Source organism: Mycolicibacterium bacteremicum, from assembly GCF_002086115.1.
GTDB classification, from domain to species: Bacteria; Actinomycetota; Actinomycetes; order Mycobacteriales; family Mycobacteriaceae; genus Mycobacterium; species Mycobacterium bacteremicum.
This window is the reverse complement of record NZ_MVHJ01000008.1, coordinates 170,658-228,328: the sequence shown is the minus strand read 5'-3', so window position 1 is coordinate 228,328 and position 57,671 is coordinate 170,658. Positions and strand designations below refer to the sequence as shown.

At 68.2% G+C, this 57,671-nt stretch carries 54 protein-coding genes (1 of these 54 only partly in view); 36 read left to right on the top strand and 18 right to left on the bottom strand.

Annotated features, from left to right (window positions below; genetic code table 11):
- Positions 1-576, bottom strand: the 5' portion of a protein-coding gene (gene helR / locus BST17_RS12440; RefSeq protein ID WP_083058238.1) for an RNA polymerase recycling motor ATPase HelR. Its footprint begins 1,608 nt before the window's first position; only the first 576 of its 2,184 coding nucleotides appear in the window; the start codon lies at positions 574-576; its stop codon lies beyond the left edge, outside the window.
- 29 nt (positions 577-605) lie between these two features.
- Positions 606-1,787, bottom strand: coding sequence for a glycosyltransferase (locus BST17_RS12435; RefSeq protein WP_083058236.1), 1,182 nt, complete (start codon positions 1,785-1,787; stop codon positions 606-608).
- A gap of 239 nt (positions 1,788-2,026) precedes the next feature.
- Between BST17_RS12435 and BST17_RS12430 the strand changes: the two genes are divergently transcribed.
- Positions 2,027-3,709 (top strand): HNH endonuclease signature motif containing protein, encoded by a 1,683-nt coding sequence (locus BST17_RS12430; protein WP_083058235.1) that lies wholly within the window; start codon positions 2,027-2,029, stop codon positions 3,707-3,709.
- 15 nt (positions 3,710-3,724) lie between these two features.
- Here BST17_RS12430 and sepH read toward each other — a convergent pair whose 3' ends face one another.
- From sepH to BST17_RS12415, 3 genes are all read right to left on the bottom strand, one after another.
- Complete coding sequence (sepH, locus tag BST17_RS12425) at positions 3,725-4,657, bottom strand: septation protein SepH (RefSeq protein WP_083058233.1); 933 nt, start codon at positions 4,655-4,657, stop codon at positions 3,725-3,727.
- A gap of 71 nt (positions 4,658-4,728) precedes the next feature.
- Positions 4,729-5,835: a phosphoserine transaminase gene (gene serC / locus BST17_RS12420; protein WP_083058232.1), complete on the bottom strand. Its 1,107-nt coding sequence runs from the start codon at positions 5,833-5,835 to the stop codon at positions 4,729-4,731.
- 24 nt (positions 5,836-5,859) lie between these two features.
- Positions 5,860-6,855, bottom strand: a complete 996-nt coding sequence (locus BST17_RS12415) for an SPFH domain-containing protein (RefSeq protein WP_083058230.1) — start codon at positions 6,853-6,855, stop codon at positions 5,860-5,862.
- A 225-nt stretch (positions 6,856-7,080) separates the two neighbouring features.
- Here BST17_RS12415 and BST17_RS12410 point away from each other — a divergent pair, with 225 nt between their 5' ends.
- The 3 genes from BST17_RS12410 (at position 7,081) to BST17_RS12400 (ending at position 12,436) form a co-directional block, all read left to right on the top strand.
- Entirely contained in the window at positions 7,081-8,112 is a 1,032-nt protein-coding gene (locus BST17_RS12410) for an AurF N-oxygenase family protein (protein ID WP_083058228.1), read from the top strand.
- A gap of 20 nt (positions 8,113-8,132) precedes the next feature.
- A complete protein-coding gene (locus BST17_RS12405) occupies positions 8,133-9,782 on the top strand; it encodes an FAD-dependent oxidoreductase (RefSeq protein WP_083058227.1) in 1,650 nt (549 codons plus the stop codon).
- 74 nt (positions 9,783-9,856) lie between these two features.
- The gene (locus tag BST17_RS12400) at positions 9,857-12,436 is read left to right on the top strand and encodes a family 1 glycosylhydrolase (RefSeq protein WP_234807652.1); all 2,580 of its coding nucleotides are present in this window, start codon (positions 9,857-9,859) and stop codon (positions 12,434-12,436) included.
- On the opposite strand, the gene BST17_RS12395 is transcribed toward BST17_RS12400, so the two are convergent.
- Both BST17_RS12395 and BST17_RS12390 read right to left on the bottom strand, forming a co-directional pair.
- Positions 12,417-12,869 carry a VOC family protein gene (locus BST17_RS12395; RefSeq protein ID WP_083058225.1) on the bottom strand — a complete coding sequence of 151 codons (453 nt, stop codon included), beginning with the start codon at positions 12,867-12,869 and terminating at the stop codon, positions 12,417-12,419. The genes BST17_RS12400 and BST17_RS12395 overlap by 20 nt on opposite strands.
- Positions 12,870-12,969: 100 nt before the next feature.
- Positions 12,970-13,605, bottom strand: coding sequence for a maleylpyruvate isomerase family mycothiol-dependent enzyme (locus tag BST17_RS12390; protein WP_234807651.1), 636 nt, complete (start codon positions 13,603-13,605; stop codon positions 12,970-12,972).
- 54 nt (positions 13,606-13,659) lie between these two features.
- On the opposite strand from BST17_RS12390, the gene pdxH reads away from it, so the two are divergent.
- From pdxH to BST17_RS12360, 6 genes are all read left to right on the top strand, one after another.
- Positions 13,660-14,319 (top strand): pyridoxamine 5'-phosphate oxidase, encoded by a 660-nt coding sequence (gene pdxH / locus BST17_RS12385; RefSeq protein ID WP_083058223.1) that lies wholly within the window; start codon positions 13,660-13,662, stop codon positions 14,317-14,319.
- A gap of 72 nt (positions 14,320-14,391) precedes the next feature.
- Entirely contained in the window at positions 14,392-15,123 is a 732-nt protein-coding gene (locus BST17_RS12380; RefSeq protein ID WP_083058222.1) for a TetR/AcrR family transcriptional regulator, read from the top strand.
- Positions 15,116-15,787: a TetR/AcrR family transcriptional regulator gene (locus BST17_RS12375; protein WP_083058220.1), complete on the top strand. Its 672-nt coding sequence runs from the start codon at positions 15,116-15,118 to the stop codon at positions 15,785-15,787. The genes BST17_RS12380 and BST17_RS12375 overlap by 8 nt, the downstream gene beginning before the upstream one ends.
- Positions 15,788-15,843: 56 nt before the next feature.
- Positions 15,844-17,145 (top strand): citrate synthase, encoded by a 1,302-nt coding sequence (locus BST17_RS12370; RefSeq protein WP_083058219.1) that lies wholly within the window; start codon positions 15,844-15,846, stop codon positions 17,143-17,145.
- A gap of 58 nt (positions 17,146-17,203) precedes the next feature.
- Positions 17,204-18,625 carry an MFS transporter gene (locus BST17_RS12365; protein ID WP_083058309.1) on the top strand — a complete coding sequence of 474 codons (1,422 nt, stop codon included), beginning with the start codon at positions 17,204-17,206 and terminating at the stop codon, positions 18,623-18,625.
- Positions 18,618-19,037, top strand: a complete 420-nt coding sequence (locus tag BST17_RS12360; RefSeq protein ID WP_083058217.1) for a MarR family winged helix-turn-helix transcriptional regulator — start codon at positions 18,618-18,620, stop codon at positions 19,035-19,037. Before BST17_RS12365 ends, BST17_RS12360 begins: the two co-directional genes overlap by 8 nt.
- Here BST17_RS12360 and BST17_RS12355 read toward each other — a convergent pair.
- Positions 19,034-20,602, bottom strand: coding sequence for a phytoene desaturase family protein (locus tag BST17_RS12355; RefSeq protein WP_083058215.1), 1,569 nt, complete (start codon positions 20,600-20,602; stop codon positions 19,034-19,036). The genes BST17_RS12360 and BST17_RS12355 overlap by 4 nt on opposite strands.
- Before the next feature lie 32 nt (positions 20,603-20,634).
- On the opposite strand from BST17_RS12355, the gene BST17_RS12350 reads away from it, so the two are divergent.
- From BST17_RS12350 to arfB, 3 genes are read left to right on the top strand one after another with little or no spacing between them, the layout of a single operon-like run.
- Positions 20,635-20,997, top strand: coding sequence for an FKBP-type peptidyl-prolyl cis-trans isomerase (locus BST17_RS12350; protein ID WP_083058214.1), 363 nt, complete (start codon positions 20,635-20,637; stop codon positions 20,995-20,997).
- A gap of 8 nt (positions 20,998-21,005) precedes the next feature.
- A complete protein-coding gene (gene arfA, locus BST17_RS12345) occupies positions 21,006-21,572 on the top strand; it encodes a channel-forming protein ArfA/OmpATb (RefSeq protein WP_083058212.1) in 567 nt (188 codons plus the stop codon).
- Between the two features lie 10 nt (positions 21,573-21,582).
- On the top strand, positions 21,583-21,705 hold the full coding sequence (gene arfB, locus BST17_RS29860; RefSeq protein WP_264001808.1) for a channel accessory protein ArfB: 123 nt from the start codon (positions 21,583-21,585) through the stop codon (positions 21,703-21,705).
- Between the two features lie 73 nt (positions 21,706-21,778).
- Here the strand turns inward: arfB and BST17_RS12340 are convergent, their stop codons facing one another.
- Complete coding sequence (locus BST17_RS12340) at positions 21,779-23,137, bottom strand: sensor histidine kinase (RefSeq protein ID WP_083058211.1); 1,359 nt, start codon at positions 23,135-23,137, stop codon at positions 21,779-21,781.
- 14 nt (positions 23,138-23,151) lie between these two features.
- Positions 23,152-23,865: a two-component system response regulator PrrA gene (prrA, locus tag BST17_RS12335; protein ID WP_023986252.1), complete on the bottom strand. Its 714-nt coding sequence runs from the start codon at positions 23,863-23,865 to the stop codon at positions 23,152-23,154.
- 171 nt (positions 23,866-24,036) lie between these two features.
- On the opposite strand from prrA, the gene BST17_RS12330 reads away from it, so the two are divergent.
- The 6 genes from BST17_RS12330 (at position 24,037) to BST17_RS12305 (ending at position 32,364) form a co-directional block, all read left to right on the top strand.
- A complete protein-coding gene (locus BST17_RS12330; protein WP_083058210.1) occupies positions 24,037-25,848 on the top strand; it encodes an ABC transporter ATP-binding protein in 1,812 nt (603 codons plus the stop codon).
- A 2-nt stretch (positions 25,849-25,850) separates the two neighbouring features.
- Positions 25,851-27,671, top strand: a complete 1,821-nt coding sequence (locus tag BST17_RS12325) for an ABC transporter ATP-binding protein (RefSeq protein ID WP_083058308.1) — start codon at positions 25,851-25,853, stop codon at positions 27,669-27,671.
- 23 nt (positions 27,672-27,694) lie between these two features.
- Positions 27,695-28,657, top strand: coding sequence for a LysR family transcriptional regulator (locus BST17_RS12320; RefSeq protein WP_083058209.1), 963 nt, complete (start codon positions 27,695-27,697; stop codon positions 28,655-28,657).
- 93 nt (positions 28,658-28,750) lie between these two features.
- Positions 28,751-30,109: a histidinol dehydrogenase gene (hisD, locus tag BST17_RS12315; protein WP_083058208.1), complete on the top strand. Its 1,359-nt coding sequence runs from the start codon at positions 28,751-28,753 to the stop codon at positions 30,107-30,109.
- 14 nt (positions 30,110-30,123) lie between these two features.
- On the top strand, positions 30,124-30,900 hold the full coding sequence (locus BST17_RS12310; RefSeq protein WP_234807648.1) for a nitrilase-related carbon-nitrogen hydrolase: 777 nt from the start codon (positions 30,124-30,126) through the stop codon (positions 30,898-30,900).
- A 9-nt stretch (positions 30,901-30,909) separates the two neighbouring features.
- Positions 30,910-32,364 (top strand): purine-cytosine permease family protein, encoded by a 1,455-nt coding sequence (locus BST17_RS12305; RefSeq protein ID WP_083058206.1) that lies wholly within the window; start codon positions 30,910-30,912, stop codon positions 32,362-32,364.
- Here BST17_RS12305 and BST17_RS12300 read toward each other — a convergent pair.
- Positions 32,361-33,176: a helix-turn-helix transcriptional regulator gene (locus BST17_RS12300; protein ID WP_083058204.1), complete on the bottom strand. Its 816-nt coding sequence runs from the start codon at positions 33,174-33,176 to the stop codon at positions 32,361-32,363. The genes BST17_RS12305 and BST17_RS12300 overlap by 4 nt on opposite strands.
- A 56-nt stretch (positions 33,177-33,232) precedes the next feature.
- On the opposite strand from BST17_RS12300, the gene BST17_RS12295 reads away from it, so the two are divergent.
- The 6 genes from BST17_RS12295 to BST17_RS12270 are packed head-to-tail and all read left to right on the top strand — an operon-like array spanning position 33,233 to position 40,511.
- Positions 33,233-34,939, top strand: coding sequence for an AMP-binding protein (locus BST17_RS12295; RefSeq protein WP_083058203.1), 1,707 nt, complete (start codon positions 33,233-33,235; stop codon positions 34,937-34,939).
- 10 nt (positions 34,940-34,949) lie between these two features.
- Positions 34,950-36,557 (top strand): AMP-binding protein, encoded by a 1,608-nt coding sequence (locus BST17_RS12290; protein ID WP_083058201.1) that lies wholly within the window; start codon positions 34,950-34,952, stop codon positions 36,555-36,557.
- A gap of 14 nt (positions 36,558-36,571) precedes the next feature.
- Complete coding sequence (locus BST17_RS12285) at positions 36,572-36,952, top strand: hypothetical protein (RefSeq protein ID WP_234807647.1); 381 nt, start codon at positions 36,572-36,574, stop codon at positions 36,950-36,952.
- A gap of 21 nt (positions 36,953-36,973) precedes the next feature.
- Positions 36,974-37,834: a rhomboid family intramembrane serine protease gene (locus BST17_RS12280; protein WP_083058200.1), complete on the top strand. Its 861-nt coding sequence runs from the start codon at positions 36,974-36,976 to the stop codon at positions 37,832-37,834.
- A 20-nt stretch (positions 37,835-37,854) separates the two neighbouring features.
- Positions 37,855-38,502, top strand: a complete 648-nt coding sequence (locus BST17_RS12275) for an ATP-binding cassette domain-containing protein (protein WP_083058198.1) — start codon at positions 37,855-37,857, stop codon at positions 38,500-38,502.
- A 2-nt stretch (positions 38,503-38,504) separates the two neighbouring features.
- Entirely contained in the window at positions 38,505-40,511 is a 2,007-nt protein-coding gene (locus tag BST17_RS12270; RefSeq protein ID WP_083058197.1) for a YhgE/Pip domain-containing protein, read from the top strand.
- Between the two features lie 70 nt (positions 40,512-40,581).
- Here BST17_RS12270 and BST17_RS12265 read toward each other — a convergent pair whose 3' ends face one another.
- Together BST17_RS12265 and BST17_RS12260 are read right to left on the bottom strand one after the other, a co-directional pair.
- On the bottom strand, positions 40,582-40,992 hold the full coding sequence (locus BST17_RS12265; RefSeq protein ID WP_083058195.1) for a DoxX family protein: 411 nt from the start codon (positions 40,990-40,992) through the stop codon (positions 40,582-40,584).
- 42 nt (positions 40,993-41,034) lie between these two features.
- Complete coding sequence (locus BST17_RS12260; RefSeq protein ID WP_083058194.1) at positions 41,035-41,433, bottom strand: DoxX family protein; 399 nt, start codon at positions 41,431-41,433, stop codon at positions 41,035-41,037.
- A gap of 225 nt (positions 41,434-41,658) precedes the next feature.
- Between BST17_RS12260 and BST17_RS12255 the strand changes: the two genes are divergently transcribed.
- Both BST17_RS12255 and BST17_RS12250 read left to right on the top strand, forming a co-directional pair.
- A complete protein-coding gene (locus BST17_RS12255) occupies positions 41,659-42,363 on the top strand; it encodes a response regulator transcription factor (RefSeq protein ID WP_083058305.1) in 705 nt (234 codons plus the stop codon).
- Entirely contained in the window at positions 42,363-43,898 is a 1,536-nt protein-coding gene (locus BST17_RS12250; RefSeq protein ID WP_083058192.1) for a sensor histidine kinase, read from the top strand. Before BST17_RS12255 ends, BST17_RS12250 begins: the two co-directional genes overlap by 1 nt.
- Here the strand turns inward: BST17_RS12250 and BST17_RS12245 are convergent.
- A complete protein-coding gene (locus BST17_RS12245; RefSeq protein WP_083058191.1) occupies positions 43,821-45,266 on the bottom strand; it encodes an acetyl-coenzyme A carboxylase carboxyl transferase subunits beta/alpha in 1,446 nt (481 codons plus the stop codon). The two genes, BST17_RS12250 and BST17_RS12245, sit on opposite strands and share 78 nt — an antisense overlap.
- A 26-nt stretch (positions 45,267-45,292) precedes the next feature.
- Between BST17_RS12245 and BST17_RS12240 the strand changes: the two genes are divergently transcribed.
- From BST17_RS12240 to BST17_RS12210, 7 genes are read left to right on the top strand one after another with little or no spacing between them, the layout of a single operon-like run.
- Positions 45,293-46,039, top strand: coding sequence for an enoyl-CoA hydratase (locus BST17_RS12240; protein ID WP_083058189.1), 747 nt, complete (start codon positions 45,293-45,295; stop codon positions 46,037-46,039).
- A complete protein-coding gene (locus BST17_RS12235; RefSeq protein ID WP_083058188.1) occupies positions 46,039-47,133 on the top strand; it encodes an MBL fold metallo-hydrolase in 1,095 nt (364 codons plus the stop codon). The genes BST17_RS12240 and BST17_RS12235 overlap by 1 nt, the downstream gene beginning before the upstream one ends.
- 18 nt (positions 47,134-47,151) lie before the next feature.
- Positions 47,152-48,699 carry a serine hydrolase gene (locus BST17_RS12230; RefSeq protein ID WP_083058186.1) on the top strand — a complete coding sequence of 516 codons (1,548 nt, stop codon included), beginning with the start codon at positions 47,152-47,154 and terminating at the stop codon, positions 48,697-48,699.
- Complete coding sequence (locus BST17_RS12225) at positions 48,696-51,065, top strand: cation-translocating P-type ATPase (RefSeq protein WP_083058185.1); 2,370 nt, start codon at positions 48,696-48,698, stop codon at positions 51,063-51,065. The genes BST17_RS12230 and BST17_RS12225 overlap by 4 nt, the downstream gene beginning before the upstream one ends.
- A gap of 9 nt (positions 51,066-51,074) precedes the next feature.
- On the top strand, positions 51,075-51,359 hold the full coding sequence (locus tag BST17_RS12220; protein ID WP_083058183.1) for an antitoxin: 285 nt from the start codon (positions 51,075-51,077) through the stop codon (positions 51,357-51,359).
- A 2-nt stretch (positions 51,360-51,361) separates the two neighbouring features.
- Positions 51,362-51,793 (top strand): type II toxin-antitoxin system Rv0910 family toxin, encoded by a 432-nt coding sequence (locus BST17_RS12215; protein WP_083058182.1) that lies wholly within the window; start codon positions 51,362-51,364, stop codon positions 51,791-51,793.
- Between the two features lie 49 nt (positions 51,794-51,842).
- Positions 51,843-52,613 carry a VOC family protein gene (locus BST17_RS12210; RefSeq protein WP_083058180.1) on the top strand — a complete coding sequence of 257 codons (771 nt, stop codon included), beginning with the start codon at positions 51,843-51,845 and terminating at the stop codon, positions 52,611-52,613.
- Here the strand turns inward: BST17_RS12210 and BST17_RS12205 are convergent.
- Positions 52,585-53,040, bottom strand: coding sequence for a cupin domain-containing protein (locus BST17_RS12205; RefSeq protein ID WP_083058179.1), 456 nt, complete (start codon positions 53,038-53,040; stop codon positions 52,585-52,587). The two genes, BST17_RS12210 and BST17_RS12205, sit on opposite strands and share 29 nt — an antisense overlap.
- A 42-nt stretch (positions 53,041-53,082) precedes the next feature.
- Between BST17_RS12205 and BST17_RS12200 the strand changes: the two genes are divergently transcribed.
- Positions 53,083-53,499, top strand: a complete 417-nt coding sequence (locus tag BST17_RS12200; protein WP_083058177.1) for a hypothetical protein — start codon at positions 53,083-53,085, stop codon at positions 53,497-53,499.
- Positions 53,496-54,071 carry a GNAT family N-acetyltransferase gene (locus BST17_RS12195; protein ID WP_083058176.1) on the top strand — a complete coding sequence of 192 codons (576 nt, stop codon included), beginning with the start codon at positions 53,496-53,498 and terminating at the stop codon, positions 54,069-54,071. Before BST17_RS12200 ends, BST17_RS12195 begins: the two co-directional genes overlap by 4 nt.
- A gap of 4 nt (positions 54,072-54,075) precedes the next feature.
- Here the strand turns inward: BST17_RS12195 and BST17_RS12190 are convergent, their stop codons facing one another.
- Genes BST17_RS12190 through BST17_RS12180 form a run of 3 tightly spaced genes read right to left on the bottom strand, consistent with a single transcriptional unit; the run spans position 54,076 to position 57,658 of the window.
- A complete protein-coding gene (locus BST17_RS12190; RefSeq protein WP_083058175.1) occupies positions 54,076-54,933 on the bottom strand; it encodes a winged helix-turn-helix transcriptional regulator in 858 nt (285 codons plus the stop codon).
- A 44-nt stretch (positions 54,934-54,977) separates the two neighbouring features.
- The gene (locus tag BST17_RS12185) at positions 54,978-56,462 is read right to left on the bottom strand and encodes a carotenoid oxygenase family protein (RefSeq protein ID WP_083058174.1); all 1,485 of its coding nucleotides are present in this window, start codon (positions 56,460-56,462) and stop codon (positions 54,978-54,980) included.
- Positions 56,459-57,658: an acetyl-CoA acetyltransferase gene (locus BST17_RS12180; RefSeq protein ID WP_083058173.1), complete on the bottom strand. Its 1,200-nt coding sequence runs from the start codon at positions 57,656-57,658 to the stop codon at positions 56,459-56,461. Before BST17_RS12180 ends, BST17_RS12185 begins: the two co-directional genes overlap by 4 nt.
- Between the last annotated feature and the right edge of the window lie 13 nt (positions 57,659-57,671).

The window sequence follows — 57,671 nt, the reverse complement described above, 5'->3', positions numbered from 1 at the left end:
GATCTCGTCCTGCTCGGCCTGGATGGTGGCGACGATATCGCTCATGCCCTCGGTGCGCGGGGCGTTGACCGCGGCCAGCAAAGCGGCATCGCTGGAGGTTTCGAGCCCGCCGTCCGGACCGGGCCGGCCGAGAACCTCGTCGGTGAAGTCCAGGACATCGCGCCCGCGGGTGTGGAACTGGCGGCGCCGCCGCATGCCTTCGGGGTGCGCGGCGGTGGCGACGTAGAACGCGCGCGCGGCGGGTGCGCGCCAATCCAGCAGCAGCGGTTCGTAGTCGTTCGCATTGTCGAACAACCCGATCCGGCCGATATAGGACCGCTCACCCTCGGTGCTCTCCAGTTGGCCGAAGCACAGTCCGCTGTCGGCCACGTCGAGGCGGCTGACCTCGCCGGCCAGTGCGCGCACATCGGCGTCCCGCTGCACCAGCGTCGCGCCGTCCTGTTTGTCGATATCACCGCGCAGCGCGGCGCGGTAGCGCTCGTCGGCCCGTTTGCGCTCGTTGTCCAGTCGTGCGTAGAGAGCGGCGACGTACTGCCGCTCGGCGAGCAGTTCCGCTTCGTACTCGTGGGAAGTCATGTGCCCCTTGTTGATTCGAATAGTTTCTGTCACGCGTTCAGCAGCATCTCCGCGGCGGTGCTCGCTCCGTCGGTGTCGATGGTGCGGGCGAGTGCGCTCGCGCGGACGCGCATCTCGGGGTGCAGTACCAGCGTAAGCGCTTCGGCGAGTGTGTTCACCGTCGGCGCGGGTCCGTCGTGGGCGGCGCCGACCCCCAGCTCGGCGACGCGACGGGCGAAGTACGGCTGATCGACGATCTGCGGCACCACCACCTGTGGGACGCCGGCCGCCGCGGCCGTGGTGGTGGTACCCGCACCGCCGTGGTGGATGACCGCCGCGACGCGGCCGAACAGCGCCTGCTGGTTGACCTCGCCGACCACGAAGCAGTCCGCGTCGGTGCTCGTCAGACCGGCCCAGCCGCTGCCCAGCACGATGCGCCGGCCGTGGCTGCGGATGGCCTCGATGGCGGTGCGGGCGGCATTCTCGGGCGCGGTCACACTGCCGAAACCGGCGTAGACGGGTTCGGGTCCGTCGTCCAGGAACGCCTGCAGGTCACCGGGCAGCGGCCGGTGGTCGGGTGTGATCCAGGCGCCGGTCTGGACCGGATGAATGTTCGGTGCCGGCGGCCACGGGCAGAGCACCGGGTCGACGGCCAGCCACGGGGTGTCGGTGAAGGTGTGGTCGCGGACGTCGGGCACCGGCTCGAGACCGGCCTTCGCGCGATGCTCGTTGACGGCCGGGCCATAGAGGACCTGCACCTTCTCGGCATCCAGCTCCCACAGCCGGGCATTGTCGGTGAGGCCCTCCGGGAACGGCTTACCCGGCCGCGGTAACGGACGGTGATGCGGTGAGGGCAGCACGTGCGGGGTCAACACCGCGCAGATGTACGGAATTCCGGCCAGTTCGGCCACCGAACGCATACCCGCCGGCATCAGACCGGTGCCGACGATGGCGTCGCACCACTGCGCGGTGCGCAGCGTGCCGAACTGGGTGGCGACCAGTTCCGCGGCCAGAGCCGGCGCGTCCGCATGGGTGGCCTTGCGGACGTGGACCAGTTCATGCACCGACGGGCCGGTGGGTATGTGGTCCATGTCGTGGGCGGCGAGGAACTCGGCGAAGTCCGGCGGCGCACAGAACACGGCGTCGGCACCCTGTTCACGCAGTGCGATGGCCAGGGCCAGCAGCGGCTCGATATCCCCGCGAGAGCCGAATGTGTAGAGCAGTACGCGCACGTGTTTCCCCCTGAATTGTGTTCGAGGACAGCGATACTGCGGCATCCCCGGGGCCTTGCCGCAAGCCCCGGGGTGCGCGGTAAAGTGAGAGGGGGAAGGCGACATGCCTTCCCTTTTTTTGTGCGCGGCGCGGGTGTCATCGCTGGGCGGCTTGATTGCGATGCCGCGTCTTCCGACCCTTTGACCTGGGGATTTGGAACCCAAAAGCACTTGTCGGCACCCTGAGTACTATAGAACACATGTTCGAACGTTCGGCACTGCGGGGGCTCAGCGACGAGGCGCTGACGTCCGCGATCACCGCCGAGACGCAGGCCGAGGCGGCGGCCGCCGCGCGCCGGTTGGCGTTGATCGCCGAGGCCACCGCCCGCTGGTGCGATGACGAGGATGACGCCTCGGCATTGAAGCTGATCGACGGCTGGGCCCACGCCAAGGCCCAGGTCGGCGCGGCCTGCAACCTCGGGCCGCACGGCGCCAACACCCAGATGCGCATCGGGGTCGCGCTGCGTGAGCGGCTGCCGCGGACCGCGGCCGTGTTCGGCACCGGGGCGATCTCGGCCAAGGTGATCAGCGCGATCACCTGGCGCACCCATCTGGTCACCGACCCTGACGCGTTGGCCTCGATCGATGCCGGGATTGCCGAGAACGCCCACGGGTTCGGCATGCTGTCGGAGAACGCGCTGACCGCGGCCGTCGACTTCTGGGTCCACAAATACGATCCGCTGGCGGTCATCCGGTCCAAGACTGCGGCCAAGGACCGCTACATCGAATTCGGTGACAAGGACGACCCCGACGGTGTCGTGTCCTTCTGGGGGCGGATGCGCACCACCGACGCCAAGATCACCGATGCCCGCGCCGATGAGTTGGCCGACGGCGTCTGCGCCAACGATCCCCGCACCAAACGGGAACGCCGCGTCGACGCCATCGCCGCGTTGGCAGCCGGCGCTGACCGGCTCACCTGCCTGTGCGGTGACAGCAGTTGCGCCGGCTCGGGCAAAGACCCGCGGTCGGGCGCGGTCACCATCTACGTGCTTACCGGTCAGAATCCCGACGCCGGAGAGGGTGCCGAGCCCGCGACGGGACCCGGGCCGGACGGGCCGGCACCATCCACACCCGAAGACACCCGAGACGAAGCGGCGCCGGAAGCAGAAGGCCCTGATGAACCTGCAGCCGAGCCGGGCACCGAAGCCCCATCACGGCCACCTGCTGCACCGGCGGCACAAACCCCCGGACCGGCAGCAGCCGGCAGACCCGTGCACCCGGGTCCGCCGACCACACCCACGCCCGAAAGGCCACCGGCCGCACCCGCAGCGCGGTCCACCCCGCCCGGTGCCGGAGCCGGCATCTCCTTGGATGGCGCCATCATTCCGGCCCACCTGCTCACCGAACTCATCAACACCGGCGCGAAAGTCCGGCCCCTGAGTAATCCCGCCGAGCTGGGCTCCGAAAACCGATACCGCCCGTCGGCCAAGCTCTCGGCATACGTCCGGATGACCGCCATGACGTGCGCCTTCCCCGGCTGCGGGCGACCCGCGCACAAAGCCGATCTCGACCACCTCACCCCGTGGCCGGCCGGCGCCACCCACCCCGGCAATCTGCGGCCCTACTGCCGCGAGCATCACCTCATCAAGACCCTGAACACCGGCTGGGCACCAGCCGCCCACGCGGACGGCTCGACGACGTGGACGGCACCCACCGGTCACACGTACACCACCAGGCCGCTGGCGTCAGTTCTGTTCCCGCACAACACCATTCGGACCGCCATACCGAGGACCCGACATATCAGCCTCATCGACCACGATGACCGTGAGCCCACCCTGCCCACGCGACAACGCACCCGAAAACAGGACCGCGAATACCGCATCAACGCCGAACGTGCTCGCAACGCACTACAGATCGCCCTCGACGGCGACCCGCCGTTCTAGGGATGTGAGTGCAGGTCAGCGCTGGCTGCCGGAGCGCACGCCCAGCAGCACGTCTTCCCACGCGGGCACCGACGGCTTGGCCTTGCGGGCGCGACGCGGCTTGGGCGCCGCGGGCTCGGCGTCGGCCGCCGACTCGGACTGGGCAGCGGCCGGCTCATCCTGGGCCACAACGGGCTCGGGCTGCGCGGCCGGCGGGGGAGTCGGCTCAACCGTCTGCTGTGCGGCGGGCGGCTGGGTAACCGGAGGCTGGGCGGCGGCCGGAGCAGGAACCGGCGGGGTCACCGGTCCGGGAACCGGCGCGGCGGCGGGCGTCTCGAAGTCCAGCTGCGCGACGGCGGCCACCGGACGCAACGGCCGCGGTGCGAAGTTGGGATCGATCAGCTCGGAGGCGCTGTCATCGAAGGCCACCACGGTGCCGCCATGCGATCCGGGGGTGAACCGGAAATGCGCCTGCAGATCCGAGCGGCCGGCCTTCCAGGCCAGCTGAACGGTCCACCGACCATCCTCGTTGCGCCAGGCGTCCCAGCTCGTCGCATTCGGATCCAGGCCCCGCTTGATCATCGCGGTGGTCACGGTCTCCAGCAGGGTCAGCACCGACGGGCCGTCGGCCAGCACCGGATGCGCGGCGGTGGCCAGCTCGGCTGCACGCGCACGCTCCAGCAGCACCGGGCTGGCGAAGCGGCGGATCCGGTCGATGTCCTCACCGGCGATCGCGGCCACCTGCTCGACCGATGCGCCGGCACGGATCCGGGACTGGATCTCCTTGGGACGCAGCCCTGGATTCACCTCGACCTCGATCTCGGTTTGGTTGGAGGCCGCCTTGTCGCCGCGTACGGCGGCGCGCAGGCGATTGTCGACGCGAATGGCGAAGTTGTCACCGGAGTCGGGGGCCTCGCAGATGATTCGTTTGCCGTCCACATCCAGACCGACGACCTTGAGTTCCCGCATAGTGACCTCCTTGGCGCACCCTACGTTGTTATCCGTCCGTTACCGCGCAGACACGCTGGAGGCCGGCGGGCTCAGAGGTTCGCGACGACCCAATCGACGCACTTCGTCAGCGCGGTCACGTCCTCGGGATCGATGGCCGGGAACATGGCGACGCGCAGCTGGTTGCGGCCGAGTTTGCGGTAGGGCTCGGTGTCGACGATGCCGTTGGCGCGCAGCACCTTGGCCACTGCGGCGGCGTCGACATCGTCGTTGAAATCGATGGTGCCCACGACCTGTGAGCGCAGCGCCGGATCGGCTACGAACGGCGTCGCGAACTCGGAGGCCTCGGCCCACGAGTACAGCCGCTGCGACGAATCGGCGGTCCGCTTGACCGCCCAGTCCAGGCCGCCGTTGCCGTTGAGCCAGTCCAGCTGCTCGGCCATCAGGATCAGCGTGCCGACGGCCGGGGTGTTGTAGGTCTGGTTCTTCAGGCTGTTCTCCACCGCGATGGGAAGCGACAGGAAGTCCGGCACCCACCGTCCACTCGACGCGATCGCGTCGATACGGGCCAGCGCCGCCGGCGACAGCACGGCGATCCACAGGCCACCGTCACCGGCGAAGTTCTTCTGCGGCGCGAAGTAGTAGGCATCGGTGTCGCGGATGTCGACGGGCAGCCCCCCGGCGGCCGACGTGGCATCGATGAGCACCAGCGCGTCGCCGTCGGGTCGCTGCACCGGCACCGCGACACCGGTCGAGGTCTCGTTGTGCGCCCAGGCCACCACGTCCACCGACGGATCCGACACCGGTTCCGGGGCGGTGCCCGGGTCGGTCTTGATGACGATCGGATCGCCGACGAACGGGTTCTTGGCCACGCACGAGGCGAACTTCGCGCTGAACTCGCCGTAGGTCAGGTGCAGCGAGCGCTTGTCGACCAGCCCGAACGCGGCGGCGTCCCAGAATGCGGTCGAGCCACCGTTGCCCAGGATGACCTCGTAGCCGTCGGGCAGTGCGAACAGCTGCCGCAGCCCGTCGCGCACCCGGCCGACCAGATTCTTCACCGGGGCCTGCCGGTGCGAGGTGCCGAACAGATCACCCGCGGCGGCCAGCGCGGCCAGCTGCTCGGGCCGTACCTTGGACGGTCCGCAGCCGAATCGTCCGTCGTTCGGCTTGATGTCGGCAGGGATCGTCAGTTCGGCCATGCCGCTCAGATTATCGGTCCGGGGTCAGCCCTGAGCCTGCGGCACCACGTACGTCGGCTGGTACGGGTTCTGCCCGTTCTCGATCGCCAGCGCCCGCAGGTACGCCTCGACATTCGGGTAGCCGGCGATCTCGGCCTGCTTCTGCAGCGCGACCTGACGGGCCAGTTCGGTCTGCGCCTGGGCCGCGGCGCGGTCCGCCTCGGCCTTGGCCCGGGCGGCGTTCGCGTCGGCCACGCCCTTGGCCTCGGCGGCGCGGGCATCGGCGATGGCCTTCTGCTCGGCGATGATCGCGTTCTTCAGTCCCTCGTCGACGGGGTCGGGCTTCATCACCGTCACCTGGAAGTTGGTGAAGAACTCCCGCCCGTCGGTGCGCGCACGGGACGCCCCGGGCAGCGCCTCACGCAGCGCATTCTGGAATTCGATGCGGACCTTCTCGTCATTCCAGATCTCGCGCCAGGTGTACTTCTGCGCGACGCTGATCAGCACCTGCTCGGCGGGCTGGCCGATGACGTAGCGCAGCAGGTTGACCCAGCCGGTGGTGACCAGACCGTCGTTGTCCAGCCACCCTTGGTATTTGGTGCCGAAGTCTCGGTGGAAATCCATCAGCATGGTGCAGTCGTTGGTCAGGTCGAAGGTGATGACGACGGGCACCCGGAGTTCGGCGGGAGCGGTCGCATTGGAGACGACGATCGTCGGGTCGGCCTCGGAGTCGGGGCTGCCGGTGGCATCCCAGCTGATCTGCCGGGACGGGTAGCGATAGGCCTTGAATCCGCCCGGCGGGTTGAACGCCGAGGTCTCCGGCTCGATGCAACCGTCGACCTTGGGGTCGGCCGGAACCAGTAGGTAGTCGTCGACCTTGACCGCGGTCTGGCCCGGTCCGATCTGGGTGGCGCAGGAGGACAGGATGATCGCGCCGATGACCACGAAGACCGTCGCGACACCGATCAGGACGAACTTTTTCTTCCTGCCACCGGTCGACGGTGTCGTGCCGGTGATGTCGAACCGTTTCTTTGTACTCATGAGCGTTCCCCGTCCCCTGAGAGTGACGGGCGAATCTTAGCCAGATCGGTGTCAATTTTGCCGTGCGAGGCGCAGATTGACGTGACGGCGGTCACATGTGACCCAGATAACGCGGCTACCGCACAGCTGGCCGAAGGCCCTGTTTATTTACTGGGACCGCGGGTACTGTCCTTAGACATCGAGCGATCGAATGTAAACCCCACGGCAGGGCAAGGAGGCCTCGACATGGCGGTCAAGGAAGCCAGGACTCGCGTCATTCAGCGTTGGCGCAAGAACATGGACGTCCGGGACGACACCGAGTACGTCGAGATGCTGGAGACGCTGTCCGAGGGATCGGTGCGGCGCAGCTTCAACCCGTTCAACGATATCGAGTGGGACTCGCCGGAGTTCGCGGTGATCCCCAACGACGAGCGGTGGATCCTGCCGGCGACCGACCCGATCGGTGGCCACCCGTGGTACCAGGCCCAGCCCGTCGACCGGCAGATCGAGATCGGCATGTGGCGCCAGGCCAACGTCGCCAAGGTCGGCCTGCACTTCGAGAACATCCTCATCCGCGGCCTGATGGAGTACTCGTTCTGGGTGCCCAACGGCTCGCCGGAGTACCGCTACTGCCTGCACGAGTCGGTCGAGGAGTGCAACCACACCCTGATGTTCCAGGAGATGGTCAACCGGATGGGCGTGGACGTTCCGGGCATGCCCAAGCTGCTCAAGTGGCTGCAGCCGCTGATCCCGCTGGCCGCCGGACCGTTCCCCATCCCGTTTTTCTTCGGCGTGCTCGCCGGCGAGGAGCCCATCGACCACACCCAGAAGAACGTGCTGCGAGAGGGCAAGGCCCTACATCCGATCATGGAGCGCGTCATGGCGATCCATGTGGCCGAGGAAGCCCGGCACATCTCGTTCGCCCACCAGTACCTGCACAAGCGGGTCCCCGCCCTGCGCCGCAAGCAGCGCTGGATGCTGTCGATCTTCGTGCCGCTGACCATGCGCATCCTGTGTTCGGCCATCGTGGTGCCGCCGCGCGAGTTCTGGAAGGAATTCGACATCCCGCGTTCGGTGCGCAAGGAGATCTTCTTCTCCGCCCCCGAATCGCGGATGTTCTTGCGCAACATGTTCTCTGACGTGCGCATGCTGTGCCACGACACCGGTCTGATGAACCCCATCGCGAAACTGGTGTGGAAGATCTGCAAGATCGACGGCCCGCCGGCCCGCTACCGCAGCGAGCCCGCGCGCGAGCACCTGGTCGCGGTCGCCTCCTGACGCGGCGCCGGTAGAAGAGGATGCCTCACGTCGTCACCCAGTCGTGTTGCAGCGACGGGTCCTGTGTCTATGCGTGTCCGGTCAACTGCATCCATCCCTCACCGGATGAGCCGGGCTTCGCGACCGCGGAGATGCTCTACATCGATCCGCTTGCCTGCGTGGACTGCGGCGCCTGTGTGTCGGCCTGTCCGGTCGGGGCGATCTCGCCGGACAGCAAGCTGACCGACAATCAGTTGCCGTTCATCGAACTCAACGCGGCGTTCTATCCCAAGCGTGAGGGCAGGATCCCGCCGACGTCGAAGTTGGCGCCGGTGCTGGAGGCGCCGCGGATCGAACCGCGCAAGACTCCGCTGACGGTCGCGATCGTCGGTTCCGGGCCGGCGGCCATGTACGCAGCCGACGAACTGCTCACCCAGCGAGGGGTCCGGGTGAACATGTTCGAGAAGCTGCCGACGCCCTACGGCCTGGTCAGGGCCGGCGTCGCGCCCGATCACCAGAGCACCAAGCGGGTCACCAAGCTCTTCGATCGGATGGTCGAGCAGGACGGCCTCACGCTGTACCTCAATGTCGAGGTGGGCAGTCATATTTCGCATGCCGACCTGTTGGAACACCACCACGCGGTGCTCTACGCCGTCGGTGCGCCCAACGATCGTCGCCTCGACATCGAGGGGATGAACCTACCGGGAACCGGTACCGCCACCGAGGTGGTGGCGTGGTTCAACGGCCATCCCGACTTCACCGATCTGACTGTCGACCTCAGCCACGAACGCGTGGTCATCGTCGGCAACGGCAATGTCGCCCTGGACGTGGCGCGCATCCTGACCTCCGATCCGGATCATTTGGCGCGCACCGATATCGCCGACCATGCGCTGGATGCGTTGCGTGCCTCCAACGTGCAGGAAGTCGTCATCGCCGCCCGACGCGGGCCGCAGTTCTCGGCCTTCACCCTCCCGGAGCTGATCGGTCTGACCGCGGCCTGCGATGTGGTTCTCGATGCGGCCGACCACCAGCAGGTGGTCGCCGACCTGGCGACCGTCACTGATGCGCTGACCCGCAACAAACTGGAGATCCTGGCCAAGCTGGGTGACGCCGCAGCGCCGATCACCCGGCCGCGGATCCGGTTGGCCTACAACGTGACACCACAGCGCGTGCTCGGCGGCGAACGCGTCACCGGTATCGAGTTCGGCGGGACCGGCGCCACCGTGCTGGACGCGGGCATGGTACTGACCTCCATCGGCTACCGCGGCAAGGCGATCGCGGAGCTGCCGTTCGACGAGACCGCGGCCGTGGTGCCCAACGACGGCGGCCGCGTGACCGGCGCGCCGGGCGCCTATGTGGCCGGCTGGATCAAGCGCGGCCCCACCGGCTTCATCGGAACGAACAAGTCGTGCGCGGCCGAAACCGTGCGCCATCTTGTGCAGGACTACAACCGAGGACAGCTCGGCGACCCGGAACACAGGCCGGCGGCGCTGGACAAGCTGGTCCGAGGCCGCCAGCCCGCGGTTGTTGACGCCGCGGGCTGGCGTGCCATCGATGCGGCGGAGATCGCCCGCGGGGGCGGTTTGCGACCGCGCGACAAGTTCACCGAGGTGGCCGACATGCTGGCCGCCGCGGCGACGGCGCCGCGACCCTCCCTGGGCCGTCGTCTGCTCGCGGGTCTGCGGCACTGAGACCCGCGAAATAGGGTCGCCGACCCGACCGAGCGTGTATACGACAATGCATGCGTTGTGGTCGGGTGGCAGGCGTGGCGTTGGTGGTCGGCATCTGGACGGCTGCGGGAGCCGGGTCACCGGGCATCGCGTGGGCGGATACGCCTGCCGCGGACAGCCGGGGATCCCAGGGCGCTGCGGATCCGGGGGAGTCCGGCGCAACGCGGACGCCTGACGGCACTTCCGGCAGCGAGTCTTCCGACACCGAGTCTTCCGACACCGACGCTTCGGAAAGCACGGAAAGCGCAGAGGGGACAGGGGTCTCGGCCGAATCGCCCGACGACACCGCTGCCGAGGACACCGACGACACCGCCACCGACGCGGCGTCCCCGCTGCTGAGCACACCCGAGCGCCGGAGCGCCCGGATCGCTCCGCGCAGCGTCGCCCGGGTGGCCGAGGCCCGTCGCGCCCAGGCTCCGGCCCGCGCCGCCGCCCGCACATCCGCCCCGACCGCAACCGCACCCGAACCCGCGCCGGCCACCGGTATGGACGGCGCGGAAGCCGGAGTGGTCGCCGCGGCCGCCGTACCCGGCGTCGCGACCCCGACCGCGGTGGCGCCCAAGGCCAGGTGGACCTCGACCCTGCCCAACCCGGCGACCACGGTGCGGTACGTCGCAAATCTGGTGCGCAGTGTCGTCGGTGCCGTGCTCAGCCCATTCGCCGCGGGGTTGCCCGCGGGGCCGACCGGCCCGCCGTCACTGTGGGCGGTGCTGGCCTTCGTGCGCCGCGAGTTCTTCAATGGCGGCCCGCGCATCGACTACTCGGGTCAGACCACCCAGACCAGCACCGGCCTCGTCACCGGCAACGTGGGCGCCACCGATCCCGACGGTGACCCGCTGACCTACACCGTGATCGGCCGCCCGGCCAACGGTGGCACCGTCGTGATCGACCAGGACACCGGCAATTTCGTCTACCGGCCGATGAATGCGATGGCCGCGACCGGCGGCACCGACTCCTTCACCGTCGTCGTCTCCGACGAACGCGCCGGTGTGCACTGGCACGGCCCGCTCGGCTTCCTGCAGCACGTCCCGATCATCGGTCATCTGCTCAACCCGGGCGGCGGACACGCCAAGGCCACGACCATCACCGTCACGGTCGACCCGGTCGAGGGCGTCGACCTGACCTTCCCGGACGACTTCCATTGGGGCGTCGCCCATGCCGGCTTCCAGGCCGAGGGTGGCCCCGGCTCGCCGGTGGACCCCAACTCCGACTGGTACAAGTGGGTGCACCATCCCATCAATCAGGCCCTCGGCCTGACCAACGGTGTCCCGGAGAACGGGCCGGGCACCTACGTGTCCTACGACTCCGATGCCGAGCTGGCCCGAAACGAGCTGGGCATGAACACCTTCCGGATGTCCATCGAGTGGAGCCGGATCTTCCCGAACTCGACGGCGGCCATCGACATCACCGACGAAGGTGGCGGTGTCAGCCTCGCCGACCTGCAGGCGCTGCACGCGTTGGCAGATCAGGATGAGGTGGCGCACTACCGCGCCGTCTTCGATTCCCTGCGGGCGCACGGCCTGGAGCCGCTGGTGACCGTGAACCATTTCACGCTGCCGCTGTGGATCCACGATCCGGTGACGGCCCGTCCGCTCATCCAGCTCGGGCTACCCGTGCAACGGGCCGGCTGGCTGTCGGCCGAGACCCCGGTGGAATTCGAGAAGTACGCCGCCTATCTGGCCTGGACCTACGGCGACCAGGTGGACAACTGGGTGACCCTCAACGAACCCGTCCCGCCGATCATGACCGAGTTCCTGTCCATCCCGGGCCTGGTGCCGAGCTGGCCGCCCGGGGTGCTGCGGCCCGATCTGGCGGTCCGGTTCCTGGTCAACGAGGCCAAGGGGCACGTCGCGGCCTACGACGCCATTCACCGATACGACGCCGATGCCTTCGTCGGGTTCGCCAACAACATGGTCCCGGCCCGACCGGCCAACCCGGTGAACCCGCAGGACGTCGCCGCGGCGGACGCCTGGAACCGGGTGTTCAACGAGTGGTTCCCCAACGCCGTGATCGACGGCTGGCTGGATCTGGACTTCGACGGCAAGAAGACCGCCGACGAGCTGCGCCCCGGATTCGCCGACAAGGTCGACTTCATGGGCGTGCAGTACTACGGGTCCCAGCCGATGGGCGGCTTCGGATTCGCCCCGGTGCCCGGGTTCCACTTCCTGCAGGGCATCCCGTTCCGGTGCCAGGCCTCCGAGCAGACCTGCAGCGATTTCAACCAGCCGATCGACCCAGGTGGCTTTCGGGAGGTGCTGGAGGTCGCGGCTTCCTACGGAAAGCCGTTGTGGATCACCGAGAACGGTGTCGCCGACGACGATGACACCAAACGCCCGGGCTACATCGTCAACCACATCTCCGTCGTGCAGGACATGGTGGCGCACGGCACCGATATCCGCGGCTACACCTACTGGTCGTTCGTCGACAACCTGGAATGGGCCGACGGATACCACCTGCAGTTCGGGCTCTACGGCTCCGACCCGAGTACCCCGGAACTGGAGCGCACCCCCAAGCCCGCCAGCATCTCGGCGATCAGCCAGATCACCGACGCCAATGCGCTGCCGGCGGGCCTGTTGGGGCGCTACCTGCCCGGCGTCACGGGAATTCCTGCATAGCCTGCTGGAGTTCGGCGTCGCTGACCTCGCGCACCGGCTGTCCCATGGACCACTTGTGCCCGAACGGGTCCCGTACGACGCCGTAGCGGTCGCCCCAGAACATGTCATCGAGCGGCATCACCACCTCGGCCCCGGCGTCGACGGCCTTGGCGAAGGCGGTGTCGGCGTCGGTGACGACGAGGTGAATGGTGACCGGGGTGCCGCCGAGCCCCTTCGGGGTCTCGGACTGCCCGTCGCAGTATTCGGGATAGTCATCGGCGAGCATCACGGTCGACCCGTTGATCTGCACGGCGGCGTGCACCAGCCGCCCGTCCGGGCCGGGCATGCGGCCGAGTTCGGTGGCGCCGAACGCCTTGACATAGAAGTCGATGGCGGCGGCACCGTCGTCGACGACGAGGTGCGGCAGGACGGCGGGGGTGACTTCGATGGCCATGGGTTCTCCTTGGTGGGGTCCGGACGAAAGCTGACGCTCCTATAGACCGGTACACCGCCCGGTTCTCATCGCGCGGCCCGCCGCCGGCAGACGACCGCTGTCAGACCACCGAGTACCCGGTGGGCAGCGCCGCCCGGCCGGTCAGCGTCAGCAGCAGTTGCGGGCCCTGGCCGGACCGCACCGCGATCCGGGCCGACAGCGCCGCGGCCGCCTCGAGCACCTCGGCGGGCGGAACGTAGTCGGTGCCGGTGGCGCGGGCAATGTCCAGACCGTGCACGGCGAGCTCGAAGATGCGGGTCTGCAGGTACTCCGACAACACGATGCCGATCCCGCCGATCACCGCGATGGCCGGATCCCCGGCGGCCTCGACATCGGCCAACGCCCGGTCCACCAACGCCGAGACGGCCGCCGCCGGGTCCTCGCCGAGATCGCGCCCGGCCTGTCGGCCGCGTTCATTGACGGCCTCGGCACCGGCGGTGGCGCCGAATTCGCGCACGGCGAGGTAGTACTGCACCGCGTCGACCAGTTCCCCGGTCGGGGCGGGTTGGCCGAGGTAGTCGATCACCGTGACCAGCGAGCGGGAGGTGTGCCCGACCAGCGACCGCAGATCCCAGTCGCCCAGCCCGGGGCCGGCCCAGTCCGCGGCGCCGAGCGATCCGACCAGCTGCTCGAAAGACCGCGCGGCCGAGGCGAACACCGTCATGGACTCCGCCGGCACGCCTGACCGCTCTGTCATGTCCAGATTCTCGCACCATCGGCGCGATGACACCGGGCGCGTACCGTTTCGGCCATGGAGCGCGAAGACCTGGCGCGGATGCGTGCCGAATACGGATCGGTGGAGAAGGACGGCAGCGCGGACCTGGACGCCGACTGGCTTGCCGACGGGTGGTTGCCGCTGTTCGATCGCTGGCTCTCCGATGCCCGCACCGCCGGCCTGGCCGAGCCCAACGCGATGGTGGTGGGGACCGTCGACGCACAGGGCCGACCCGTCACCCGGACCGTGCTGTGCAAGAGCGTGGGCCCCGAGGGCGTCACCTTCTACACCAATTACGACTCGGCCAAGGGTGAGCAGCTGGCAATACAACCGTATGCCTCGGCAACCTTCCCGTGGTACGCGCTGGGGCGTCAGATCCATGTGCGCGGGCCGGTGGTCAAGGTCCCCGAATCCGACACCGCCGACTACTGGTCCAAGCGTCCGCGCGGCTCGCAGCTGGGTGCGTGGGCGTCGCACCAGTCCCAGCCGATCGCGTCGCGCGCCGTGTTGATGGACCAACTTGCCGATGTCACGGCACGTTTCGCCGACTCGGACGCGGTTCCGGTGCCGCCCAACTGGGGTGGCTATCTGATCGCACCCGAGGTGGTGGAGTTCTGGCAGGGCCGGGAAAACCGGGTGCATAACAGGATTCGGGTCACCGACGGTGGCGCCCGCATCGAGCGCCTGCAGCCCTGACCGACAACCAAGTGACGCAGGTGACGGGCAAACCTCCCCTGCTCTCTCAGGTGCGCAGGTTACGATCCCTTTGTGGCTGCGGCGAACAGGGAAACCGATCTCGGTTTGCGCGAACGTAAGAAGCTGCGGACTCGGACCACGCTGATCGATGCCGCGCTCGAACTGTGCCTGCGCCAGGGCTACGAACTGACCACCGTCGACCAGATCGCCGCGCTGGCCGAGGTGTCCCCGCGGACCTACAGCCGGTACTTCGCCACCAAGGAAGCGGTCTTCCTGACCCTGTTGGAGGAGCTCTCCGAGGAGATCGCGCTCGAGCTGCGGCGGCTGCCCCGCAACGTCGGACCCGTGGAAGCATTGCGGGCTGCGCATGTTTCGGTGCTCACCCGGACTGCGAACGGCCGGGCCGGACGGCTGACCAGTGAGCGTGTCGTGCTCATCCTGCGCATCATCAACGGTGCGGATGCCTTGCGGCAGGGCGCATTCGAGTTCCGTAACGACAGCGTCATCGCCGCGCTGTCCGAACAGCTGGGCGTGCCCAAGGACGACCGCGGGCTACTGCTCGGAGTTTCGCTGTTCTCCGCCATCATCATTGCCGCGTGCGGCGACCTGGTCGCCGATGGTGACGGCGTCACCCTGGGACCACTGGTCATGGTCGAACGCCTGAACCGCGCGTGCGAACACGTCGCCGGGTTTGCCGGGGAGCTGTTCAGCACCGACTCCCCGGTCGCCCCCGCGGCGGGCGGCACCGATCCCATCGTGGCCGTCGAGGTCCTCACCGAGAGCGATCTGCCGGCGAATGTCTGAGCAGCCGGAGGGGCTGCGGGAGCGAAAGAAGCTGCGCACCCGCGCCAACCTGATCTCCACCGCGGCCGAGTTGTGCCAGCGGCAGGGCTACGACAACACCACCGTCGAACAGATCGCCGCGGCGGCCGAGGTGTCCCCGCGGACATTCAGCCGATACTTCCCGACCAAGGACGCCGTCGTCATCGCCATCGTCGAGGACACCGCCGCCTACGTCGCACACGAGCTGGAGAAGCTGCCGCGCGACATCACCGAGTACGAGGCGATGCTGCGGGCGCACCTAACCGCGTTACAGCCCGCACCGGACGGTAGCGAGACCGCGATCTTCAAGCGGATGGCGGCGCTGATCCAGATCGTCAACTCCTCGGCGAGCCTGGGCGTGACGGCCATCCCGTTCCGTGACCAGAAGGACCGGTTCCCGACCGTGCGTGCGGTGGCGGGGCGGATGGGCCTGTCGACCGATCACGACGCCGTCTACCTGGTCCTGGAGACCTGGACTGTGGTGATGAACACAGCTTGCTACGGTCTGGGCACGCCCGGCTACCCGCCGATCGAGCCGGAGATCATCGCCGCCCGCATCCAGGCGGCCTATGACCAGCTGGTCCGTACCTGGCAGCCGTGGACTACCGGGGCACCCGAGGGCGAACCCCCCGCAGGCGGGACGTAACGTAAGCGACTACCGTCCAGTAGTGACGCGCAGCCCAGACCACAGAAGGGGTTCAAGTGGCCGACAACTCCAGCCCTGACGAGACAGCCACGCTGTCGTATCCGGGCGGTCAGATCGACCTCGACATCGTCAAGGCCACGGAGGGCTCCGACGGCATCGCGCTCGGACCGCTGCTCGCCAAGACCGGCTACACGACGTTCGACGGCGGGTTCGTCAACACCTCGTCGACCAAGAGTGCGATCACCTACATCGACGGTGATGCCGGCATCCTGCGCTACCGGGGCTACCCGATCGAGCAGCTCGCCGAGAAGTCGACCTTCATCGAGGTCAGCTACCTGCTGATCTACGGGGAGCTGCCGACCACCGAGCAGCTCGAAGTGTTCACCAACCAGATCCAGCGGCACACCCTGCTGCACGAGGATCTCAAGCGCTTCTTCGACGGCTTCCCGCGCAACGCGCACCCGATGCCGGTGCTGAGCTCGGCGGTGAACGCGTTGAGCGCCTACTACCAGGACTCGCTGGATCCCCTGGACAACAAGCAGGTCGAGCTGTCGACGATCCGGCTGCTGGCCAAGCTGCCGACGATCGCGGCGTATGCCTACAAGAAGTCCGAGGGACAGCCCTTCCTGTACCCGGACAACTCGCTGACGCTGGTGGAGAACTTCCTGCGGATGACGTTCGGCTTCCCGGCCGAACCGTACGAGGTGGATCCCGAAATCGTTCGGGCCCTCGACATGCTGCTGATCCTGCACGCCGATCACGAGCAGAACTGCTCGACCTCGACGGTGCGCCTGGTGGGCTCCTCGCAGGCCAACCTGTTCACCTCGATCTCCGGTGGCATCAACGCGCTGTGGGGCCCGCTGCACGGCGGCGCCAACCAGGCCGTGCTGGAGATGCTGACCAAGATCCACGACGGCGGCGACGATGTGCAGACCTTCGTGAAGAAGGTCAAGAACCGCGAGGACGGCGTGAAGCTCATGGGCTTCGGGCACCGCGTGTACAAGAACTACGATCCGCGCGCCCGCATCGTCAAGGAGCAGGCCGACAAGATCCTGGGCAAGCTCGGTGTCGACGATCCGCTGCTGGACATCGCCAAGGAGCTCGAGGAGATCGCGCTGACCGACGACTTCTTCGTCGAGCGCAAGCTCTACCCGAACGTCGACTACTACACCGGCGTGATCTACCGGGCGATGGGCTTCCCGACCCGCATGTTCACCGTGCTGTTCGCCCTCGGCCGGTTGCCGGGCTGGATCGCGCACTGGCGTGAGATGCATTCCGAGCCCGGCAAGATCGGCCGTCCGCGCCAGATCTACACCGGTTACAACGAGCGCGACTACGTCGACCTCGGCGGCCGCTGACTTGCATCCGCAACAGTTGTAGTTCCACAATAGTTGTGTGAACACAACTATTAGCACGCTGACGCCGCGGCGGAAGGCCATCGTCCTTGCGTCCTGTTGCCTGAGCCTGCTGATCGTGTCGATGGACGCCACCATCGTCAACGTCGCCATCCCGTCGGTACGCACCGACCTCGGCGCCACGGCGTCCCAGCTGCAGTGGGTCATCGACATCTACACCCTGGTGCTGGCGTCGCTGCTGATGCTGTCCGGGGCGATGGGGGACCGGTTCGGCCGCCGCCGGGTGTTCCAGATCGGGCTGACCGTGTTCGCGGTGGGATCACTGCTGTGCAGCCTGGCGCCGGGCATCGACGCGCTGATCGCCGCGCGTTTCGTCCAGGCCATCGGCGGCTCGATGCTCAACCCGGTGGCACTGTCGATCATCTCGCAGGTGTTCACCGGGCCCGTCGAACGTGCCAGGGCCATCGGGATCTGGGGCGCGGTCGTCGGCATCTCGATGGCGCTCGGGCCCACCGTCGGCGGATTGCTCATCCACCTGATCAGCTGGCGTGCGGTGTTCTGGATCAACCTGCCGATCTGTCTGGCCGCGATCGTGCTGACCGCGGTCTTCGTGCCCGAGACCCGGTCGGAGACGATGCGCAACGTCGACCCCGTGGGCCAGCTGCTGGCCGTGCTCTTCCTGTTCGGCACGGTGTTCGCGCTCATCGAGGGCCCCGCGCTGGGCTGGGGTCATCCGCGCGTCATCACCGCCGCGTTGGTCGCCGTGGCGGCGTTTGCGGCGTTCCTGCGCTTCGAATCCCGGCGCGCGGACCCGTTCATCGATCTGCGCTTCTTCCGCAGTGTGCCGTTTGCCTCGGCGACGGTGATCGCCATCTGCGCGTTCGCCTCGTGGGGTGCGCTGCTGTTCATGATGTCGCTGTATCTACAAGGCGCGCGCGGCTATTCGGCGGTGCAGACCGGTCTGATCTATCTGCCGATCGCGGTCGGCGCGCTGATCTTCTCGCCGCTGTCGGGACGCATGGTCGGTCGCTACGGCGCGCGGCCGTCCTTGCTGATCTCCGGGACGATGATCGTGGTGGCGTCCACCGTGTTGGCGCTGCTGCCCGAGGACGCCCCGGTGTGGACGCTGATGGTGGTGTTCGCGGTGTTCGGCATCGGCTTCTCGATGGTGAACGCGCCGATCACCAACGCCGCGGTCAGCGGCATGCCGCTGGACCGGGCCGGCGCGGCGTCGGCGGTGACCAGCACCAGCCGCCAGATCGGCGTCAGTATCGGTGTGGCACTGTGCGGTTCGATCGCCGGTGCGGCGCTCGCGGGGACCGCGGACTTCGCGGCGGCGGCCCGCCCGCTGTGGTTGACGTGCGTCGCGCTCGGCGTGGTGATCGTGGTGCTGGGCCAGGTGTCGACCTCGCCGCGGGCGATGGAGTCCGCCCGCCGGCTGGCGCCGCTGATCGAGGGACCCAAGGCGCACGCCGATGCCTGAGCACGCCCTCGCTGACGATGTATGGCGGCTGATGGCCTCGGTGGTGATCAACAACCACGACACCTGGAAGCGCGCGGTGGTCGAGCGGACGGGGTTGCCGTTCAGCCGGGTGCGCATCCTCACCCGGCTGGCCAGAAAACCGCTGTCGGTCAAGGAGATCGCCGAGGCGGCGACCATCGACGCCCCCGCCGCGACGGTGGCCGTCAACGATCTGACCGAGCGTGGCCTGGTGATCCGCGAGACCGATCCCGCCAACCGGCGATCCAAGACAGTCTCGCTGACCCCGGCCGGGCGGGACCTGCTGGCCGTCATCGACGGCGTCGAGGATCCGGCGCCGGAATCGATGCGCGCCCTCGCCGAGACTGATCTGCTTGCGCTGCAGCAGATCCTGCATCGGATGCGCGGGGACTAGCTCTCCAGCACCGCCATGGCCGCGTTGTGGCCGCCGATCCCCGACACCGCCCCTCCGCGGCGGGTTCCCGACCCGCACAACAGGATTTGCTCGTGATCGGTGGCCACACCCCAGCGCCTGGCCGGGGTGTCGAGGTCTTCGTCGTCCTCGGCGAACGGCCAGCGCAGGGCTCCGTGAAAGATGTTGCCGGCCGTCATGCCCAGCGCGTCCTCCAGGTCGGCGGTGGTCTTGGCCTCCACGCAGGGCCGGCCGTGCCGGTCGACCATCACCACATCCTGAATCGGCTCGGCCAGCACGGTGTTCAGTGAATGCAGGGCCGCCGCGGCCAACCGGAGTCGGGCGGTGTCGGGATCCGTCCCGGCCAGCAGCCGGTGCGGGGTGTGCAGACCGAACACGGTCAGGGTGTGCGCGCCCGACCGGCGCAGCGGTTCGGACAGGATGCTCGGATCGGTCAGCGAATGACAGTAGATTTCGCACGGCAACGGTTCGGGCAGCGCGCCGGAGGTCGCCGCGGCGTACGCCGAGTCCAGCTGGTGCATCGTCTCGTTGATGTGGAAGGTGCCCCCGAAGGCCTGCTCCGGGGCGACATGCGTATCGCGCAGTCGTGGCAGTCGGGTGAGCATCAGATTCACCTTGATCTGGGAGCCGGGTGCCACCGCCGGTTCCGGCTCGCCCAGCAGCCTGGCCAGCACCGCCGGAGTCACCCCGGCCAGCACATGGCGTCCGTGCACCACATGCTCGACATCGCCTGTGCGGTAACGCACCTCACCGTCCGGGGTGATGGCGTACACCTCGGCGCCGGTGATGATCTCGGCCCCGTGGGCGGCGGCCGCGGCGGCGAGCGCGCCGGTGACCGCGCCCATCCCGCCGACCGGGACGTCCCAGTCGCCGGTGCCGCCGCCGAGCAGGTGATACAGCAGGCAGATGTTCTGGATCAGCGACGGATCGTCGGTGGCGGCGAAGGTGCCGATCAACGCGTCGGTGGCCATCACGCCGCGCACCAGATCGCTGCGCACCGCCGCGCCGATGGCCTCGGCGACCGGTTGTTCGATCAGCGCGTGCCAGGTCGCCGCGGCCGCCGGGTCACCGCCGGCCAGCACCCGGGTGCGCGCGGCGGTCCGCGTCGGCAGCGGGGAGAGCAGCGTCGGCCACAGCGCACCGGTGATCAGGCGGGCCCGCCGGTAGAACTCGCCGAAGCCGGACTCGTCGGCGGCGGCGCCGCCCGCGCCGAACGTGTTCTCCCGGCCGATCAGCAGCCCGGTCGCACCGCCGGTGGCCGGGTCCGGGGTGTAGGAGGACTGCCGCCGGCGCACCAGCCGCAGCCGGGCACCCAGATCATCGATGATGCGCCGCGGCAGCAGGCTCACCAGGTAGGAGTAGCGCGACAACCGGGCGTCGACACCGTCGAAGGCGTGCGCGGATACCGCGGCGCCGCCGACGTGGTCGAGCCGCTCCAACAACCGCACCCGCCGGCCGGCCCGGGCCAGGTATCCGGCCGCCACCAACGCGTTGTGTCCGCCACCGACGATGACGATGTCGGGATCTGTGTCCGTTTCCGAGGCCACAAAACCAGTCTGCCCGACTACGGTTGTGAATCGTGGCAACGAAACCCGAGATCGAATTTCCCGACGGCCCCGCCCCCACCGAGCTGGCCATCGAAGACATCACCGTCGGTGACGGCGCCGAAGCGGTGCCCGGCGGCACCGTCGAGGTGCACTACGTAGGCGTCGAGTACGACACCGGCGAGGAGTTCGACAGCTCCTGGAACCGCGGTGAATCCATCGAATTTCCGCTACGCGGCCTGATCCAGGGCTGGCAGGACGGCATCCCCGGCATGAAGGTCGGCGGCCGGCGCAAGCTCACCATCCCGCCCGAGCAGGCCTACGGCCCCGCCGGCGGCGGACACCGGCTGTCGGGCAAGACTCTGATTTTTGTCATCGATCTGCTCGGCGCTCGCTGAGCACTGTCATGGCGGTACCTGCGGCGCGTTGGTACCGGCGTCCGCCGGGCGCCGGTTGGCTGGCGGCACTGATCACGGTGCCGCTGGCCATCGGCGTCATCGGGTGGTCGGGCGCCGAACCGGCGGATGCCGCGCTGCCGCGCACAACCGTCCCGGCGACCCCCACCGAGGCCGCCGGGGTGGACGCGATGGTGGCGCCGTTCTCGTTGCGACGCAAGGGCGATGACGTGATCCTGTCCGGTCAGCTGCCCGACCCGGCATCGGTGGCCTTTGCCATGGACCTGGCCCGCAACAATCTGCCGGGCGCCAGGGTGCTGAACATGCTGACCCCCATCACCGGGGTGACGGCAGCCGATCTGACCCGGTTCGACGGTGTGCTGGCCGCCGGTGCGCCGTTGGCGGACTTCGGGTTCAGCATCGAAGGCGCCCACATCACGCTGTTCGGCACGGCGCAATCCGATGAGCAGAAGGTGCAGCTGGAGGATGCGGCCCGCGCCGCCTGGCCCGACCTCAAGGTGTTCAACGACATCGCCGTGTTCTCACCGCCGCCCGTCGCCCCACCGGCACCGGGCTGAAGGGGCGCCCGTGGACTTCATCATGCAGTGGTTCGGCTATCTGGTCGCCTTCGTGCTGGGTTCGGCGCTGACCTGGGTGGTGCTGGTGCTCACCGTCAAGCCACTTCCGGTCGACGAGGGGGACCCGTCGTGAGCTCCACCCTGCTGGCGCTGTCGTTTCTGGCCGGCGTGGTGTGCACACTGGCGTTCAGTCTGCGCCGCCGGCGTCAGTGAGGGCCGGGCAGCCGTAGCAGCAGCCGGGTGCCACCCAATGGGCTGGCCTCCAATGATGCTGTCCCGCCGTGCAGTTCGGCCTGTTGTGCCACCAGCGCGAGGCCCAGCCCGGAGCCCGACGCCGAGGCGGTCGAGCCGCGGGAGAACCGCTCGAACACCTTGGTGCGCTCCTCCTCGGGAATGCCGCACCCGTCATCGTCGACCGCGATCTCCACCCCCTCGCGGGAACTGACCGCCGAGAGCTGCACCCGGGTCGCGTCGCCGTGCTTGACGGCGTTGGCGATCGCGTTGTCCACCGCCAGCCGCAGTCCGGCCGCCAGCCCCAGGATCAGCACCGTCGGCGCGGGCACCAGCGAGACGTCCAGATCCGGGTACACCCGCATGGCGTCGTGCGCGGCGCGGTCCAGCAGGTCGGTCAGGTCGACCGGGGCGTGGTCATCGGAGGTGGACAGCTGCCCCTGGGCCAGGCGCTCCAGTGCCGACAGGGTGGCCTCGATGCGTGACTGGGTGCGGATGACATCGCCGAGCACCTCGGCGCGCTGATCCTCGGGCATGTCCAGGGTGGCCAGCACCTCGAGGTTGGTCCGCATCGCGGTCAGCGGCGTGCGCAGTTCGTGGGAGGCCACGGCAGCGAAGTCGCGGGCTGATTCCAGGGCGGCCTTGGTGCGTTGCTGTTCGTCACCGATGCGGGCCAGCATGCCCTCGACGGCCTCGCCGATCTCGCTGGCTTCCCACACCCCGCGCACGTTCACCTCGTCCGGATTGGACTGGGCGTTGATGGCGCGGGCCTGTTGGGCCAGTCGGCGGAACGGGGTGATCATCACCGCGGAGATGATCCAGCCGACCACGAGCGTGCCGCCGATGACGCCGCCGCAGATCAGCAGCACGCGGCGGTGCTGATTGTCGATCTGGCGCTCGGTGTCGGTGAGCGTGGAACCGAGCGCGATCGAGGCCTGCCCGGCAGTGAAGGTGCGCACCCGGTATTCGACCCCGTTGATGGTGGTGGTCTCGAAACCGTCCGGGAACTCCGGCAGCACCACATCGGAGGGCACCGACACCGTGGCGCCGCCGATCCGGGCGGTGCGCACCAGATCCGGGTCGACGACCGGGGCATCCCCGTCGTTTCGCATGGCGTCGGAGAGCAGCGTGCTGACATCGCCGAGGCTGCTGATCGAGTCGAGCCGCCGGTCCAGCTGGCTGTACTGCTCGTTGGTGATGCCGATCCACACCCAGGTGCCGATCGTGATGACCACGGCGACCACCCCGAGGGCGGCGACGATGACGATGGTGCGCAGCGAGAGGATGCGTTTGGGCAGGCCCAACGCGCGGTAGAGCCGGTCGTTCAGGTCCACGGGCTAAGTCTGGACTACTGGGTCCGCAGCACGAAGCCCACACCGCGCACGGTGTGCAACAGCCGCGGCGCCCCGCCGGCCTCCAGCTTGCGGCGCAGGTAGCCGATGAACACGTCGACGACGTTGGTGTCGGCGGCGAAGTCATAACCCCACACCAGCTCCAGCAGCTGGGCGCGCGAGAGCACCGCGGTCTTGTGCTCGGCCAGCACGGCCAGCAGGTCGAACTCGCGTTTGGTCAGGTCGACGTCGGCGCCGTTGACCCGGGCGCGCCGGCCAGGGATGTCGACCTCCAGTGGGCCCACCGAGATGGTCTCCGAGGAGAAGGTCGCCGTCGAGCCGCGGCGGCGCAGCAGCGCCTTCACCCGGGCCACCAGCTCCTGCAGGACGAACGGCTTGACCAGGTAGTCGTCGGCGCCGGCCTCCAGCCCGGCCACCCGGTCGTCGACGCTGGTGCGGGCCGACAGCACGCAGACGGGCACGTCGTTGTCCATGGCGCGCAGCGCGGTGACCACGCTGACCCCGTCGAGCACCGGCATGTTGATGTCGAGGACGATGGCGTCCGGGCGGGTCTCGGTTGCGCTGCGCAGGGCCTCGGCGCCGTCGACGGCGGTGGACACCTCGAAGCCGGACAGCCGCAGCCCGCGTTCCAGCGAGGCGAGAACGTCGGGGTCGTCGTCGACGACGAGGACCCGAGGCGAGGTCGAGGAACCACTTTCCATGCCGCCAATACTGCCCCATCGGGGTCGACGGCTGGGGGATGCTGGGTCACCCGCGTCACCTCGTCGCGCAGGTGGCCCGATCCCCGCGGCGGGAAACAATTGACCTCATCCATTGTTGAGGTTTTACGTTGGCCGCACGCCGGTTAATCCGGTTGTCGGATCCATGGCGTAGAACTCAAGATGGGTCGGGGAGGAGGTGGTGACGTGGCAGGGCTCGTATCGGTACCGGCGATCGCGCCGCCTCCGCAGCGCATCCGCACCTCCTCGGACATCCTGCGGCTGCTGCCGTACCTGAAGCCCTACCGCGTCCGCTGGATCGCGATGGTGGTCGCGGCCTTCGTCAGCCTCGGCGCGACGGTGTCGGTGCCGCTGCTCACCAAGGCCGTCATCGACGGGCCGGTGCGGGAGAAGGACTCGGCCGGCCTGTGGACGCTGGGGCTGGCCGCGATGGCGCTGCTGGTCACCGAGGCCGTGCTGTGGTTCGTCCGGCGTTGGCTGGTGGCCCGCGCCACCATGGGGGTCGAGGCCGATATCCGCAAGGACCTCTACGCGCGCCTGCAGGTGCTGCCGATGTCCTTCCACGGCAACTGGCAGTCCGGGCAGCTGCTGTCGCGGGTGATGAACGACCTGTCCGCGATCCGGCAGTTCCTGTCCTTCGGCTTGCTGTTCCTGATGCTCAACATCGTCCAGATCATCGTGGTGACGGCGATCCTGCTGAGCATGTACTGGCCGCTCGGCGTCGTGGTGATGGTGGCCATCGTGCCGATCACGCTGACCATCCTGCATTTCCAGCGCAAGTTCACCCGGCTGTCGCGCCAATCGCAGGATCAGGCCGGCAATGTCGCCACCCACGTCGAGGAGTCCGCGCTCGGTCTGCGGGTCATCAAGTCCTTCGGCCGCGAGGAGTACGCCTACCGCGGCTTCGACGAGCGTGCGACGAACCTGTTCGACACCGAGATCCGCAAGGTCGCGGTGTCGGCGAAGTTCTGGACGCTGCTGGAGGTCATCCCGAACATCACGCTGATCATCGTGTTGGGCTTCGGCGCGTACGCCGCCGGGCACGGCCTGGTCACCATGGGCACCCTGGTCGCGTTCATCACGATGATGCTGTCGCTGGTCTGGCCGATCGCCTCGCTGGGCTTCCTGCTGTCGATGACCCAGGAGTCGATGACGGCGGCCAACCGCGTCGCCGAGATCTTCGACGAGCCGCGCACCATCACCGACGGTGCGGTCGCCGATTCGCCGCGCGGTGGCCGGCTGCAGCTGGTCGACGTCGGGTTCCGGTTCCCGGACTCGTCCGACTGGGCTCTGCGCCATGTGAACCTGACGGTCGAATCGGGGGAGACGGTCGCCCTGGTCGGCGCCACCGGGTCCGGCAAGTCGGTGCTGGCCTCGCTGTTGTCGCGGCTGCACGACGTCGATGAGGGCGCCATCCTGGTCGACGGCACCGATATCCGCGAGCTGTCGCTGCCCGCGCTGCGGCGCACCGTGGCCACCGCGTTCGAGGACCCGACACTGTTCTCCATGTCGGTCGCCGAGAACCTACGGCTGGGCAATCCGGAGGCCACCGACGAGGATCTGGCCCGCGGCATCGAGGTGGCCTCGGCCGGATTCGTCTACGAACTGCCGTTCGGCCTGGACACCCGCATCGGTGAGCAGGGCATGAGCCTGTCCGGCGGTCAACGGCAACGGCTTTCGCTGGCCCGCGCCATCATCGCCGAACCGCGCATCCTGGTGCTCGACGACACCCTGTCCGCGCTCGACGTGCACACCGAGGCCGAGGTCACCGAGGCGCTGGGCCGGGTGCTGCGCGATGTCACCGGCATCGTGGTGGCCCACCGCGCGTCGACGGTGCTGCTCGCCAACCGGGTCGCGCTGCTGGAGGACGGGACCGTCACCCGGGTCGGCACGCATGCCGAGCTGCTGGCCGATGCGCCCGAGTACCGGTACCTGCTGGCCGCCGACGAGGAGTTCGCGGAGGCCGGGCAATGACCGTGTCGAATACGGAGTGGCGCGGCCAGGCCGTCGAAGCCGCCGACGAGAACATCCCGATCGACGAGTCGATCTCCCGGCGCCGCGAGGCCCGTTCGCTGCTGGGTTCGCTGCTGCGGCCGTACAAGAAGATCGTCGCCCTGCTGGCGGTCGTGGTCGTGGTCGAGAACGCCGCCCGGTTGTCGGTGCCGCTGCTGGTGCAACGCGGTATCGACCACGGCATCCCGCCGATCGTCGAGGGTGGCACCGCCCGCGAACTCATCCTCATCCTGGCCGCGCTGTGCGGTGTGGTGACGGTGCAGGCCACCGGCCGGATGTACTTCCTGCGCCGGTCCGGGCGGATCGGTCAGGAGATCCTGATCGAGTTGCGGCGCCGGCTGTTCCGGCACTTCCAGCGCCTGGACGTGGCGTTCCACGACCGCTACACCTCCGGTCGGGTGGTCGCCCGGTCCACCAACGACGTCGATGCCATCCAGGACATGCTGGCCACCGGCTTCGACGGATTGATCACCGCGGTGTTGACGATGTTCGGGACCGCCGTGCTGCTGGTGGTGCTGGACTGGCGGCTCGGATTGGTGTGCCTGACCGCATTCCCGATCCTGGTGCTGCTGACGTGGTGGTTCCGCAACGAGTCGTCCAAGACCTACCGCAAGGTCCGCGAGGCCGCCGCGCTGGTGATCGTGCAGTTCGTCGAGACCATGACCGGCATCAAGGCCGTCCAGGCCTACCGCCGCGAGCCGCGCAACCAGGAGATCTTCGAAGACGTTGCCGACCAGTACAAGTCGATCAACGAGCGGGCCTTCAAGCTGCTGGCAATCTTCATGCCCGCGGTCCGGCTGACCGGCAACCTCACCACCGGCGCGGTGCTGCTCTACGGCGGCTACCTGGTGCTGCACGACGAGATGACGCTCGGCACGCTGACCGCGTTCCTGCTGTACCTGCGCATCTTCTTCGAGCCGATGCAGGAGATCTCGCAGTTCTTCAACACCTTCCAGTCCGCCTCGGCGGCGCTGGAGAAGATCGCCGGGGTGCTCGCCCAGGATCCCGGGATCGAGGATCCGGCGCATCCGGTACCGCTGGACAATGTGCAGGGCCACATCACCTTCGACGACGTGCAGTTCTCCTATGTGCCGGACCGGCCGGTCCTGCCGTCGTTGACCTTGGACATTCCGGCCGGGCAGACAATCGCGCTGGTCGGCACCACCGGTGCCGGGAAGACGACGATCGCCAAGCTGCTGGCCCGGTTCTACGACCCGGTCAGCGGGGCGGTGGCCCTGGACGGGATCGACCTGCGTGATGTCGCACAGAGCGAGTTGCGCAAGCAGGTCGTGATGGTGACCCAGGAGAACTTCATGTTCGAGGGGACGATCGCCGACAACATCCGGTTCGGCCGGCCGTCGGCCAGCGACGCCGAGGTCCGCGAGGCCGCCGTCGCGGTGGGGGCCGACCGCTTCATCGACGGGCTGCCCGAGGGGTTCTTGACCGATGTCGCCAAGCGCGGCGGCCGGCTGTCGGCGGGGCAGCGTCAGCTGATCGCGTTCGCCCGGGCGTTCCTGGCCGACCCGGCGGTGCTGATCCTGGACGAGGCGACGTCCTCGCTGGACATCCCGAGCGAGCGAATGGTGCAGCGCGCCATGACGACCGTGCTGGCCGACCGCACCGCCGTGGTGATCGCGCACCGGCTGTCGACGGTGTTGAGCGCGGACCGGGTGCTGGTGCTCGAGCACGGCGAGGTCGTCGAGGACGGGCCGCCGGAGGAACTGATCGACGCCGGAGGGCGGTTCGCCGGGTTGCACCGGGCGTGGGTGGAATCGCTGGCCTGACGGCGGCATAGGGTCGGTTCGCCATGACGTTGAATCAGTTGCGCGCGTTCGCCGAGGCGGCGAGGCTGGGGTCCTTCACAGCCGCCGCCGATGCCATGCAAGTCGCACAGGCGTCGGTGTCCGAACTCGTTCGCCGGCTTGAGGAGGAACTTGACGCGCAGTTGTTCGTGCGAGGTAGCCGCAGGCTGACACTCACTGCGGCGGGTCGTGAACTGCTGTCCTACGCCCAACAGGCCGTCCATGCCGCCGATGGTGGCGTACAAGCGGTCCGGTCGGTGGGATCGCTCGGGGGCGGGACGGCGACGTTCGGTGTTCCGCGCAACGCCGATTACTACCTGCTGTCGCATCTGGTGCAGACCTTCCACCTGCGATACCCGTCGGTGCGGGTTCGGCTGGTCGGGCAGAACTCCGCCGAGACGGCTGCGGCCATCCAGGCCGGCGAGATCGAGGCGGGCATGCTGATCCTGCCCATCGACGACGAGGATCTGGACGTCCGGCCACTGCTGCGCGACGAGGTGTTCTATGTCAGCGCAGACCCGTCGCGCACCGAAAAGCCGGTGACCATAAATCAATTCGCGGAGGCGACGCTCGTTCTGTATGACGCGCACTACGGATGGAAGGATCCGACCCGCCGGCAACTCGCCGAGCGCGCGCAACTGGCGGGACTGCGCCTGGAACCGGTCATCGAGATCGAGCACGTGGAATCCGCGCTCAAACTCGTGGCAGGAAGTGTCGGCGACACCATCGCCAGCGGTGCGGTGATCGCCAGCGACGCCTTTCCTTCCGGACTGCACACCGCTCCGTTCGCCGAACCGCTCTTCGACACCATCGCTTTGGCGCAGCACCGGGGACGGCCGCTGTCGAATGCGACCCGGGAGTTCGCGCGGTTGGCCGAGGACACGGTGAAAGATCTCCCGGTGTTCCCGCAGACTGCCGCGGATCTAGGGCGCTCGATGGTGCCGTTGATCGATCGATCACGCGTCTGACCTGTGGTGATTATCCGGTATCGGATAATCCTGTGGTTTGTGCAGGAGTTACCCATCTAGTCCTCTGGCGCGAACGGGCCTAGCGTCACCCGCATGCAGATCACCACCGCTGAAGCACGCGCCCTCGGACCGTTCACCTGGCTCAAGAAGCCGGCCGTCGACGGCCCACCGGCACAGCGGGATCCGAAAGTCGTCGAACGCGTATCGGAGATGCTGTCCGACATCGAGCGCAACGGCTTGGACGCTGTGCGGCGCTATGCCCGGGAACTCGATGGCTGGACCGGTGACCTGGAGGTCAGTGCCGCCGACCTGCGCAAGAGTGGTGACGCATTACCCGCCGAAGTCCGCGCCGCCCTGGAGCTCGGCTACGAGCGCACCAACCGATTCGCCTCTGCCCAGCGTGCACATCTGACCGACTTCGAGGTCGACATCGCGCCCGGAGTCGTCGGCGGTGTGCAGTACATCCCCGTGGCGCGGGTGGGTGCATACCTGCCGGCAGGTCGCTTCCCACTGCTGGCCAGCGCCTTCATGACCGCGGGCTTCGCGAAGACCGCCGGTGTGCCCGCCGTGCTCGCATGCACACCGCCCTCGGGTGGGCACGGCGCACATCCCGCCGTGCTCTACGGCGCATACCTGTCACGCGCGGACCGGGTCTTCGCCGTCGGCGGCGTTCAGGCGCTGGGCGCCATGGCTTTCGGGCTGCTCGGCGATGCTCCGGTGGATATGCTGGTCGGTGCCGGCAATGCTTTCGTCACCGAGGCCAAGCGCCAGCTCTTCGGCCGAGTGGGAATCGATCTGCTGGCCGGCCCGTCGGAGGTCGCGGTGCTGGCCGACGAGACGGCCGATCCCGAGTGGGTGGCCGCCGATCTGCTGGGGCAGGCTGAGCACGGCCCCAACTCGCCTGCAGCACTGATCACCACATCGGAAGCGCTCGGCCGCAGGGTGATCGAGGCCATCGACCGACAACTCGAGACGTTGGCGACCCGCGACATCGCCGGGGCAGCATGGCGTGATTACGGATCGGTGGTGGTGGCCGCCGACCGTGCACAGGCGGCCGCCATCGCGGATGTCCTCGGTCCGGAGCATCTCGAGGTGCAGACCGACGATGATGACTACTTCCTGAAAGAGCTGCGTAACTACGGTTCGTTGTTCGTCGGGCCGTGGAGTACAGTCGCATACTCCGACAAGGGCATTGCCGGAACGAATCATGTTCTGCCGACCGGTAAGACGGCGCGCTACAACGCGGGTTTGTCGGTGTCCCGATTCCTGAAACCGCTCACGTATCAGCGCGCGGCGAAGGAGGCAACCGCCGCGTTGGCGCCGGCGGTCGAGCGCATCTCGGCCTTCGAAGGGCTGGCTGCGCATGAGGCCACGGCCACAATCCGGATCGACAAGATCGGTCGGCACTCGGGCGCTTTCGACGGGACGCCGGCAGTCACCCGGGGCCGGTGATGGTCGAGCTGCGGGTGTCTGCCATCGCGTTGCCGATCCAGTTCGGCGATGAGAAGCGCAATCTCGCCGCGGCGAAGCGTGCCCTGCAGCTGTCACCACCCGGTCCACAGCTGGTTGTTCTTCCGGAGTTGGCCACCAGTGGCTACGTCTTCAACGATGTCGACGAAGCCCGTTCGCTGTCGATGAGCGTCGACGATTCGCGACTGGTGGCACTGGCCGCCGACGTGCCAGAAGGCGCCGTCGCGGTGATCGGGTTCTGTGAGCGCGCGGGCGAAAAGCTGTTCAACTCCGCATTGGTCTTCGACCGGAGCGGGACACTGGGCTGCTATCGCAAGGCGCACCTGTGGGACGCCGAACACCGGTTCTTCGATGTCGGGGACCAGGCCGGGCTGGTGCTCGACACGTCGATCGGTCGACTCGGTGTCGCCATCTGCTACGACGTCGAGTTTCCGGAATTGCCAAGGCGATTGGCGCTGGCCGGAGCGGAAGTACTGGCCTTGCCGGTCAACTGGCCACGAGTGGACCGGCCGCACGGCGAGCATCCGCCCGAAACCATCCAGGTGATGGCCGCAGCACGCGCGTCGCGGCTGCCGACGGCCATCGCGGACCGATCCGGCACAGAGCGCGGCGTCGAATGGACAGGCGGCACCGCCGTCGTCTCGGGCGAGGGCTGGGTGGTCGCGACGCCCGGCGCCGACGGTGTCGCTTCGTCGTTCGTCGAAATCACTTCGAGCAAGTCCAATGGTGAGCACAACGACCTGTTCGCTGACCGGCGACCGGATCTGTACTGAGGGGAATCGATGTCTGACACGCCCGCTATCGAATCGAAATCCATCGACTGGGTTCCGCTCGCCGAACGCCGCGGTCGACCCACGACGCTGTTCCCGCTGTGGTTCATGTCGAACGCCAACCTGACCACGTTGGCTACCGGCATGGTCGGAGCCGCTCTCGGTGCGTCGTTCATGACGTCACTGGTCGCGATCGTGCTCGGTGCCGCCGTGGGAACGGTTTTCACTGCATTCCATTCGGCGCAGGGTCCGCAACTGGGTCTGCCGCAGATGATCCAATCACGGGCTCAGTTCGGCTATCGCGGCGTCGTGGTGATCTGTGCGGTCGTGGTGTTCAGCATCGTCGGTTTCAACATCTTCAATCAGATCCTCGCGGCCGATGTGATCACATTGACCACCGGTGTGGACCTGCGCAACCTGTGGTTCGTGCTCATCACCGCTTCGGCGTTGACGCTCGCGATCTACGGTTACCACTGGATTCATCGCTTCCAGACCTGGCTGACATGGTTGTTCCTCGCGACGTTCGGGGTGTTCACCGTCGGCGCGTTGGTCATCCTGGACGTGCCATCGGGTCAGTTCGGATTCGGGGGATTCACGTGGGCGGCGTTCTTGGTTCAGTTCGCCGCCGCGGCGGCCTACGCACTCGGCTGGGCGCCCTACGTCTCGGACTATTCCCGCTACCTGCCGCCGCAGACCAGCCCGCGAAAGGCGTTGTGGTACACCTACGCCGGCGTGTTCATCGGTGCAACCTGGCTGATGGCGCTGGGCGCACTGGTCGCTGCGTTGTTCGCCGATACCTCCCCGCTGGAGGCGGTCAAGAGCGCCGCCGACGGAATGATCGCGGGGTCGGGTGCGTGGCTCCTGATCGCGGCCCTGCCCGGGCTGGTCACCGTGATCACCGTCAACATCTACGCGGCCTCGCTTGAGCTGATCACGATGGTCGACTCGTTCAAGGCGGTGCGGCCCACCCGTCGGCTCCGGGTCACCGCGTGCAGCATCGTGGCAGGCGCCGGACTGCTGGGCGCCGTGTTGTCCACCGGTGAGTTCCTGTCCAATTTCGGGAGTTTCCTGGTCGTGCTGTTGTACCTACTGGTGCCGTGGACCTCGGTCAATCTCGTCGACTACTACTTCGTCCGACGCGGCCGCTACGCAATCCGGGAGATCTTCGTGCCCGGGGGCGGGGTGTACGGAACATGGGGCTGGCGTGGCCTGGGCGCCTATGTCATCGGCATCGTCGCGATGATCCCGTTCGTGGTGACGGTCTGGTACACCGGCCCGGTGGCGGCAGCTCTGGGCGATGTGGACATCGCACTGTTCGTGGGATTGTTCGCGTCCGCCGTCGCCTATGTGCTGATGGCCCGATCGCTGGACCTCGGCGCCGAGATCGCCAAGGCCGAGGCGGATTCTCGCGACCACGGTGTCGAGGCAGTCAGCTTCTCGGGCCGCGTCGCTCCCGTCGAGACTTAGGGCACCAGTCCGGCTCGGCGTGCTTTCGAGACGGCCTCGTGCCGGGTCTTGGTGCCGAGCTTGGATGCGGCACTACGCAGATAGCTCTTGACGGTTTCTGTCTTGAGCGAGAGCCGCTGCGCAGCCTCGGCATTGGTGCAACCCAGCGCCACCTGCGCCAGCACGTCGAGTTCACGGGGTGTCAGATGGAACTCCGAGGCGGCGGGTGCGGACAGCAGATCGGCCAGCCGGTGCAGTTCGGTGCCGGTGGCGTCATCGGTGCGCGCAGCGAGCGTGCGCAGGCCGGCGTAGACCTCGCGGATGGTCTCCGGGTTCGCCGCGCCGGCGGCCCGGGCCTCCAGCAACCGCATCCGGCGGTCCACCTCGTCGCGCACCTGCAACTCGTGGGCCAGCCGCCGCGCCGAACCGACCATCAGGTCCGCGGCCAGCCCGCCGAACGGCGCGCCGGACCGGTAGGCGCCATAGAGCATGGCCCGCGGCACCCCGTCGACCACGACGGGTACCGCCAGTACCGACCGGATGCCCTCGGTCAGCACCGGGGTGTCGTAGTCATGGGTGATGGTCGCGGCGCTGCGGTAGTCCGACACCGCCAGCGGCCGGCCGGCGACCATGCTGGCCCCGCCAAGCCCGGAACTGGACCGCACCACCAGCCCGCGCAGCCCGGCGGTCCGGGTGCCGACGAACTCGGTGAGCAACAGCGCGTCGTCGTGCACCTCGCCGCCGAACAGCACCGGCACGTCACCCTCGACGGCCACCCGACGCAACTCGGCGCGTACGGCGTCGGTGTCGCGGGGCCGGAGCAGGGATGGCACTGGTCCCCTCTTTCGGGGGTAGCGGGCGGGCAACTGTGACCTAGATCCTAGTCGCCATGAGCAACAACACCGAGCGCTATCGCGCCGCCCGCGACCAGCTGGTGGCCATGATCAGCGACTATGACAAAGCCGTCGCCACTTTTGCGTGGCCCCATATCGAGGGCACCTTCAACTGGGCCATCGACTGGTTCGATGTCATCGCGCGGGACAACAACCGCCCGGCGCTGTGGATCGTGGAGCAGGACGGCCGCGAGACCAAGGTCAGCTTCGCCGAGATGTCCGAGCGTTCTGACCGCGTCGCCACGTGGCTGAGGGGGCTGGGTGTCGGCAAGGGCGACCGCGTCATCCTGATGCTCGGTAACCAGGTCGAACTGTGGGAAGCCATGCTCGCGGTCGCCAAACTCGGCGCCGTCGTCATGCCCACCACCGGCGCGCTCGGCCCGGCCGATGTGGAAGACCGCATCGACCGCGGCGGTGCGCGTTTCGTGATCGCCAACGCCGCCGACGCGCCGAAGTTCGACAACGTACCCGGCGACTACGTGCGCATCAGTATCGGAGATGTCGAAGGCTGGCAGTCCTATGCCGATGCGTACGACATGGTGCCGGAAACGTTCCGGTCGGTCACCGCAGTCGAGGACCCGCTGCTGGTCTACTTCACCTCCGGCACCACCAGCAAGCCCAAACTCGTCGAGCACTCCCAGGTGTCCTACCCGGTCGGTCACATGTCGACGATGGCCTGGATCGGCGTCACCCCCGGCGACGTGCACCTGGCGATCAGCTCGCCGGGCTGGGCCAAGCACGCCTGGAGTTGCTTCTTCGCGCCGTGGATTGCCGAGGCGACCATCTTCGTCTACAACTACAGCCGCTTCGACGCCGCCGCGCTGCTGCACCAGATCCGCCGCGCGCGCGTCAACACGTTCTGCGCCCCGCCGACGGTGTGGCGGATGCTCATCCAGGCCGACCTCGGCGCCAAACCCGAAGGGCTGCGCGAGATACTGGGTGCCGGCGAACCGCTGAACCCGGAGGTCATCGGCGCCGTCGAACGCGCCTGGGGGCTGACCATCCGCGACGGATTCGGGCAGACCGAGACCACGTTGCAGGTCGGCAACACGCCCGGCCAACCCGTCAAACCCGGCTCGATGGGCCGGCCGATGCCCGGCGTGCCGGTGGTGCTCGTCGACCCGCTGACCGGGAAGCTCGCCGACGAGGGTGAGATCTGCCTGGACCTGAGCACCCGGCCGGTCAACCTGATGACCGGCTACCTGGGCGACCCGAAGCGCAACGACGCCGTCATGTCCGGCGGGTACTACCACACCGGCGACGTGGCCGCCCGCGACGCCGATGGCTACATCACCTACATCGGGCGCACCGACGACGTTTTCAAATCCAGCGACTACAAGGTCTCCCCGTTCGAGTTGGAGAGCGTGCTGATCGAGCATCCGGCCGTCGTCGAGGCCGCCATCGTTCCGCAGCCCCACGACACCCGGCTGGCGATCCCCAAGGCCTATGTCGCGCTGGCCGACGGCTGGCCCGCCGACGCCGAAACTGCCAGAGGCATCATGGAATACGCCCGGGATCACCTGGCGCCGTATCTGAAGGTGCGCCGCGTCGAGTTCTTCGAACTGCCCAAGACCATTTCGGGCAAGATCCGGCGCGTCGAGCTGCGCCGGCGCGAAGATGAGGCACACGGGTCGGGCGCGCCGATCGATACCGAATACCGCTACGAGGATTTGCTGGGCGAGCGAAGCGACGGGAAAGAATGAGGTGGACTAGATGAACAGCTATGACGCCGGGCCGACCACGACGCCCGTCATCGAAGAGACCATCGGCGCGAACTTCGAGCGCACCGCCGCGGCGCATCCCGACATCGAGGCGCTCGTCGACGTCGCGCAGGGCAGGCGCTGGACCTACCGGGAACTCGACGCGGAGATCGACATCGTCGCCCGCGGGCTGCTCGGCCGCGGTATCGCCAAGGGCGACCGGGTCGGCATCTGGTCGCCGAACCGGTCCGAGTGGACCATCGTCCAGTACGCGACCGCCAAGATCGGCGCCATCCTGGTCAACATCAACCCGGCCTACCGCACCCACGAACTGGCGTACGTGCTCAATCAATCCGGCGTGCGGATGCTGATCTCGGCGACCGAGTTCAAGAGCAGTGACTACGTCGCCATGGTCGACGAGGTCCGCGGCCAGGCGCCAACACTCAGCGAGGTCATCTTCCTCGGCACGCCGGACTGGGACGCGTTGCGCGCCGATACCGTCGACGAGCACGAACTGGCCCAGCGGCAGGTAACTCTGGCGAACACCGACCCGATCAACATCCAGTACACCTCGGGCACAACGGGATTCCCGAAGGGTGCCACACTGTCGCACAGAAACATCCTGAACAACGGCTTCTTCGTCACCGAGGGCATCAACCTGCGACCCGGTGACCGGCTCTGCATTCCGGTGCCGTTCTACCACTGCTTCGGCATGGTGATGGGCAACCTCGGCTGCACCACCCACGGTGTCACCATGGTCATCCCCGCGCCGGGCTTCGACCCGGGTATCACGCTGGAAACCATTGAGGCCGAACGGTGTACCGGTGTCTACGGCGTGCCGACGATGTTCATCGCCATGCAGAACCACCCGAGCTTTCCCGACCGCGATCTGTCCAGCCTACGCACCGGCATCATGGCCGGCGCGGTCTGCCCGATCGAGGTGATGAAGCGCTGCATCAACGACATGCACATGGCCGAGGTCGCCATCGCCTACGGTATGACCGAGACGTCGCCGGTGTCATGCCAAACCCTGCACGACGACGACCTGGAGCGGCGCACCGCGACCATCGGCCGCGCACACCCGCACGTCGAGGTGAAGATCGTCGACCCGAACACCGGCGTCGAGGTCGAGCGCGGACAGCCCGGTGAGTTCTGCACCCGGGGTTACTCGGTGATGCTCGGGTATTGGGAGGACCCCGAGAAAACCGCCGAGGCCATCGACGACCAAGGCTGGATGCACACCGGCGACCTCGCGGTCATGCGCGCCGACGGCTACTGCACCATCGTCGGCCGCATCAAGGACATGGTGATCCGCGGTGGTGAGAACGTCTATCCCCGCGAGATCGAGGAGTTTCTCTACACCCACCCCGGCATCGAGGACGCCCAGGTGATCGGGGTGCCCGACGCCAGGTACGGCGAGGAGATCTGCGCCTGGATCAAGATGAAACCGGGCGCCGACGCGCTGGACGCCGCCGCGGTCCGAGCGTTCGCCGAGGGCAAGCTGGCGCACTACAAGATCCCGCGCTACGTGCACCTGGTCGATGAGTTCCCGATGACCGTCACCGGCAAGATCCGCAAGGTGCAGATGCGTGAGGAGAGCGTGCAGATCCTGGGGCTGTAGGGAACAGTTGTCACATGGCGGTGCTCGGGCGACGACTGTGCGCGGTGCTCGCCGTGATGTCGGCAATGCTGCACCTGGCCATGCTCGGCCACGCGGGCAACGCCGCGCTGACCGTCGGCATCACCGCCATGGCGCTGGCCTGTCTGTACTGCGGTTACGAACTGTGGCGCGGCGGCTCGCTGCGCATCTGGTGTGCGGTAGCCGTGATGAGTCTGGCCATGGTCGGTGCGCACTGGTCGCTGCCGGGGCACCGACACGGCGCGGTCGTCGAGTCCGCGGCAGCACCGGTGGGCGCGCTGATGGCGGTGGCCACCGCGGTATCCCTGGCCGAGGCCGCCATCGCCACGATCGTGCTGTTCGTGTTGACGCGGCGGCGGGTGAGCCACCTGGTCTGAGCCATCGGACAGAATGGAGACATGACGCCCCCGCAGGCCCCGGTCTGTTACCGCCACCCCGGCCGCCAGTCCTACGTCTCGTGCACCCGCTGCGGGCGCTACATCTGCGGGGACTGCATGCAGTCGGCAGCCGTGGGTCACCAGTGCCCGGAGTGCGTCTCGGCGGGCGCGGCCACCGTCCGCCCGGTGCAGGGCCGTTTCGGCGGCAAGGTCGCCGGCCAGACTCCCGTCATCACCTACGCGTTGATCGCGGTCAACGTCGTCATGTTCGTGCTGCAGATGGCATCGGGCCGGCTGGAGAACGAGCTGACGCTGTGGCCGCCGGCGGTCGCCGACGGCCAGTACTACCGGCTCGTGACCTCGGCCTTCCTGCACTACGGCATCGCGCACATCCTGTTCAACATGTACGCGCTGTACGTCATCGGCCCGTCACTGGAGCGGCTGCTGGGCCGGGTGCGGTTCGGCGCGCTCTACGGGCTCAGTGCCCTCGGCGGATCGGTGCTGGTGTACCTGATCTCGCCGCTGAACACCGCCACCGCGGGCGCCTCGGGTGCGGTGTTCGGATTGTTCGGCGCGATCTTCGTGGTGTCGCGCAAGCTCAACCTGGACGTCAAGTGGGTCATCGGCCTGATCGTGCTGAACGTGGTGTTCACCTTCGCCGCCCCACTGATCGGCGCCGGCGCGATCAGCTGGCAGGGCCACCTCGGCGGCCTGATCACCGGTGGCCTGGTCGCCGCGGGCTTCGTCTACGCCCCGCGCGCACAACGAAATCTGGTGCAGGGCGCGGTGGCAGGCGGTCTGCTGCTGCTGTTCGGCGTGCTCATCTGGTGGCGGACAGCGGAATTGCTCTCGATGTTCGGCGGGTACCTTCACCTGGGCTGAGTCTGTGCTGAGATTGGTCGGTGACAGATGCTGAACCGGCCGTCGTCGCCAGGGGAATCCGCGTCAAGGGTCCGTGGGGACCGGTCTACGGCCCGGTCGACCTGGACGTCCATGCCGGCGGTGTGACCGCGCTGGTCCACCCGGCCGGCACCGGACGCACCGCGCTGCTGCTCACGCTGGCGGGCCGGATGCGCCCGGAGGCGGGCACCGTCACCGTGTTCGGCCACACCGATGCCCGCAAGATCTTCGCGGTGTCGGCGCTGGCCAACATCGATCGGCTCGACAAGATCGCCGAATCGGTCACCGTCGGTGATCTGATCACCGAGCAGATGCGCTGGGATGCGCCCTGGTACCGGTTCATCGGCAAGGCGGGCACGGGCGACCTCGCCGGGCTGTGCGCGAGCACCTTCGGGCACATACCGCTGCCGAGTCTGGACGCCTACTTCGACCAGATCGGTGAGCTGGCGCAGGTGTTGCTGCGCATCGCGCTGGCCAACACCGCCACCCCGCCCCTGCTGGTGGTCGGAGACCTGGACGGCATCACCGATGACGAGAACCGCGCCGTGGTGCTGGAACGCCTGACCGCGCTGGGGGAGAACCAGACGGTGATCACCGCGTCCGCCAACTCCGTTCCCGGAGCCCGCGCCGAATTGAAAGTGAGTGAGTGACCATGCTTGCCGGAATGTCGCTGGGCACCGATCTGAAGCGTTTCTCCCGTGGTGCCATGCCACGCATCGCCCTGGTGACGGTGGTGCTGATGCCGTTGCTCTACGGCGCGATGTACCTGTGGGCGTTCTGGAATCCGTTCGACGCCGTCAACAAGGTCCCGGTGGCGTTGGTCAACGAGGACACCGGCACCGAGGTCGACGGCAAACCCCTGGACGCCGGCCGGCAGGTGGCCGATGCCCTGATCAGCTCGGGACAGCTTCAGCTGCACGAGGTTTCGGCGAGTGAGGCCGCCGACGGGCTGAGCAGTGGCAAGTACTACTTCACCGTCACCCTGCCGAAGGATTTCAGCGCCGACATCGCCTCGCCCTCGGGTGGCTCGCCGCAGCAGGCCGATATCGACTTCACGTTCAACGACGCCAACAACTATCTGGGCTCGATCATCGGGCAGAACGCCGCCCGCGAGGTCATCAACCAGGTCAACGCCAGCATCGGCCAGCAGACCGTCGGCACCGTGCTGACCGGCCTGACCGATGCCGGGGCCGGACTGGTGCAGGCCGCCGACGGTGCCCAGCAGCTGGCCACCGGCAACGCGCAGGCCAACGACGGAGCACAGCAATTGGCTGACGGCGCCGGTGAATTGACCGCCGGGTTGGTCACCGCGCGCGATGGGTCGGCGCAGCTGATGGCGGGCACCCAGCAGCTGTCCAGCAAGGTCGACGAGGCCACCGGCCCGCTGCTGCAGATGCTGGACCGGGTCGGCGGGTTACAGCTGGACCCGAATGAGGTGGGTCTGCTGGCACAGCGTCTCAGCGCGGCGGTGCGCTCCACCACCGATCGCGTCGCCGCGCTGAACATCGACCAGGTGCACGCCGCGGCACTGGTCGACCAGGCCGTCGGCCTGCTGCAGACCAACCCCGACCCGACGGTGCGCCATGCCGGCGATGTGCTGGCCGGGGCGCAACGACTGTTGCGCGCCAACGGGATCGACCCGGCCACCGATGACGGCCTGCTGCGGCTGCGCGATAGTGCCGCCCAGCTGGAAGGTGAGCTCGGCGACCCGAACAGCAAGCTGCGGGTGTTCATCACCCGGGCGCTGAACGGTGGTCTGCGCGATGACGTGGCGCAACTGCGCGACGGGGTCGATCAGTTGAACACCGGTGCCCATCAACTCAACAGCGGGCTGGTCCAGCTGGCCGCCGGTGGGCGGCAGTTGGCCGGCGGGGCAAGCCAACTCGCCGACGGCACCCAGAAGCTCGCCGACGGCAGCGCGGAGTTGGCGAGCAAGCTCAAGGAGGGCTCGGCCCAGGTGCCGTCCTGGACCCCGCAGCAGCGCACCGAGGTGGCCCGGACGATGGCCGCCCCGGTGGCACTCGAACTGCAGACCGACAATCCGGCCGCCACCTTCGGTACCGGATTCGCGCCGTTCTTCCTGCCGCTGGCGCTGTTCATCGGGGCGCTGATCATCTGGATGTTGCTCAAGCCCATGCAGTCCCGGCCGATCGTGCACGGTCTCGGTGCGCTGCGGGTGGTGTTGGCGTCCTACTGGCCTGCGCTGCTGATCGTGGTCTGCCAGGTGCTGGTGATGTATGTGGTCGTGCATTTCGGTGTCGGCCTGCAGGCGAGGTATCCGCTGGCGACGGTGGCGTTCCTGTTCCTCATCGGCGCGACGTTCCTGGCAGTGATCCAGGCCTTCAACGCGTTGTTCGGTGTCTCGGTGGGCCGCGTGGTGACGCTGGCCTTCCTGATGCTGCAACTGGTGTCGGCCGGCGGCATCTACCCGGTCGAGACCACCGCCAGACCGTTCCAGATCCTGCACCCGTTCGACCCGATGACCTACGCCGTCAACGGATTGCGGCAGACCATCGCCGGCGGGGTGGATTCCCGGTTGTGGATCGCCATCGCGGTGCTCGGTGGTCTGCTGATCGCGGCGCTGGCCGCCAGCTCGTGGGCGGCCCGGCGCGATCGGCAGTACACGATGGAGCGGCTCAACCCGCCGATCGAGGTGTAGCGGCGTCGCCGAGTGTGAAACCTCTGCGGGTATCTCGGCGAAACACCGCAGAGGATTCACACTCGCGAGGTCAGCGGCGGTTGATCGACAACGCTCCCGGGCCGGTGAACACCAGCAACAGGAAGATGAAGCTGTACAGCGCCGCGGTTTCACCGCCGTTGTCGATGGGCCAGAAACCGTCCGGGAAATGCATCCAGAAGTAGGCCACGGCCATCATGCCGGAGGCGACGAAGGCGGCGATACGGGTGAAGAAGCCGACGGTGATGAGCAGACCCAGCACGACTTCCAGCACGCCGGCCCACCACGCGGGCCAGGTGCCGACGGCGGCCGGCGACCCGCTGGGGAAACCGAACAGTTTGACGGTGCCGTGCATGGCATACATCAGACCGACCAGGATCCGGAACACCCCGAGTGCGAGGGGAACCCGGGCGGTCAGCGGATCCTGGAAGCGCGCCACGGTGTCGACGGTGGAAGTGGACATGCGTCAGATGGTGGCACGCACGTACCGGAAAGTGGCGGCTACCTACCTGCGGTTGATCGACAACGCTCCCGGGCCGGTGAACACCAGCAACAGGAAGATGAAGCTGTACAGCGCCGCGGTTTCACCGCCGTTGTCGATGGGCCAGAAGCCGTCCGGGAAGTGCATCCAGAAGTAGGCCACGGCCATCATGCCGGAGGCGACGAAGGCGGCGATACGGGTGAAGAAGCCGACGGTGATGAGCAGACCCAGCACGACTTCCAGCACGCCGGCCCACCACGCGGGCCAGGTGCCGACGGCGGCCGGCGACCCGCTGGGGAAACCGAACAGTTTGACCGTGCCGTGCATGACGAACATCAGACCCACAAGGATCCGGAACACGCCGAGCACGACGGGGGTGTTCGACGCGAGGCGTGTTTCGACCGCTGTCGTGGAGGTGGTCATGGTGTTCGGACCTTTCGGTGGATGAGTGAACGGGCGCCGTCCCCGCTGACGGATACCGAGTTCCGGTACGCGTCCAAGTCTTCCGGTAGGCCGGGACCGGGCCGGGACTCTCATAGACGATTCAAATGTTCTCCGGCACGAAAGTGCGGCAACAATGGAGAGGTGAAAACCGCACCCGTCGACGACCAGGGGCCGCGGCGCGCCATCCTCGGTCAGCTGCCGAAGATGTATCGCGCCGACGGTTCCCCCATCCGGGTGCTGCTCGTCGACGACGAACGCGCACTGACGAATCTGATCCGGATGGCTCTCACCTACGAGGGCTGGGAGATCGACGTCGCGCACGACGCTGTCGAGGCCCTGGAAAAATACCGGGCGAACACGCCGGACCTGCTGGTGCTGGACATCATGATGCCGGGCACCGACGGCCTGGAAGTGTTGGCGCAAATCCGTGAATCCGACGTCTACACCCCGACGCTGTTCCTCACCGCCCGCGACTCGGTGGCCGACCGGGTCAACGGGCTGACCGCCGGCGGCGACGACTACATGACCAAACCGTTCTCGTTGGAGGAACTGGTCGCTCGGCTGCGCGGCCTGCTGCGCCGCACCGCCTACCTGACCCCGGCCGAGGACGAGTCGCTGACCGTCGGCGACCTGTCCCTCGACGTCGCCAGCCGGGAGGTGACCCGCGGTGGCGAGCCGATCGCATTGACCTCCACCGAATTCGACCTGCTCCGGTTCCTGATGCGCAATCCGCGAAGAGCGTTGAGCCGCATGGAGATCCTGCAACGGGTCTGGGACTACGACTTCGGCGGCAAGACGAGCATCGTCGACCTGTACGTGTCGTATCTGCGCAAGAAGATCGACACCGACCGGGAGCCGATGATCCACACCGTGCGCGGTGTCGGCTACCTGCTGCGAGCCGCGCCGTGATGCGGGTGTGGCGCAGCTGGACGCTGCTGCGGCAGCTGGTCGTCGGACTGTCGCTGATGGTGATGCTGGCGGTCGCGACCATCGGTGCCATGTCGGTGGTGACACTGCGCTCCTCGGTGCTGGGCATCATCGACACCCAGCTCGCCGGCGCGCTGCAGGGGTGCGTCAGCTCCGTCGTCAAGTACCGCTCCACCCCGGGTCCCGACGGCGAACTGCCCGGACCGGGCGAGATGAAGCCTCTGGTCAACCTGATCGGTCAGGCGCAGGGCAACGTCGTCGCACTGATCCAGGGCGGGCAGGTCGTCGACTCCGCGCACTTCCTGCCCGACGACGCCGTCCCTGCGCCGCCGCAGGCTCTGGCCACCATCGCCGAGACAGCGTGGGCCGACGGCCAGATCCGTACCGTCGAACTGCCCGGCCTGGGCTGGTACCGGATGGCGGGGCAATCCGGTGAGGACGGCGAGATACTGGTGACCGGCGTCTCCCGCACCCCGGCGTGGGAGGCGATGGTGCGCGAGACCGCCGTCGTCACCGGGCTGACCCTGCTGGCGCTGGTGGTCACTGCCCTGAGCACGCTGGCCATCGTCCGGTTCGCCCTGCGGCCGCTGCACCGGGTGTCGGCGACCGCGGCTGAGGTCGCGACGCTGCCGCTGGACCGCGACAACCACACCATCACCCCGCGGGTGCCCGCCGGGGACACCGATCCCCGCACCGAGGTCGGCCAGGTGGGTGACACCCTGAACCGGCTGCTCGACCACGTCGAGGGCGCGCTGTCCGATGTCGCCGCCTCCGACCGGCGGATGCGCCAGTTCATCACCGACGCCAGCCATGAACTGCGTACCCCGCTGGCGGCGATCCACGGGTACGCCGAGCTGACCCGCCAGGATGCCGCCGTGCTCCCGGAGATGACCGAATATTCGCTGGCCCGGATCGAGGCCGAGGCGCGCCGGATGAGCTCGCTGGTGGCCGATCTGCTGCTGCTGGCCCGCCTCGACGAGGGGCAGGACCTCGACATGGTCGCCGTCGATCTGACCGGACTGCTCACCGACGCGGTCAACGACGTCGCGGTGTCGGCGCCCGAGCACCGCTGGACCCTCGATGTGCCCGACACTGCGGTGTGGGTGCGCGGCGACCGGGCCCGGCTGCACCAGACCATCGCCAACCTGCTGCACAACGCGCGGGTGCACACCCCGGCGGGGACCACCGTCGAGGCGGCCGTCGTGGTGGGCCCGGACGGGGTGGACCTGACCGTCACCGACGACGGACCCGGCATCGCGGCCGAACTGCTGCCGCACCTGTTCGAGCGGTTCGTGCGCGCGGACAAGTCACGCTCCCGTGAGGCGGGCAGCTTCGGGCTGGGTCTGTCCATCGCCGCATCGATCACGGAGGCGCATGGCGGGTCGATCACGGCCCGATCCATGCCCGGCGCAACGACATTCGCGGTCCGGCTGCCGGTGCTACAGGCCGATCCGGCGGTAGCGGTGCAGCCGGGTGCCGACCCGCTCCAGATCGGACATCGCCCGCAGCCGGTGTAACTCCACGGCGATGGTCGACGCCAGCCGTTCGGTGAACGCCCGCGGTTCGTCGGCGGCGTCCGGGTGTTCGGCCACGATCGCGTCGACGATCCCGTCGCGCAACAGATCCGCCGAGCGGATGCCCTGCGCGGCAGACAGTTCCGGCGCGTGATCGGTGTCGCGGAAGACGATGGCGCTGGCCCCCTCGGGCGGCAGCGGCGCCAACCAGCCGTGCTGGGCGGCCAGCACCCGATCGGCGGGCACCATCGCCAGCGCCGGCCCGCCGCTGCCCTGACCGAGCAGCACCGACACCGTCGGCACCTGCAGCGTCACCAACTCGGCCAGACAGCGGGCGATCTCACCTGCCAACCCCTCCTGCTCGGCCTCGGCCGACAGCGCCGGACCCGCGGTGTCGATGATCGACACCAGCGGTAGCCGCAACCCCGCTGCCAGCGCCATGCCCCGGCGCGCCTCCCGCAGGGCCTCCGGCCCCAGCATGCCGAGCCGGCGCTGTCCGAGCACCACCGCAGGCTGGCCGCCGAACCGGGCCAATGCCAACAGCATCTGCGTGCCGTTACCGGACAGCTGCACGGGATCGGCGGTGCCGTGCCGCAGCACGTACTCCGACCCCGGCCGGTCCGGCCGCCGCGAGGTCAGCACCGAGTCCCACGCCGCGATATCGGGAATCGGGTCGGCGTCGGGCGCCTCGGGAGCCGGGCCCGGCGGGTCGCACAGCACGGCCAGGGTGCGGTTGAGCACCGACCGCAGCTGCGGCAGCGCGACCACCCCGTCGATGACACCGTGCTGGTAGAGGTTCTCGGCGGTCTGCACCCCGGCCGGGAACTTCTCGCCGTACAGGTGCTCATACACCCGGGGCCCCAGGAAGCCGATGAGCGCGCCGGGTTCGGCGGCGGTGACGTGCCCGAGCGAACCCCAGGACGCGAACACCCCGCCGGTGGTGGGGTGGCGCAGATAGACGATGTAGGGCAGATGTTCGCGCTTGTGCAACTGCACGGCGGCGGCGATCTTGACCATCTGCAGGAACGCGACGGTGCCCTCCTGCATGCGCGTGCCGCCGGAGGCCGGCGAGGCCACCAGCGGCAGCCGCTCGGCGGTCGCCCGGGTGATCGCGGCGGTGATCCGTTCCGCGGCCGCCACCCCGATGGACCCGGCCAGGAACTCGAATTCGCAGGCCAGCACGGCTACCCGGCGCCCGAACACGGTGCCCTCCCCGGTCAGCACCGACTCGTCGAGACCGGATTTCCCGGCCGCGGCCGCCAACTCGGATCGGTACTCGTCGGTGGTCGCCACCTGCAGCGGGGCGGTGTCCCAGCTACGGAAGGAACCCTCGTCCAGGACGGCATCACGTAGTGCCAGCGCACTGCTCACACGAGAAGGCTAATAGGCTGGTCCCCATGATTGGAGTGACCCGCGACGGCAACGTCCTCACCCTGGAGATGCAGCGGCCCGAGCGCCGCAACGCGCTGAACGCCGCACTGGTCGACGGCCTACGCGAAGAGATCGAGAAAGCCAGCCAGGACGCCGCGTCCACCGGTGTGCGGGCCATCGTGCTGACCGGGCAGGGCACGGTGTTCAGCGCCGGTGCCGACCTGTCCGACGCCGAAGGGGTGGCCAAGGAGTTGCCGGACAAGGCCAAAGACCTGAACCTGGCCATCGACGCCAGCCCGGTGCCGATCATCGCCGCGCTCAACGGCCCGGCCATCGGGGCCGGCGTCATCCTGGCCATGATCTGCGACCTGCGGGTCGCCGTGCCGGGAACCTTTTTCCAGTTCCCCATCGCCAAGTACGGCCTGGCCTTGGACAACTGGTCGATCCGCCGGCTGGTGTCGCTGGTCGGCCACGGCCGCGCCCGCGCCATGCTGATCGCCGCCGAACGCCTGGACCTCGACACCGCGGTGCAGACCGGCATGGTCAACCGGGTGGGTGAGCTGGCCGACGCGCAGAGCTGGGCCGCCGAGATCGCCGGCTACGCCCCGCTGTCGGTGGCGCACTCCAAGCGCGTCCTCAACGACGACGGCGCCTACGAGGATCCGTGGCCGGCCCACAAGGAGGGCTTCGACAAGGCCTGGGCCAGCCCGGATGTCATCGAGGCGCAGGTGGCCCGCATCGAGAAGCGCGCACCGAACTTCCAAGGCGCCTGATGTTCGGCGCGGCGGCCCGGGTCCTGGGCGGCACTGCGGCGGTGGCCGCGGGCGGCTGGCTGCTGCGCGCCGTGCAGGGCACCCCCAGCGCGCTCGGCGCGGCCGATATCGGTGCCGCGGCGAAGCGGTCGCCGAACTGGCGCGACGGTGTCTTCGTCAACCGCGAGCCGGCCTCGGAGGTCCAGCTGAGCCGGGAGGACCAGTTCGCGCTGGTGCGCGACATCCTCACCGGTGGCCGCCCCCAATACCCGTCGCGGGACATTCCGTTGGTCCGGCCTGCGCCGGACAGCGCACCCGCCGACCTGGCCGCCACCTGGTACGGGCACTCCTCGGTGATGATCGAGGTCGACGGCTACCGGGTGCTGGCCGACCCGGTGTGGAGTCAGCGCTGCTCACCCTCGCGGGTGATCGGGCCGCAGCGGCTGCACCCGGTGCCTGCCGAACTGGACGAGCTGCCGGCCATCGATGCGGTGATCATCAGCCACGACCATTACGACCATCTCGACATCGACACCATCAAGGCGCTGGCCCGCAGCCAGCGCGCGAAGTTCTACGTCCCGTTGGGCATCGCCGCGCACCTGCGAACCTGGGGCATCCCGGCCGCCCGGATCGTCGAACTCGACTGGGACCAGAGCGCGCAGCTGGGTTCGCTGACCATCGTGTGCACCCCGGCCCGGCACTTCTCGGGCCGGTTCCTCACCCGCAACGTCACGCTGTGGTCGTCCTGGGCGCTGATCGGTCCGCGGCACCGGGCGTTCTTCGGCGGTGACACCGGCTACACCCGCGGATTCAGCGGGATCGGCGATGCCTACGGGCCGTTCGACCTCACCCTGATGCCGATCGGCGCCTACCACCCGGGCTGGCCGGACATCCACATGAATCCCGAGGAGGCGGTGCGTGCGCACCGCGACGTCAGCGACACCGGGTTGCTGGTGCCGATCCATTGGGCGACGTTCCGACTGGCGCCGCACCCGTGGTCGGAGCCGGTGGAGCGGATGCTCACCGCGGCGGCCGCCGAGGGTGTCGCGGTGGCGACACCGCGCCCGGGCGAGCAGGTGTCCGCTGCCTCGATCGATGCGTGGTGGCGGGACTGAACCTATAGCGTTGAACCCGTGAAGGTGATCTTGACCTGTGCGGCGGTGGCGCTGTTGCTGGCCGGCTGCGCGACGGACTCCGGTGCGCCGGCAACCACCGCGGCCTCGGCCGCGCCGGTACCGCCGCCGTTGGTCCCGGCCATGCCGCTGCCGGACAACGCCGTGGACAACGCGGTCGCGAAGTTGGACGGGATCGCCGAGGAACTGCTGCGCACCTCGGGGGTGCCCGGCATGGCGGTGGCCGTGGTACATGGTGGAAAAACCGTCTACGCCAAGGGTTTCGGTGTCCGGGACATCCGCACCGGGGAAGCGGTCGATCCCGACACGGTGTTCCAGCTGGCCTCGCTGTCCAAACCCATCAGCGCCACGGTGGCCGCCCGCGCCGTCGACGCGAAGATCATCGGCTGGGACACCCCGGTCACCGAGAAGCTGCCGTGGTGCGCCCTGTCGGATCCGGCCGTCACCCGGATGCTCACCGTCGGGGATCTGTTCTCGCACCGTTCCGGGCTGCCCGACCACGCCGGCGATCAGCTTGAGGACATCGGCTACGGCCGGCGCGACGTTTTGGAACGGCTGCGTCAACTCCCGCTGGCTCCGTTCCGGATCTCCTACGCCTACACCAATTTCGGCTTGACCGCCGGCGCCGAGGCGGTCGCGGCGGCCGCCGCGAGGCCCTGGGAGCAGCTGGCCCAGGAGTCGCTGTTCGACCCGCTGGGGATGACCTCGACGAGCTACCGCTTCGCCGATTACGAGATCCGACAGAACCGGGCGATCGGCCACATCCGCGTCGCCCCGGGTGACTACCAACCGCGCTACACCCGCGATCCCGATGCGCAGGCCCCCGCCGGTGGGGTGAGTTCCTCGGTGAACGACATGGCGCACTGGATGTCCATGGTGCTCGCCGAGGGTGACCCGCTCATGCAACCGGCGTCGCTGCTGCCGGCACTGACACCGCAGATCGTGTCGAGCCCGGGCAGCGAACCCGCCATGCGGTCGGGGTTTTACGGCTACGGATTCAATCTGGGCACCACCGCCGCCGCCCGCACCGAGGCGAGCCATTCGGGTGCCTTCCAACTCGGGGCGGGCACCAACGTGCTGCTGCTGCCCTCGGCCGATGTCGGGATCATCGCCCTGACCAACGGCACGATCTCCGGTGTGCCGGAGGCACTGACCGCGCAGTTCGCCGATCTGGTGCAGTTCGGTGAGGTCCGCGAACCATGGTATGAGCTGTACTCGTCGCGGATGCTGCCGATGAGCGATCCGGTGGGATCCTTGGTGGGCGCGGCGCCTCCGGCGGATCCCGCTCCGGCCCTGCCGTTTTCGGCCTACACCGGGGTCTACCGCAACGATTTCTGGGGTCCGGCGACGGTGTCCGAACGTGACGGCAGGCTGTTCCTCGGGATGGGTCCGCGCGGGGACTCCTTCGAGCTGACGCACCGGGACGGCAACGTGTTCACCTTCTCACTCGTCACCGAGAACGCCCCGCCCGGAACGATATCGAAGGCCACCTTCGACGGCGCGAAGCTGACGCTGGAGTACTACGACGACGGAGTGTTCACCAAGTGATTGCATTGGCCGGCCTGTCCGACGCCGAGGTGGCCCAGCGGGTCGCCGACGGTAAGACCAACGACGTCCCCACCCGGGCCGCCCGCAGCGTCTCAGAGATCGTTCGGGCCAACGTGTTCACCCGGATCAACGCGATCCTCGGTGTGCTGTTCGCCATCGTGGTGGCCACCGGGTCACTGATCAACGGGCTGTTCGGGCTGCTGATCGTCGCCAACAGTGCCATCGGCATCATCCAGGAGCTGCGCGCGAAGAAGACGCTGGACAAGCTCGCCATCGTCGGACAGGCCAGACCGGTGGTGCGCAGGCAGTCGGGTACCCGGGCCGTCGCGCCGAGCGAGGTCGTCCTCGACGACATCATCGAGGTCGGGCCGGGGGACCAGATCACTGTCGACGGAGAGGTGTTGGAGGAGAACAACCTCGAAGTCGACGAGTCCCTGCTGACCGGTGAGGCCGACCCGATGGCCAAGGATCCCGGTGACCGGGTGATGTCGGGCAGCTTCGTCGTCGCGGGCAGCGGGGCCTACCGGGCCACCAAGGTCGGCCGCGCGGCCTACGCCGCCCAGCTGGCCGAGGAGGCGAGCAAGTTCACGCTGGTGAAATCCGAACTGCGCAGCGGTATCAACAAGATCCTGCAGTTCATCACCTATCTGCTCTGGCCGGCGGGCGCGCTCATCATCTACACCCAGCTGTTCACCACCGATGCGGGCTGGCGGGAGTCGGTGCTGCGCATGGTCGGCGCGCTGGTGCCGATGGTGCCCGAGGGCCTGGTGCTGATGACCTCGATCGCGTTCGCCGTCGGGGTGGTGCGGCTGGGGCAGCGGCAGTGCCTGGTGCAGGAACTGCCCGCCATCGAAGGGCTGGCCCGCGTCGACGTGGTGTGCGCCGACAAGACCGGCACCCTCACCGAGAACGGGATGCGGCTTTCGGACCTCAAATCGTTCAGTACAACTGATGCCGCGCAGGTGCTGGCGCAGTTGGCCGCCGACGACACCCGGCCCAACGCCAGCATGGCGGCCATCGCCGAGGCCTATCCCAGCGCCCCGGGCTGGACGGCGACCGCGAACGCCCCCTTCAAATCCGCGACCAAATGGAGTGGCGCCTCCTACGGCGAGCACGGCAACTGGGTGATCGGCGCTCCCGACGTACTGCTGGACCCGGAGTCGCCGGAGGCCGCGGAGGCCGAGCGGATCGGTGCCCAGGGACTGCGGGTGCTGCTGCTGGGGTCCTGCGACGGCGCGGTCGACGCGCCGGACGCGCCGGGGACGGTCACCCCGGTCGCCCTGGTCGTACTGGAGCAGCGGGTGCGCCCCGATGCCAAGGACACGCTCGAATACTTTGCCTCGCAACGGGTGGCGGTGAAAGTCATCTCCGGGGACAACGCCAAGTCGGTCGGTGCGGTGGCTGGAACCCTGGGCCTGCACGGCGAAACCCTGGATGCCCGCCGGCTTCCCGAGCAGACCGATGAGATGGCGACCGCACTGGACGAGTACACCACGTTCGGCCGGGTGCGTCCGGACCAGAAGCGGGCCATGGTGCACGCGTTGCAGTCCCGCGGGCACACGGTGGCGATGACCGGTGACGGCGTCAACGACGTGCTGGCGCTCAAGGATGCCGATATCGGTGTGGCAATGGGATCGGGTAGTTCGGCATCGCGCGCGGTGGCTCAGATCGTGTTGCTGGACAACAAGTTCGCGACGCTGCCGTATGTGGTGGCCGAGGGGCGCCGGGTGATCGGCAACATCGAGCGCGTTTCCAACCTGTTCCTCACCAAGACGGTGTACTCGGTGCTGCTGGCCGCGCTCGTCGGCCTCGGCGGACTGGCCGCCCGCTTCTTCGACGGCGACCCGCTGCTGTACCCGTTCCAGCCCATCCACGTCACCATCGCCGCATGGTTCACGATCGGCATCCCGGCGTTCATCCTGTCGCTGGCTCCCAACCACGAACGTGCCCGGCCCGGATTCGTGCGCCGGGTGATGACATCGGCGCTGCCGGCCGGCGTCATCGTCGGTGCGAGCACCTTCATCTCTTACCTGCTGGCCTACGAGGGACGCGGGGCCACGGCCGAGCAACAGACCCAGGCCTCCACCACGGCGCTGATCACCCTGCTGGTCGCCTCGGTATGGGTGCTGGCCGTCGTCGCCCGCCCCTACGAGTGGTGGCGGGTGGCGCTGGTGGCGGTATCCGGGCTGGCCTACGTGGTGATCTTCTCCATACCGCTGGCCCAGCGAACGTTCCTGCTGGACCCGTCGAACCTGGCGCTGACCTCGATGGGCCTGGCCATCGGCGCCGTCGCCGCCACGCTGATCGAGGTGGCCTGGTGGGTGGAGGGCAAACTGTCCGGTGAGCCCCGCCGACTGTGGCGCTAGGGTTGGGGCATGAGTTTCTTGGACAAGATCAAGGGCCTGGTGGCGAAGAACGCCGACAAGGTCGACACGGTCATCGACAAGGCCGGTGACCTGGTCGACAAGAAGACCCAGGGCAAGTACGCACAGCACGTCGACAAGGTGCAGGAGGCCGCGAAGAAGGCCGCCCGCGAGCAGACCGGCGGCGTTCCGCCGGTGCCGCCCAACCAGCAGTCGGGCCAGGTTCCGCCCGCCAACCAGCCGCCGGGACAGGTGCCCCCGCACAACCAGCCGCCGACGGCCCCGCCGACCGCCTGACCGTGGCGAAGCTCTCCGTCTCCATCGACGTCCCGCTGTCGCCGGAGCAGGCCTGGGAGGCCGCCTCGGATCTGTCCCGGTTCGACGAATGGCTCACGATCCACCGGGTGTGGCGCTCGAAGCTGCCCGAAACCCTGGAGAAGGGCACCAAGATCTCGTCCATCGTCGAGGTCAAGGGGATGAACAACCGGGTCAACTGGACGATCGTGAACTACAAGCCGCCGGATTCGATGACGCTCAACGGCGACGGTGTCGGCGGGGTGAAGATCAAGCTGATCGCGCGGGTCAAACCGGTGCCCGAGGGCGCCTCGGTACAGCTGGACATCCACCTCGGCGGGCCTGCGCTGTTCGGGCCGATCGGCATGATCGTGGCCGGGGCGCTCAAGAGCGATATCCAGCAGTCGCTGGAGCAGTTCAAGAAGGTGTACTCCTGACCCGCAGATGCGGCGATGAATTTCGGTGCCGGGCGGGGTCGGTACGAGCATGACCAGATCACACCCGCTCGGCGCCCCCTGCTGGATCGACCTGTCCACCTCGGATATCGAGGGTGCGCAACGCTTCTATGGTGCGGTATTCGGCTGGACCTTCGAGTCCGCCGGACCCGAATACGGTGGCTACGTCAGCGCCTTCGTCGACGGCGTGCAGGTCGCGGGGCTGATGCCCAATGATCCGCAGTGGAACATGCCCGACGGCTGGACCACCTATCTGCACACCGCGGATGTCGACGCCACGCTGAACGCGGTGACGGCCGCCGGCGGCTTCAGCTGCGGGGGTGCGATGGACATCCCGGCCAAGGGCCGGATGGCCGTCGTGTCCGATTCGACCGGCGGGATGATCGGGCTCTGGCAGCCGACCGGACATGACGGCTTCGAGGCGACCGGTGTCGCGGGCGCACCGGTGTGGCATCAGGTGACGACGCGGGATTTCGCGGCGACCCTGGACTTCTACCGTTCGGTCTTCGGCTGGCAGACCGAGGTGGAAGCCGACACCGATGAATTCCGGTACAGCACCGTGCTGTTCGACGGTGAACAGCGCATCGGCGTGATGGATGGTGCCGCGTTCATGGCCGCCGACGAACCGTCGAATTGGTTCTTCTTCCTGGGTGCCGAGGATGTCGACAGGGCGGTCGGGCTGATCGTGGACCACGGCGGCGCTGTCGTCCGCGACGCCGAGGACACCCCGTACGGTCGGCTGGCTTCGGTGACCGACCCGACCGGCGCCGGGTTCAATCTGTCGTCGCTTCGCCCGCGCTGAGCGCGAAATCGGCGAAGTCGAAGCCGGGCACCACCACGCAGCTGACGAGGGTCGGCTGCTGCTGGGCTGGTGTCGCGCGCTGCCAGTGCCCGGGCGGCACCACGAACTGCGGCTGCTCGCCGGCGGAGATATCGGGTCCGAGCAGCACGGTGTCTGCGGTGTGTTGCTCGCGGCCGACCTCCAGCAGCAGCGGGCTGCCGCGGTGGAACAGCCACAACTCGGCGCTACGCACGGTATGCCAGGCGGACTGCTGGCCGGGCATCAGCAGGAACAGGATCGCGGTCCCGGCCTGGCGGGGTCCGGTGTAATCCGGTGGCAGCGCGGACTGCGGAAAGGTGAGGTCGCTGCGCCAGGTTTCGCGGAACCAGCCGCCCTCGGGGTGCGGTGACAGGTCGAGCCCGCGGGCCCAATCGGGTAGTTCCGTCATGGCAATTCAGCCTACGCAGGCCCACCCGATAATCTGAGGCGCATGGCTCGATTGCGTCCCGGCTGGCTGGTCGCGTTCTGCGCACTGGTACTGGCGGTGAGCGCCTGGCTGCCATGGCTGACGACGGGCCAGGGCCGGGCCAATGCGATCGGCGGCAAACTCGGCACCATCGATGTGCCGCCACCGGGTTTCGGTGTCGGTCAGCTGATCCTGCTGCTGGCCGCGCTGCTGATGGTGGCCGCGGCGATGGCGGCCCGGGAGTTGTCGGCCAAACTGGCTTCGGCTGCGGCACTGTCACTCTCGATGATCATCGCGGCATTGATCGCCTGGTACTTCCGGTTGTATGTGCAGGCGCCGGTGGCGGTCGGCTACGGCATGTATGTGGCGGCCGGGATGACGGTGGCGGCGGTGGTGCTGTCGGTGATGACGATGGTGGTGGCCTGGGGGAGAGGGACATGAGCTTCCGGGAGCCGGTCGTGCTGACGGGGCGACAGTGGGTGACGCTGGAACCGCTGAGTGGCGAACATGTCGAGGAGATCGCGGACGTCGCCGATGCGGGCGACCTGTGGTTCGCCGCGGCACCATCACCGGCCACCGCGCAGAATTGGGTGCAGACGCGGTGCGCCGATCCCCGTGGCAGCACCTTCGTGGTGCGCCGTCTCGACGGCACACTGGTCGGGTCGACGAGCTACCTGAACATCGACGAACCGAATCGCCGCCTGGAGATCGGCGCGACCTGGTACACCTCGGCGGTGCGGCGCACCGGGGTCAACACCGAGGCCAAGCTGCTGTTGCTCGGCCACGCGTTCGAAACGCTGGGCTGTGTGGCGGTGGAATTGCGGACACATTTCCTGAATGCGGCCAGCCGGGCCGCGATCGAGCGGCTGGGCGCCAAGTTCGACGGCGTGCTGCGCAGTCATCAGATCCTGCCCGACGGGTCGCGCCGGGACACCGCGGTCTATTCGATCCTGGACATCGAATGGCCTGCGGTGCGCAACAACCTGCGGTTCCGGCTCGACGCGCCCCGCTGAGGCGTCAGGGCGGCGGTATGGCGGTGATATCCGCGGCGCGCAGGGGCTGCGCGCATGCGTCGCATACCAGCCGGGCGTGGAATGCGCCCCCGCAATCGATGTGTGTGACGACCACCGCCGGCCCGTCCGCCGCGTCGTACCAGCGCTGTGCCCAGTCCAGCGCGGTCAGGATGATGGGCAGCACGGCCCGGCCCTTGTCGGTCAGCCGGTAGTCGGCGTCGAGCACGCCGTGGCCGACCAGGATCTGCAGCCGGTCGGTCAGCGAACCGGGTGGTGCGCCGAGTTGGCCGGCGAAGTCGGTGAACCGGGTGGTGCCGAGGAAGGCGGCCACCATGACCGCGAATGCCCAGCGGTTACCGAGAATGGCCATGGTGTGCGGGAACAACGCCGCTGCCCCGGCGGCGCGGTCACCGTGCGAGCGGCGCCGGGTGGAGCCGACCGGCATCGACCGCGCCCAGGAACCGCTCGGACCCCATTGCACAACAAGGGTTTCCGGTGCAGCAGCGTGTCGGCAATGCCGGCAGGTCAGCACCGGGGAGCAGTCCGCGCCGCAGGCGGTGTGCCGGATGGCGGGCAGCGGTTCGGCGTGGTCAGGCACCCAGCACCGCTCCCAGTCCCAGATGCTCACCAGCATCGGCCAGAGCGCCCGGCCGCGCCGGGTGGCACGATAATCGAATCGTGGCGGGTTGCTCTGGTACTGCGTGCGCGCCAGCAGGTCCTCGGCGGTCATGGCGGCCAGCCGCCGGGTCAGCACGGAATGCGAGATCGGCAGCCGTTCGGTGAAGTCGGCGTATCGGGTGGCGCCGAGCAGTGCCTGCTGGATGATCAGCAGCGTCCACTCGTCGCCGAGCAGGCCGAGCATGCGACCCACGGCATTGGTGTCCCCGGGGCCCGGGCCCGTCCTGGTCACACCCAGCGTCGGAGTTCGTCGCCCGCAGCCCAGGTGGAGTGGGTTCCGCTGGAAACCCGTTCCGGCAGTTGCAGTTTGCATACCGGACCGTCGGATACCCGGGCGGCGTCGAACACCAGGCAGTAGGAGGCATCGGCGGGCATGTCGGTCGTGATGGTGACCAGGTACCCGTCGTCCTCGCCGCTGCCACCCACCCGGGGAGCCATCGCCGTCTCGCTGCCGTAGACGCCGTCGCCGAAGCTGTAGCGCTCCTCGGACCCGGTCTGCAGATCATGGCGGACCAGGCCGTCGAACAGGAACCAGCCCGGCTTGCCGGTGGCGGCATAGGCGTAGCGGTACGGGCGACCGGCGAACGCGGAGTTGATCATCCCGAACTCGGTGAGGCTATCGGACAGCTGCTCCTCGCGGGTGGCGCCGGTGACGAGGTTGAACCGCCAGCGGTGCAGACGGGTCTGCATGCCGTCCAGTGACAGGCCGCGGAAGATGCGCTGCCACTTCGGATCCATACCGTTCTCCACGCCGGAGACCGGCTCGGGTTCCCCCTGGAAGAACCCGTCCAGCACGATCTCGTCGCCGTTCTCGAAGGCATTGGTGAAGTGCAACACGTAGGTGGTGTCGGCTTCGAACCACCTGACGTCGGCGTTGGTACCGCGGCGCGGCAGAACGGCGAAGCGGGACGGCATATCGCGGTGCAGGCGCGGGACATGGGCGTTGTGCTTGAGGAAATCGGCGTCCCAGAACAGCGGAAAGTCGTTGAGGATGACGTAATTCTCGGTGAACGCCATATCATGCGGCAGGCGCGGCCCGGGTAGCTCGACATCGACGTAGTGCACCAGGGTGTCGGTCTCGTCCACGACGCCGTAGTGCAGGTAGGGCGCGTCCTTGCCGTAGTTGAAGAACAGCAGTTCGCCGGTCGCGTCATCGACCTTGGGATGTGCCGACACGCCGGGTCCGGCCGGGGTCCACTGTGGCTTGTCGAGCATATCGCCGGTGCGCGGGTCGACACGGTAGATGTCACCGCACTGGTAGAAACTCGTCAGCGCAACCCCGCGGTGCACCGTCACATCGGTGCTCGACGCGTCCTTCATCAGGGTGCGGGCACCCCAGCCGTGATCGCGACGGGCCAGTTCGACGGGCTCGGCGATACCGGGCCACAGCGGACCGCCCGCCTCGTACTCGGCCAGGAACCCGTCGGTTTTGACGAACCTGTTGCGGTAGAACGCCTTTCCGTCACCGAAACCGACGATGTGCAGCATGCCGTCACCGTCGAACGGGTGGTAGGCCTTGAACGCCGGGTGCAACGGGTTCTCGGTGTTGCGCAGGTACACCCCGTCCAGGTCGGTCGGGATCTCACCCGCCACGACGGTCAGATCATCGGCATCCCACTCGCAGGTCTGCGGTCGCCAGGGACCGGTGCGGTAGGGATGGTCGTCGTCCTCGGGCAACGTCGACAGATACTTGGCGACCACGTCGGTGTTCATCCGACCTCCTTGGCAGAGCCGACGACGAAGCTGATCGTGGTGGCGGTACTGCCGCCGAAGTTCAAGGTGCCGAACGTCTTCGCACCGTCGACCTGATGGTCACCGGCGGTGCCGGCGACCTGTTCGGCGGCATCGAGGACCATCCGGACACCGGTTGCGCCGACCGGATGTCCGCCGCCGATCAGCCCGCCGCCCGGATTGATCGGCAGCCGGCCGCCGATCTCGATCTCCCCGTTCTCGATGGCCTTCCACGATTCGCCCGGCCCGGTGAGGCCGAGGTGGTCGATGGCCAGATACTCACTCGGCGTGAAGCAGTCGTGTACCTCGAACCCGTCGATGCCGTCGAGGTCGACCCGGGCACGGGCGAAGGCATCGAGTGCGGCCTGCCGGACATGCGGGAAGACGTACTCGTCGGAGCGGTCCAGCTTCTGCTGCAGGCCCAGACCGACGGTGCGATGGCCCCAGCCGGCGATCAGCCCGATCGGTCGCGCCGCGGGATGATCGCGAAGGTATGCATCCGACACCAGCACCAGGCCGGCCCCGCCGTCGGTCATCTGGCTGCAGTCCAGTCGTCGGATGCGGCCCTCGACAACGGGATTGGATGTCGTATCGATCTGCCATGCCCGGGTCTGGGCATTCGGGTTGGCGCGGGCGTTGCGGTAGTTCAGCGCGGAGATGGCGTCCAGGTGTATGTCGTCGAGGCCGTAGCGGCGGTCGTATTCGTCGGCAATCTCGGAGAACATGTGCGGCCACATGAAGGTGGCGTGCCGGCCCTCGTGTCCGGTCCAGGCGGCCGCGCCGAGGTTCCGGGCCGCGGTGTCGCCGGGGACCGTCTTCTCCAGTTCGACGCCGACGACCAGGGCGCTGGTGTAGGCGCCCGAGCCCAGATCGGCGATGGCCGCCAGCACCGCGGCGCTGCCGGAGGCGCAGGCCGCCTCGTGCCTGGTGGCGGGGGTGCCCCACAGCTGATCGTCGACGGTGGCCGGCATCGCGCCGAGGTGACCCTGATGGGCGAACAGTTCGCCGAAGGCATTGGCGAGGTGGACGACCCCGATGTCGGCGGCGCGCGTCGCGGCGGCGGCCAGCGTCTCCCGGACCACCTCGGCGGTGAGGGAAGCCAAGTCGCCGCCCTCGCGGTGCACATTGCGCGCGAAGTCGCTCTGGTAGCCCCCGAGGATCCACACGTTGGCGGCCATGGGAGCACGCTAC

Coding starts and splice junctions, on each gene's coding strand:
- BST17_RS12430 (WP_083058235.1), top strand. CDS start 2,027: ATGTTCGAACGTTCGGCACTGCGGGGGCTCAGCGACGAGGCGCTGACG.
- sepH (WP_083058233.1), bottom strand. CDS start 4,657: ATGCGGGAACTCAAGGTCGTCGGTCTGGATGTGGACGGCAAACGAATC.
- serC (WP_083058232.1), bottom strand. CDS start 5,835: ATGGCCGAACTGACGATCCCTGCCGACATCAAGCCGAACGACGGACGA.
- BST17_RS12415 (WP_083058230.1), bottom strand. CDS start 6,855: ATGAGTACAAAGAAACGGTTCGACATCACCGGCACGACACCGTCGACC.
- BST17_RS12410 (WP_083058228.1), top strand. CDS start 7,081: ATGGCGGTCAAGGAAGCCAGGACTCGCGTCATTCAGCGTTGGCGCAAG.
- BST17_RS12405 (WP_083058227.1), top strand. CDS start 8,133: ATGCCTCACGTCGTCACCCAGTCGTGTTGCAGCGACGGGTCCTGTGTC.
- BST17_RS12395 (WP_083058225.1), bottom strand. CDS start 12,869: ATGGCCATCGAAGTCACCCCCGCCGTCCTGCCGCACCTCGTCGTCGAC.
- BST17_RS12390 (WP_234807651.1), bottom strand. CDS start 13,605: ATGACAGAGCGGTCAGGCGTGCCGGCGGAGTCCATGACGGTGTTCGCC.
- pdxH (WP_083058223.1), top strand. CDS start 13,660: ATGGAGCGCGAAGACCTGGCGCGGATGCGTGCCGAATACGGATCGGTG.
- BST17_RS12375 (WP_083058220.1), top strand. CDS start 15,116: ATGTCTGAGCAGCCGGAGGGGCTGCGGGAGCGAAAGAAGCTGCGCACC.
- BST17_RS12360 (WP_083058217.1), top strand. CDS start 18,618: ATGCCTGAGCACGCCCTCGCTGACGATGTATGGCGGCTGATGGCCTCG.
- arfA (WP_083058212.1), top strand. CDS start 21,006: ATGGCGGTACCTGCGGCGCGTTGGTACCGGCGTCCGCCGGGCGCCGGT.
- BST17_RS12330 (WP_083058210.1), top strand. CDS start 24,037: ATGGGTCGGGGAGGAGGTGGTGACGTGGCAGGGCTCGTATCGGTACCG.
- BST17_RS12320 (WP_083058209.1), top strand. CDS start 27,695: ATGACGTTGAATCAGTTGCGCGCGTTCGCCGAGGCGGCGAGGCTGGGG.
- hisD (WP_083058208.1), top strand. CDS start 28,751: ATGCAGATCACCACCGCTGAAGCACGCGCCCTCGGACCGTTCACCTGG.
- BST17_RS12305 (WP_083058206.1), top strand. CDS start 30,910: ATGTCTGACACGCCCGCTATCGAATCGAAATCCATCGACTGGGTTCCG.
- BST17_RS12295 (WP_083058203.1), top strand. CDS start 33,233: ATGAGCAACAACACCGAGCGCTATCGCGCCGCCCGCGACCAGCTGGTG.
- BST17_RS12290 (WP_083058201.1), top strand. CDS start 34,950: ATGAACAGCTATGACGCCGGGCCGACCACGACGCCCGTCATCGAAGAG.
- BST17_RS12285 (WP_234807647.1), top strand. CDS start 36,572: ATGGCGGTGCTCGGGCGACGACTGTGCGCGGTGCTCGCCGTGATGTCG.
- BST17_RS12280 (WP_083058200.1), top strand. CDS start 36,974: ATGACGCCCCCGCAGGCCCCGGTCTGTTACCGCCACCCCGGCCGCCAG.
- BST17_RS12270 (WP_083058197.1), top strand. CDS start 38,505: ATGCTTGCCGGAATGTCGCTGGGCACCGATCTGAAGCGTTTCTCCCGT.
- BST17_RS12265 (WP_083058195.1), bottom strand. CDS start 40,992: ATGTCCACTTCCACCGTCGACACCGTGGCGCGCTTCCAGGATCCGCTG.
- BST17_RS12260 (WP_083058194.1), bottom strand. CDS start 41,433: ATGACCACCTCCACGACAGCGGTCGAAACACGCCTCGCGTCGAACACC.
- BST17_RS12255 (WP_083058305.1), top strand. CDS start 41,659: ATGTATCGCGCCGACGGTTCCCCCATCCGGGTGCTGCTCGTCGACGAC.
- BST17_RS12250 (WP_083058192.1), top strand. CDS start 42,363: ATGCGGGTGTGGCGCAGCTGGACGCTGCTGCGGCAGCTGGTCGTCGGA.
- BST17_RS12240 (WP_083058189.1), top strand. CDS start 45,293: ATGATTGGAGTGACCCGCGACGGCAACGTCCTCACCCTGGAGATGCAG.
- BST17_RS12235 (WP_083058188.1), top strand. CDS start 46,039: ATGTTCGGCGCGGCGGCCCGGGTCCTGGGCGGCACTGCGGCGGTGGCC.
- BST17_RS12220 (WP_083058183.1), top strand. CDS start 51,075: ATGAGTTTCTTGGACAAGATCAAGGGCCTGGTGGCGAAGAACGCCGAC.
- BST17_RS12210 (WP_083058180.1), top strand. CDS start 51,843: ATGACCAGATCACACCCGCTCGGCGCCCCCTGCTGGATCGACCTGTCC.
- BST17_RS12205 (WP_083058179.1), bottom strand. CDS start 53,040: ATGACGGAACTACCCGATTGGGCCCGCGGGCTCGACCTGTCACCGCAC.
- BST17_RS12200 (WP_083058177.1), top strand. CDS start 53,083: ATGGCTCGATTGCGTCCCGGCTGGCTGGTCGCGTTCTGCGCACTGGTA.
- BST17_RS12195 (WP_083058176.1), top strand. CDS start 53,496: ATGAGCTTCCGGGAGCCGGTCGTGCTGACGGGGCGACAGTGGGTGACG.
- BST17_RS12190 (WP_083058175.1), bottom strand. CDS start 54,933: ATGCTCGGCCTGCTCGGCGACGAGTGGACGCTGCTGATCATCCAGCAG.
- BST17_RS12185 (WP_083058174.1), bottom strand. CDS start 56,462: ATGAACACCGACGTGGTCGCCAAGTATCTGTCGACGTTGCCCGAGGAC.
- BST17_RS12180 (WP_083058173.1), bottom strand. CDS start 57,658: ATGGCCGCCAACGTGTGGATCCTCGGGGGCTACCAGAGCGACTTCGCG.